The organism is Mesorhizobium sp. B2-4-6 (assembly GCF_006442775.1).
Lineage (GTDB): Bacteria > Pseudomonadota > Alphaproteobacteria > Rhizobiales > Rhizobiaceae > Mesorhizobium.
In genome coordinates this window covers 333227-387465 of record NZ_VFVI01000003.1, presented here as the reverse complement: position 1 = coordinate 387465, position 54239 = coordinate 333227, and the positions used below count along the sequence as shown (strand labels likewise).

At 63.8% G+C, this 54239-nt stretch carries 63 protein-coding genes, 1 tRNA gene and 1 pseudogene (2 of these 65 running past the window's edge); 31 read left to right on the top strand and 34 right to left on the bottom strand.

The features are described from left to right. A protein-coding gene (locus FJ957_RS32185; RefSeq protein WP_246685814.1) for a DUF982 domain-containing protein crosses the window boundary here: on the top strand, positions 1-225 show its 3' portion. 174 nt of this gene lie to the left of the window's left edge; the window shows 225 of its 399 coding nt (coding positions 175-399); its start codon lies off the left edge, out of view; the stop codon is at positions 223-225. 199 nt (positions 226-424) lie between these two features. Here the strand turns inward: FJ957_RS32185 and FJ957_RS31795 are convergent, their stop codons facing one another. From FJ957_RS31795 to FJ957_RS11930, 7 genes are all read right to left on the bottom strand, one after another. After that, a complete protein-coding gene (locus FJ957_RS31795; protein WP_181170404.1) occupies positions 425-574 on the bottom strand; it encodes a hypothetical protein in 150 nt (49 codons plus the stop codon). Positions 575-674: 100 nt separating this feature from the next. Continuing rightward, positions 675-857, bottom strand: a complete 183-nt coding sequence (locus FJ957_RS11955; RefSeq protein ID WP_140831546.1) for a hypothetical protein — start codon at positions 855-857, stop codon at positions 675-677. 100 nt (positions 858-957) lie between these two features. Continuing rightward, positions 958-1233 (bottom strand): DUF1488 domain-containing protein, encoded by a 276-nt coding sequence (locus FJ957_RS11950; protein WP_140644962.1) that lies wholly within the window; start codon positions 1231-1233, stop codon positions 958-960. Beyond that, positions 1230-1556: a hypothetical protein gene (locus FJ957_RS11945; RefSeq protein ID WP_140831544.1), complete on the bottom strand. Its 327-nt coding sequence runs from the start codon at positions 1554-1556 to the stop codon at positions 1230-1232. The genes FJ957_RS11950 and FJ957_RS11945 overlap by 4 nt, the downstream gene beginning before the upstream one ends. Further along, entirely contained in the window at positions 1553-1789 is a 237-nt protein-coding gene (locus FJ957_RS11940; protein ID WP_140831543.1) for a hypothetical protein, read from the bottom strand. The genes FJ957_RS11945 and FJ957_RS11940 overlap by 4 nt, the downstream gene beginning before the upstream one ends. 117 nt (positions 1790-1906) lie before the next feature. Next, positions 1907-2212, bottom strand: a complete 306-nt coding sequence (locus tag FJ957_RS11935) for a hypothetical protein (RefSeq protein ID WP_140684738.1) — start codon at positions 2210-2212, stop codon at positions 1907-1909. Beyond that, positions 2209-2472, bottom strand: a complete 264-nt coding sequence (locus FJ957_RS11930) for a hypothetical protein (protein ID WP_140831541.1) — start codon at positions 2470-2472, stop codon at positions 2209-2211. The genes FJ957_RS11935 and FJ957_RS11930 overlap by 4 nt, the downstream gene beginning before the upstream one ends. On the opposite strand from FJ957_RS11930, the gene FJ957_RS11925 reads away from it, so the two are divergent. The 4 genes from FJ957_RS11925 (at position 2473) to FJ957_RS11910 (ending at position 4969) form a co-directional block, all read left to right on the top strand. Beyond that, the gene (locus tag FJ957_RS11925) at positions 2473-2796 is read left to right on the top strand and encodes a hypothetical protein (protein ID WP_140831539.1); all 324 of its coding nucleotides are present in this window, start codon (positions 2473-2475) and stop codon (positions 2794-2796) included. A 257-nt stretch (positions 2797-3053) separates the two neighbouring features. After that, positions 3054-3266 carry a hypothetical protein gene (locus FJ957_RS11920; RefSeq protein WP_140831537.1) on the top strand — a complete coding sequence of 71 codons (213 nt, stop codon included), beginning with the start codon at positions 3054-3056 and terminating at the stop codon, positions 3264-3266. A gap of 46 nt (positions 3267-3312) precedes the next feature. Further along, positions 3313-3504, top strand: coding sequence for a hypothetical protein (locus FJ957_RS11915; RefSeq protein WP_140831535.1), 192 nt, complete (start codon positions 3313-3315; stop codon positions 3502-3504). A gap of 73 nt (positions 3505-3577) precedes the next feature. Beyond that, positions 3578-4969: an FAD-binding oxidoreductase gene (locus tag FJ957_RS11910; protein WP_181180545.1), complete on the top strand. Its 1392-nt coding sequence runs from the start codon at positions 3578-3580 to the stop codon at positions 4967-4969. A 38-nt stretch (positions 4970-5007) separates the two neighbouring features. Here FJ957_RS11910 and FJ957_RS11905 read toward each other — a convergent pair whose 3' ends face one another. The 3 genes from FJ957_RS11905 to FJ957_RS11895 form a co-directional block, all read right to left on the bottom strand. Beyond that, positions 5008-5859 (bottom strand): BA14K family protein, encoded by an 852-nt coding sequence (locus FJ957_RS11905; protein WP_140831531.1) that lies wholly within the window; start codon positions 5857-5859, stop codon positions 5008-5010. 130 nt (positions 5860-5989) lie between these two features. Further along, complete coding sequence (locus FJ957_RS11900) at positions 5990-7081, bottom strand: KamA family radical SAM protein (RefSeq protein ID WP_140831529.1); 1092 nt, start codon at positions 7079-7081, stop codon at positions 5990-5992. Between the two features lie 158 nt (positions 7082-7239). Then, entirely contained in the window at positions 7240-7644 is a 405-nt protein-coding gene (locus FJ957_RS11895) for a VOC family protein (RefSeq protein WP_140831527.1), read from the bottom strand. Between the two features lie 122 nt (positions 7645-7766). On the opposite strand from FJ957_RS11895, the gene FJ957_RS11890 reads away from it, so the two are divergent. The 3 genes from FJ957_RS11890 (at position 7767) to FJ957_RS11880 (ending at position 11295) form a co-directional block, all read left to right on the top strand. Continuing rightward, on the top strand, positions 7767-8471 hold the full coding sequence (locus tag FJ957_RS11890; protein WP_140831525.1) for a YafY family protein: 705 nt from the start codon (positions 7767-7769) through the stop codon (positions 8469-8471). Positions 8472-8649: 178 nt separating this feature from the next. Next, complete coding sequence (locus FJ957_RS11885) at positions 8650-10308, top strand: acyl-CoA synthetase (RefSeq protein WP_140831523.1); 1659 nt, start codon at positions 8650-8652, stop codon at positions 10306-10308. Between the two features lie 93 nt (positions 10309-10401). Further along, complete coding sequence (locus FJ957_RS11880) at positions 10402-11295, top strand: hypothetical protein (RefSeq protein ID WP_140831521.1); 894 nt, start codon at positions 10402-10404, stop codon at positions 11293-11295. Between the two features lie 106 nt (positions 11296-11401). On the opposite strand, the gene FJ957_RS11875 is transcribed toward FJ957_RS11880, so the two are convergent. Beyond that, positions 11402-12826 carry a hypothetical protein gene (locus FJ957_RS11875; protein WP_140831519.1) on the bottom strand — a complete coding sequence of 475 codons (1425 nt, stop codon included), beginning with the start codon at positions 12824-12826 and terminating at the stop codon, positions 11402-11404. Positions 12827-13343: 517 nt separating this feature from the next. On the opposite strand from FJ957_RS11875, the gene htpG reads away from it, so the two are divergent. From htpG to FJ957_RS11860, 3 genes are all read left to right on the top strand, one after another. Further along, positions 13344-15230, top strand: a complete 1887-nt coding sequence (gene htpG / locus FJ957_RS11870; protein WP_140831517.1) for a molecular chaperone HtpG — start codon at positions 13344-13346, stop codon at positions 15228-15230. A 292-nt stretch (positions 15231-15522) separates the two neighbouring features. Further along, the gene (locus FJ957_RS11865; RefSeq protein WP_140831515.1) at positions 15523-16203 is read left to right on the top strand and encodes a glutamine amidotransferase; all 681 of its coding nucleotides are present in this window, start codon (positions 15523-15525) and stop codon (positions 16201-16203) included. Positions 16204-16227: 24 nt separating this feature from the next. Next, the gene (locus tag FJ957_RS11860; protein ID WP_140831513.1) at positions 16228-17355 is read left to right on the top strand and encodes a serine hydrolase domain-containing protein; all 1128 of its coding nucleotides are present in this window, start codon (positions 16228-16230) and stop codon (positions 17353-17355) included. A gap of 41 nt (positions 17356-17396) precedes the next feature. Here FJ957_RS11860 and FJ957_RS11855 read toward each other — a convergent pair whose 3' ends face one another. From FJ957_RS11855 to FJ957_RS11835, 5 genes are all read right to left on the bottom strand, one after another. Next, positions 17397-19019: an ABC-F family ATP-binding cassette domain-containing protein gene (locus FJ957_RS11855; RefSeq protein ID WP_140831511.1), complete on the bottom strand. Its 1623-nt coding sequence runs from the start codon at positions 19017-19019 to the stop codon at positions 17397-17399. A 173-nt stretch (positions 19020-19192) separates the two neighbouring features. Then, on the bottom strand, positions 19193-19936 hold the full coding sequence (locus FJ957_RS11850; RefSeq protein WP_140831509.1) for a 2OG-Fe(II) oxygenase: 744 nt from the start codon (positions 19934-19936) through the stop codon (positions 19193-19195). Positions 19937-20062: 126 nt separating this feature from the next. Then, positions 20063-20587 (bottom strand): hypothetical protein, encoded by a 525-nt coding sequence (locus FJ957_RS11845; RefSeq protein ID WP_140831507.1) that lies wholly within the window; start codon positions 20585-20587, stop codon positions 20063-20065. 5 nt (positions 20588-20592) lie between these two features. Then, positions 20593-21015, bottom strand: a complete 423-nt coding sequence (locus FJ957_RS11840) for an OsmC family protein (protein ID WP_140831505.1) — start codon at positions 21013-21015, stop codon at positions 20593-20595. 222 nt (positions 21016-21237) lie between these two features. Next, the gene (locus FJ957_RS11835) at positions 21238-22788 is read right to left on the bottom strand and encodes an acid phosphatase (protein ID WP_140831503.1); all 1551 of its coding nucleotides are present in this window, start codon (positions 22786-22788) and stop codon (positions 21238-21240) included. Positions 22789-22993: 205 nt separating this feature from the next. Between FJ957_RS11835 and FJ957_RS11830 the strand changes: the two genes are divergently transcribed. Next, positions 22994-24259 carry a cytochrome-c peroxidase gene (locus FJ957_RS11830; protein WP_140831501.1) on the top strand — a complete coding sequence of 422 codons (1266 nt, stop codon included), beginning with the start codon at positions 22994-22996 and terminating at the stop codon, positions 24257-24259. 153 nt (positions 24260-24412) lie between these two features. Continuing rightward, positions 24413-24664, top strand: coding sequence for a hypothetical protein (locus FJ957_RS11825; protein ID WP_140831499.1), 252 nt, complete (start codon positions 24413-24415; stop codon positions 24662-24664). Between the two features lie 51 nt (positions 24665-24715). Here FJ957_RS11825 and FJ957_RS11820 read toward each other — a convergent pair whose 3' ends face one another. Both FJ957_RS11820 and FJ957_RS11815 read right to left on the bottom strand, forming a co-directional pair. Continuing rightward, positions 24716-25303 carry a dihydrofolate reductase family protein gene (locus tag FJ957_RS11820; protein WP_140831497.1) on the bottom strand — a complete coding sequence of 196 codons (588 nt, stop codon included), beginning with the start codon at positions 25301-25303 and terminating at the stop codon, positions 24716-24718. A gap of 46 nt (positions 25304-25349) precedes the next feature. After that, positions 25350-26204, bottom strand: coding sequence for an NmrA family NAD(P)-binding protein (locus FJ957_RS11815; protein ID WP_140831495.1), 855 nt, complete (start codon positions 26202-26204; stop codon positions 25350-25352). Between the two features lie 96 nt (positions 26205-26300). Between FJ957_RS11815 and FJ957_RS11810 the strand changes: the two genes are divergently transcribed. Next, on the top strand, positions 26301-26717 hold the full coding sequence (locus FJ957_RS11810; protein WP_140831493.1) for a helix-turn-helix domain-containing protein: 417 nt from the start codon (positions 26301-26303) through the stop codon (positions 26715-26717). Positions 26718-26833: 116 nt separating this feature from the next. Here FJ957_RS11810 and FJ957_RS11805 read toward each other — a convergent pair whose 3' ends face one another. The 5 genes from FJ957_RS11805 to FJ957_RS11785 form a co-directional block, all read right to left on the bottom strand. Then, a complete protein-coding gene (locus FJ957_RS11805) occupies positions 26834-27049 on the bottom strand; it encodes a hypothetical protein (protein ID WP_140831491.1) in 216 nt (71 codons plus the stop codon). Positions 27050-27353: 304 nt separating this feature from the next. Then, positions 27354-27752, bottom strand: a complete 399-nt coding sequence (locus FJ957_RS11800) for a hypothetical protein (protein WP_140831489.1) — start codon at positions 27750-27752, stop codon at positions 27354-27356. Positions 27753-27976: 224 nt separating this feature from the next. Continuing rightward, a complete protein-coding gene (locus FJ957_RS11795; protein ID WP_140831487.1) occupies positions 27977-28123 on the bottom strand; it encodes a hypothetical protein in 147 nt (48 codons plus the stop codon). A 96-nt stretch (positions 28124-28219) separates the two neighbouring features. Beyond that, positions 28220-28453, bottom strand: coding sequence for a hypothetical protein (locus FJ957_RS11790; protein WP_140831485.1), 234 nt, complete (start codon positions 28451-28453; stop codon positions 28220-28222). Between the two features lie 90 nt (positions 28454-28543). Further along, positions 28544-29020, bottom strand: a complete 477-nt coding sequence (locus FJ957_RS11785) for a phosphatase PAP2 family protein (protein WP_348642558.1) — start codon at positions 29018-29020, stop codon at positions 28544-28546. A 116-nt stretch (positions 29021-29136) separates the two neighbouring features. Between FJ957_RS11785 and FJ957_RS11780 the strand changes: the two genes are divergently transcribed. The 4 genes and pseudogenes from FJ957_RS11780 to FJ957_RS32510 all read left to right on the top strand — a co-directional run bounded on the left by FJ957_RS11780 (position 29137) and on the right by FJ957_RS32510 (position 33455). Beyond that, on the top strand, positions 29137-29619 hold the full coding sequence (locus FJ957_RS11780; RefSeq protein WP_140831481.1) for a DUF2127 domain-containing protein: 483 nt from the start codon (positions 29137-29139) through the stop codon (positions 29617-29619). A gap of 815 nt (positions 29620-30434) precedes the next feature. Then, complete coding sequence (locus FJ957_RS11775) at positions 30435-31961, top strand: tlde1 domain-containing protein (protein ID WP_246685813.1); 1527 nt, start codon at positions 30435-30437, stop codon at positions 31959-31961. 241 nt (positions 31962-32202) lie between these two features. Beyond that, a pseudogene (locus FJ957_RS32515) lies at positions 32203-32553 on the top strand (glycosyltransferase); the annotation flags it as partial. 293 nt (positions 32554-32846) lie between these two features. Then, positions 32847-33455, top strand: coding sequence for a nucleotide disphospho-sugar-binding domain-containing protein (locus tag FJ957_RS32510; protein ID WP_348642560.1), 609 nt, complete (start codon positions 32847-32849; stop codon positions 33453-33455). A gap of 2 nt (positions 33456-33457) precedes the next feature. On the opposite strand, the gene FJ957_RS11765 is transcribed toward FJ957_RS32510, so the two are convergent. Further along, complete coding sequence (locus FJ957_RS11765; RefSeq protein ID WP_140831477.1) at positions 33458-34216, bottom strand: DUF4239 domain-containing protein; 759 nt, start codon at positions 34214-34216, stop codon at positions 33458-33460. A gap of 214 nt (positions 34217-34430) precedes the next feature. Between FJ957_RS11765 and FJ957_RS11760 the strand changes: the two genes are divergently transcribed. Then, positions 34431-35216: a ThuA domain-containing protein gene (locus FJ957_RS11760; RefSeq protein ID WP_140831475.1), complete on the top strand. Its 786-nt coding sequence runs from the start codon at positions 34431-34433 to the stop codon at positions 35214-35216. Between the two features lie 102 nt (positions 35217-35318). Further along, positions 35319-36377 carry a Gfo/Idh/MocA family oxidoreductase gene (locus FJ957_RS11755; RefSeq protein WP_140831473.1) on the top strand — a complete coding sequence of 353 codons (1059 nt, stop codon included), beginning with the start codon at positions 35319-35321 and terminating at the stop codon, positions 36375-36377. Positions 36378-36450: 73 nt separating this feature from the next. Here the strand turns inward: FJ957_RS11755 and FJ957_RS11750 are convergent, their stop codons facing one another. From FJ957_RS11750 to FJ957_RS11740, 3 genes are all read right to left on the bottom strand, one after another. Then, positions 36451-37170 (bottom strand): 3-keto-5-aminohexanoate cleavage protein, encoded by a 720-nt coding sequence (locus tag FJ957_RS11750; RefSeq protein ID WP_140831471.1) that lies wholly within the window; start codon positions 37168-37170, stop codon positions 36451-36453. Positions 37171-37335: 165 nt separating this feature from the next. Next, positions 37336-38268 (bottom strand): dimethylarginine dimethylaminohydrolase family protein, encoded by a 933-nt coding sequence (locus tag FJ957_RS11745; RefSeq protein WP_140831469.1) that lies wholly within the window; start codon positions 38266-38268, stop codon positions 37336-37338. Positions 38269-38303: 35 nt separating this feature from the next. Beyond that, positions 38304-39896 carry an amidohydrolase gene (locus FJ957_RS11740; RefSeq protein ID WP_181180544.1) on the bottom strand — a complete coding sequence of 531 codons (1593 nt, stop codon included), beginning with the start codon at positions 39894-39896 and terminating at the stop codon, positions 38304-38306. Positions 39897-39978: 82 nt separating this feature from the next. Here FJ957_RS11740 and FJ957_RS11735 point away from each other — a divergent pair, with 82 nt between their 5' ends. The 5 genes from FJ957_RS11735 to FJ957_RS11715 all read left to right on the top strand — a co-directional run bounded on the left by FJ957_RS11735 (position 39979) and on the right by FJ957_RS11715 (position 44982). After that, positions 39979-40866, top strand: a complete 888-nt coding sequence (locus FJ957_RS11735; RefSeq protein WP_140831465.1) for a LysR substrate-binding domain-containing protein — start codon at positions 39979-39981, stop codon at positions 40864-40866. A gap of 167 nt (positions 40867-41033) precedes the next feature. After that, entirely contained in the window at positions 41034-42128 is a 1095-nt protein-coding gene (locus FJ957_RS11730) for an ABC transporter ATP-binding protein (protein ID WP_140831463.1), read from the top strand. Positions 42129-42199: 71 nt separating this feature from the next. After that, complete coding sequence (locus tag FJ957_RS11725; protein WP_140831461.1) at positions 42200-43315, top strand: ABC transporter substrate-binding protein; 1116 nt, start codon at positions 42200-42202, stop codon at positions 43313-43315. 22 nt (positions 43316-43337) lie between these two features. Next, on the top strand, positions 43338-44171 hold the full coding sequence (locus tag FJ957_RS11720; RefSeq protein ID WP_140831459.1) for an ABC transporter permease: 834 nt from the start codon (positions 43338-43340) through the stop codon (positions 44169-44171). A 4-nt stretch (positions 44172-44175) separates the two neighbouring features. Next, positions 44176-44982: an ABC transporter permease gene (locus FJ957_RS11715; RefSeq protein WP_140831457.1), complete on the top strand. Its 807-nt coding sequence runs from the start codon at positions 44176-44178 to the stop codon at positions 44980-44982. A gap of 9 nt (positions 44983-44991) precedes the next feature. Here FJ957_RS11715 and FJ957_RS11710 read toward each other — a convergent pair whose 3' ends face one another. The 3 genes from FJ957_RS11710 to FJ957_RS11700 all read right to left on the bottom strand — a co-directional run bounded on the left by FJ957_RS11710 (position 44992) and on the right by FJ957_RS11700 (position 47319). Then, positions 44992-45780 (bottom strand): fumarylacetoacetate hydrolase family protein, encoded by a 789-nt coding sequence (locus FJ957_RS11710; protein ID WP_140831895.1) that lies wholly within the window; start codon positions 45778-45780, stop codon positions 44992-44994. A 427-nt stretch (positions 45781-46207) separates the two neighbouring features. Next, the gene (locus FJ957_RS11705; RefSeq protein WP_140831455.1) at positions 46208-46750 is read right to left on the bottom strand and encodes a cytochrome b; all 543 of its coding nucleotides are present in this window, start codon (positions 46748-46750) and stop codon (positions 46208-46210) included. 209 nt (positions 46751-46959) lie between these two features. Then, positions 46960-47319: a metalloregulator ArsR/SmtB family transcription factor gene (locus FJ957_RS11700; protein WP_040988334.1), complete on the bottom strand. Its 360-nt coding sequence runs from the start codon at positions 47317-47319 to the stop codon at positions 46960-46962. A gap of 428 nt (positions 47320-47747) precedes the next feature. Between FJ957_RS11700 and FJ957_RS11695 the strand changes: the two genes are divergently transcribed. The 3 genes from FJ957_RS11695 (at position 47748) to FJ957_RS11685 (ending at position 49149) form a co-directional block, all read left to right on the top strand. Next, entirely contained in the window at positions 47748-47942 is a 195-nt protein-coding gene (locus FJ957_RS11695) for a hypothetical protein (protein ID WP_140645003.1), read from the top strand. 124 nt (positions 47943-48066) lie between these two features. Then, positions 48067-48312 (top strand): DUF982 domain-containing protein, encoded by a 246-nt coding sequence (locus FJ957_RS11690; protein WP_140645004.1) that lies wholly within the window; start codon positions 48067-48069, stop codon positions 48310-48312. A gap of 594 nt (positions 48313-48906) precedes the next feature. Continuing rightward, positions 48907-49149: a DUF982 domain-containing protein gene (locus FJ957_RS11685; protein ID WP_095816412.1), complete on the top strand. Its 243-nt coding sequence runs from the start codon at positions 48907-48909 to the stop codon at positions 49147-49149. Positions 49150-49449: 300 nt separating this feature from the next. On the opposite strand, the gene FJ957_RS11680 is transcribed toward FJ957_RS11685, so the two are convergent. Both FJ957_RS11680 and FJ957_RS32430 read right to left on the bottom strand, forming a co-directional pair. Continuing rightward, positions 49450-50412: a glycosyltransferase gene (locus FJ957_RS11680; RefSeq protein ID WP_140831453.1), complete on the bottom strand. Its 963-nt coding sequence runs from the start codon at positions 50410-50412 to the stop codon at positions 49450-49452. A 15-nt stretch (positions 50413-50427) separates the two neighbouring features. Next, complete coding sequence (locus tag FJ957_RS32430) at positions 50428-51009, bottom strand: CatB-related O-acetyltransferase (protein WP_181180543.1); 582 nt, start codon at positions 51007-51009, stop codon at positions 50428-50430. 183 nt (positions 51010-51192) lie between these two features. Between FJ957_RS32430 and FJ957_RS11670 the strand changes: the two genes are divergently transcribed. Both FJ957_RS11670 and FJ957_RS11665 read left to right on the top strand, forming a co-directional pair. Continuing rightward, positions 51193-51978: a hypothetical protein gene (locus FJ957_RS11670; RefSeq protein WP_140831451.1), complete on the top strand. Its 786-nt coding sequence runs from the start codon at positions 51193-51195 to the stop codon at positions 51976-51978. A 174-nt stretch (positions 51979-52152) separates the two neighbouring features. Beyond that, on the top strand, positions 52153-53082 hold the full coding sequence (locus tag FJ957_RS11665; RefSeq protein ID WP_140831449.1) for a hypothetical protein: 930 nt from the start codon (positions 52153-52155) through the stop codon (positions 53080-53082). Positions 53083-53158: 76 nt separating this feature from the next. Here FJ957_RS11665 and FJ957_RS11660 read toward each other — a convergent pair. Both FJ957_RS11660 and FJ957_RS11655 read right to left on the bottom strand, forming a co-directional pair. Then, positions 53159-53235 (bottom strand) — tRNA-Arg (locus tag FJ957_RS11660). A 52-nt stretch (positions 53236-53287) separates the two neighbouring features. After that, on the bottom strand, positions 53288-53593 hold the full coding sequence (locus FJ957_RS11655) for an ETC complex I subunit (RefSeq protein ID WP_140645008.1): 306 nt from the start codon (positions 53591-53593) through the stop codon (positions 53288-53290). A gap of 241 nt (positions 53594-53834) precedes the next feature. Between FJ957_RS11655 and FJ957_RS11650 the strand changes: the two genes are divergently transcribed. Beyond that, positions 53835-54239, top strand: partial view of an NAD(P)H-dependent oxidoreductase gene (locus tag FJ957_RS11650; RefSeq protein WP_140831447.1) — the start only. Its footprint extends 564 nt past the window's final position; 405 of the gene's 969 nt are visible here — the first part of the coding sequence; the start codon lies at positions 53835-53837; the stop codon falls past the right edge of the window.

Here is a 54239-nt window from a genome sequence, read left to right as displayed (position 1 = left end):
CCGGTAACGATCATCGCTGATCCGGCCGGGGGGCAGGAGACAATCGGCGACGCGGCCGCCTGCCTGGACTTCCTGCTCAGAAGATGGCGCGGCAAACGCAGCGAAAAGCATCGAGCGGCCATTCAGGCCTGCGCGGATACGAATAGTGGGCGCCGTCCGGCCTCATTCGCGCGAAAGGCGTTCATAGTCGCCGCCCGCGAGGCCGCTATTCTGGTGACCTCCTAAGACTCCTCGCGCGACCTGAAATTCCTGCTTTCAATATCGATGATGTCGCCGCAATTTTCGCACTCCATCTGGGTGTGAGTGCGAATCCAGCCGACGCGTGTTTTGGCCTGGTGGTGGCACCGAGGGCATTCGACATCGATTTCGAAGTGGTCGGACTCTCGCTTTGTCATCGCAGTCCCAAGGCTGGCCTGACGCGGCCTCATCCGTTGTCAGTATTCCGCTCCCGCTCGTTTTCCTGCTCCACTACCTTGCCTTTCACCTCTTTGGCAGCGAGCTTCGCCTCTTTCTTTGCCGCTTTCGCCTGATCGCGCTTGCTGCGCTCGTATCGATAGTTGGGCTTCATCGCCATGGCATTTCTCCCGCTGGATCATTGTACGGCTTGGATTTGGGTACGCCCGGGGTCGCAACCGGTCATAGGATAGAAGGGCCAAACGAAAGGTGGCGGAATATCAAATCAGGCGATTGCGGTCTGCGATCTCGCGCGCCCGCCTGATTGTCCCGTCGGTGTCCGCGAGTTTGCGCCGTGCTGCCTCGTCCTTCCTGATCGTCAGCCGCACTGACATGACATCCGAGTGCCTCACGACCGGCTTGATCGCGACCGGCGGCGCCTCGGGGGTTTTCATCGAACGCATCGGCGTTGTCCTTTCACGTAAGACGACAGCCAGGGGGTGAGGACTGCCAGCCGCCGCATCGCTTGCCTGCATGCTCGTTCTTTCGATATCGCCTCCCCGCCTATCGGAAACCGGTGGAGGTCAAGGTGTAGGAGTTCCGCCGCTCGCGCGCATAAGCTTTGCTTGCGGCGTCTTGGATGGAACTGCGCAACGCGTCGAATGCCGAAAGGTACGCGTTCTCGGCAGTTTCTCTGCCGCCAGGATGGTCGCCAAATGTGCCTAATGCCTCTACTTCGACGAAAAAGCGGACCTGGAACATACCGTCATGCCCAATGAAGCATACGGCGTTCCGCGTCTCGTCGAAACTTCGGCTGGGATTTGGAAAGGCAAGCGTCATGTCTGATCTGCCCGCATTTCGGTATGCTCAAGAGCCAACCGGATCCCATTCCATTCCTTTCGGCCCTCGGCATTGCGACGATTGAGATCCAACATTTTTCTCGTCGCAAACGCATGGGTAAGACCGACCATCGGAACGCCGTCGACATAGGCGGGAATTCCCGTGAAGACGTGGTAGACGGTCCAGGAATGATCAAATTCGACGCGGCGACCATATTGGAGGTCGCTGAAGTCATGGCCCAAGATGCCGCCGTTATATCGCGAGCCGCCGAATACGGCATTTTGAATCCGCTCGATTTCGTCGTTGGAGATGGTTCTGTTCATACCCGTCCTTCCCCGCCTCCCTGCGCGGCAATGATCTCCGAATAGAGGGCTGCGCCATCGGCTTCGGAGATCGTGACGGCGTCCGGCCATTGCGGCATATTCAGCGTCCCCGCCAAGAGCCGCGCGATCGCAATGGCGTTATCGAGATCGGCCGCCAGCGCCGTCTCGCGGCCGATGACGGCACGCGCGTCGTCGGCGACACGCGTGCGATAAAATTCGATCACGACCTTCATCGGGGTCCGCCGCGCCATCAGTCCTTGGCCTTCGCCTGGGCATTGATGACGGGGCACTCGACCTGGTTGCCAAACAGACTTTCCTGCTTCGGCTTCCTGCCCTCGCGGTTGGAACGCTTATGTGCCCTGGCCATGTCCGAACGTCCTTTCGATGAGGGCAATGCCATTGTCCGATGCCGGCGTCTCGACGCGCTCCAAACTGTCCTCGGTCACCACGCGCTCATGCGGTTCGCCGTCGCTGCGGATGCGGTATTGTGGGGAGCTTCCCTTTGGCGGCAGTGTGCCGGTGACACGATAGATTTCGTCAGTCTTCGGACCGGTGCCAACACCGCCCTTCAGCCGGACCGCTTGTCCGATGTCAAAAAGACGAGGGGGAGCCCCGTGCTGGATGGGGCGCGCGTTGCGTTGCAAGAGGGTTGTCATGATTGTCTCCGGTCCTCGACGAGGGCGGCCTCGAGCGTGGCCGGTTCGATCGGTACCATTTGCCGCGTGGACCCTTTTGCGGAGATCGCCGGCAGATGAATGAAGGCGGCCACGCGGCGCCATGCGCTGCGCGAAGCCCCTTCGAGGGATTCCTCGTCGAGATCGACGGGGTAGTCGTCGGGCGGCTGCGGCGCATCGAAGCCCGGCAGCATAAACGCCGCATTGAAGCGAACGACGGTCGGCGTGGTGCGAGTGGTCACTTGCGGCTTCCTGCGGAAACGCGCGCATGCGCCTTCCGCTTCAATTCCAGCCGAACCGCCGAAACGATGTCCGATGCTGCCAGTACATCCGTGGTCAACGCCGGCATCATTTCAGGGTTCAAACGAAGCGAGTTGCCGCGCCGGGAGCGGCGCAGTGCATTCGCTATCGAAAATTCAGAGGCGGATGGCGAGGCTTCACTGCGACGAAAGCCACCTCGACCAAATCAACGAATTTTATGTATGCACCCCAATTACGCTGCGAACAAGATGGCGGACGCTCTTTATTTTTCTTGGTTAAATAAAAAAGCGTCGCTTGGAGACTGAAAAACAAACAGAAATTGTTCTCATTCGCCCTGCTATTTTCCGAGCCTCGTAATTATTCCACCCGATATTTTTACGGAATCCAGCTGTTGATTTCGGCATTCCTATCTATCGCCCGCCAGGCCGTCTATAAAGACAGGCATCCTCGCCCTTGCCGACACAGGAAGAAGCACCCTTGAAATCCGCTCGCCCAAACAGCCGCGTTATCCGGCGCGCCGCTCCCGGCACCCGCCAGCACCTTGATATTCGAGGTCGTCTCCATGCCTGAACCGACGCCTCCGGCCTTCGGCAAATTCGGCGCCAAGGCGCCGGCCGCCGGCGTGGCGGAGCCAGTCAGGTCCAAGCGCCTGGAGCATGCGGCGACACGTGCGCTGGCGACTCTCGCTTCACACGGATCGCTCGCCTTGAAGCTGTATGTGATGCTTTGGATCGTCGCCTTGGCGGTGTCGGTATTTGTCATGGTGAAGGCCTGACAAGGCCGGCTCGTCGCATGAGGCGCAAACGAAAAGGAATGTGAGCATGGCAAACCGTTACGCGCTTCGAATGGACCGACCAAACAGCTGGACCGTCTTCGACATCTTCACCGGCCAACCTGCCGAGGTCGAGCAGAAGATCATGGTCGGCATCAGGACTCGCCGCGCCGAAAAGCTGGTTGTCGAACTGAACACCCAGGACGTCAAACGGCGGGAAGACGCTCGCAGGACACCCTGATCCCGCCAAGGCGGGTGACTCCCATGCTTCGCTGCATCTATAGGGTAAGAATTCCTGGATGGAGCCAGCCAGCGTGAGCGACGACAACGCCCTCATCACCTCCCTTCGCATCCCCTGCGCCACCTCGACCATCTGGGGCGCCGCCGAGCTCGCGTCGCACGATCCTGGCTTCGATGCCCGCAATTTCGACGCCTCGGCGCTGGTGCGGCCGCGCGATGTCGAGGGTGTCGCGGCGCTGATGAAATTCTGCGCGAAGCACGGCATCAGCCTTGTCCCGCAGGGCGGGCGCACGGGGCTGGCGGGCGGGGCGACGACGTCCGAGGGGCAGGTAATCTGCGACCTTGGCGGGCTGAACCGGATCGAGGAGATCGACCCGTTCGCGGGCGTGGCGATCGTGCAGGCGGGCGTGACGCTCGGCGCGCTGCGGGAGGCGGCAGCCCGGCATGGGCTGGATCCGGGCATCGACCTTGCCGCGCGCGGCAGCGCCACGATCGGCGGCATGGTTTCCACCAATGCCGGCGGCGTCATGGCGTTTCGCAATGGCACGATGCGCCACCGCGTGCTCGGCCTGGAAGCCGTGCTGCCGGACGGGCGGGTGTTTTGCGATCTCACCCGGGTGCTCAAGACCAGCGCCGGCTATGATTTGAAACATCTCTTCATCGGCGCGGAGGGCACGCTGGGCATCGTCACCCGCGTGGCGGTGCGGCTCGATCCGGTTGCCGGCGCCAGCGCCACCGCGCTCGTCGGCGTGCCGGATGCCGCCAGCGCGCAGCGCATCGTGCGGCATTTTCTGGGCTCGACCAGCGCCCGGCTCACCGGCGCCGAGATCCTGTGGCGCAATTTCGCTTCGCTCATGCAGCGGGCGCTGAACTATGCGCCAGGCAGCCTGCCGCTCGACGCGCCCTGCCTTCTGGTGCTCGGGCTCGGCGCCGACAGCATCGAGGCGGCGCGACAAGTGCTTGAGGACGGATTGGCGGCGGTCTGGGAAGAGGCCGGCATCATCGACGGGCTGGTGGCGAGCTCCGAGGCGCAAGCCGCCGCGATATGGCGGCTGCGCGAGGAGACGGAGCAGATCGAGCGCGCGCATCCCATGGCGCCCTCCTTCGATGTGTCCGTGCCGAGCGGCGCGCTGGATCAGTATGTGGCGCGCATCGAGGCGGGGCTGAAGACGCTCGACGCCTCTTACGCACCATACGTCTACGGCCATCTCGCCGACGGCAATCTGCACATCTCGATCAATTGCGACGGGTCGGTCTCGCATGACCGGCACGCGGCGATCGAGGACGTGCTTTACGAGGGTCTGCACGAGGCCGGCGGCTCGTTCTCGGCCGAGCACGGGGTCGGGCTGGAGAAGCGCGACGCCTATGAGCGGCACGCGGATCCGGTGAAGCGGGAATTGGCGAAGGCGATCAAGGAGATGATCGATCCGGGTAACGTGATGAATCCGGGGAAGGTCGTAGGGTGAGGTTGGCGGCCCTAGCCTTTCGGAGTGCGACTCTTCCCCTACTCGCACTGGCGGCGCGGACCGCCGTCGAAGGGCTGGTAGGAGTTGTCCTGCGGATCGTAGGAGCGGTAGCGGCTGAAGCAATAGTCTATGTGGTCGCCCGATACTGGGCGACCCGATGCCTGTTCCCGGGCGGCCTCTGCCTCGGGCGAAATCTCTTCCGGCGGGCCGCCATAGGTGGTGGCGTAGCCGTCGGCCGACGGGGCGTAGCCTTCCATCTCGGCCTGGTCGTCGCTCGTCCGGTCGTCAGGCATGGCGTTCTGACGAGCGCTCGCTGCTGTCTGCTCATTCTGGCCTGCGCCCGTCGAGGCGGTGCGGTCGTCGCCAGGATCGTAATAGGGTGAGACGCAGGGGCGCAGCTCGCCGCTGTAGGAGCGGTAGCTGTTTTCCGCCGGGCGGTAGCTGCGATAGCGGGTGGCGCACCATTGCAGATGGGCGACGGGCAATTGCTGCTGCGCCTGCCGATCGACCGTCGCCGGCTGTTGGGCCACGTCGGCATCGGGCGCGGGTTGGCCCGGGCCAGAGACGTCGGGCAATGGTTGCAGTGGCGGCGCCGCGGCAGGCGCCGTGGCCCCGCCAAGCGCCGTCGTCTGCGTTCCGCTGTCCGCCTTGGCCGGCTCGCCAGCCTTGGCGGGCGCAGCCACCACCTGTCGGGCGGGAATGCGTTGAAGGTTCTGTTCCTGCCGATCGACCGGCTGGGCGTCCTTCGTCCAGAGCTCGGAAACGCCGATCGCGGGCGTTGCCTGCCGCACCGGCTTGGCGGCGAGCAGCCAGGTGGCGAAGGCAAGCCCGCTGGCGAACACGGCCAGGGTCAGCACAAAGCCGCCGGCAATTCCCAACAAAGCCTTCACGCATCGCTCCTTCAGCCCCGCTCATAGAATGCAGGGCGCGGGATGGAGTTCCTTGTGCTGCGCAATGGGGGCCAAAGTCGGGCGGGCACGCGCGCAGTCGCCGGACGCCGGCAACGCAGATCGGGGCAGTCTAGACAACCACTTCCTTATACTCCCGCACCTTGCCGTCCTGGCCTGTGATCCGCCAGGTATCGCCGTCGCGGCCCTCGATATGGCTCGCCGCCAGCGCCACCTTGCCGCCGCCGTCCGGCAGGTCGATGACATAGGTCGGGTTGCAGATGCCGGAGAGGCGCAGGCGCAGTTCGGCGACCAGCGCCTGGCCTTCGGCAATCGTGGTGCGGCGGTGCGCCATGCCGCGCGCGAGGTCGCCGTGGTGCAGGTAATAGGGTTTTACGCCCAGCCGGTACATCAGTTCGCGGCAGAGCTCCTCCAGCACCTCGACTTTGTCGTTGACGCCTTTCAGGAGAACGCTCTGGTTGAGCAGCACGAAGCCAGCCTGCCGCATCGTGCGGCAAGCGGCTTCGGCCGCATCGGTGATCTCGCGCGCATGGTTGAAGTGGGTCACCACCGTTACCATCAGCCGGCCTTGCAATGCCTTGACCAGGCCGGACGTGATGCGCGACGGCAGCGCCACGGGCACGCGGGTGTGGATACGCAGCAGCCTCAGATGCGGGACCGCCTCCAGGCGGGCGCGGATTTCGGCCAGCGCCTTGTCCGGCAGCGACAGCGGATCGCCGCCGGTCAGGATCACCTCGCGGATTTCCTTGTGCCCGGCGATGTAGGCCAGCGCCGGCTCCAGCGCCTCGTTTGTGTAGCCGCGGCCGATCGAGGTCAGCGACTCTTTCCTGAAGCAGAAGCGGCAATAGACCGCGCATTGATAGGTGGGGAACAGAAGCACGCGGTCGGCATGGCGGTGCGTCAGCCTGGGCACCGGGCTGAAGGCATGGTCGCCGATCGGATCGTCGAGCTCGCCTTCGGCGGCGACCAGTTCGTCGGGCGACGGTATCACCTGGGCGCGGATCGGATCGTTGGGGTCGTTCCAGTCGATCAGGTCGAGATAGGGTTTTGGCACGCGCACCTTGTGCGCGGCCGCGGCTTCCTGCGCGGCGGCGCGCTCGGCCGGCGAGAGCGGCAGGGACGCGAGGTCGCGGACATGGCGCACGCCGGCGCGGATATCGTCCTGCCAGGCGGCGGGAGCCGATTGTTTGAGGTCGGTGGTCATTGAAGTCCCGAGACAGATTTGCGCGGGGTATCGGCTGTATGGATCATAGGGTCAATGGTCGGCGTGATCGCGGGCCACTCTTCGGCGGCACCGCCAATGCTTCGTCATCCTCGGGCTTGACCCCAGGATGACGATGACGACACGCTGCGATCCTTCCCTCACCTTTCAAACTTCGCTATCGCCTCCGCCGTCACCGGGGTGAAGAAATTCACCAGATTGCCGTCGGGATCGCGAAACAGCAGCGAGCGGTTGCCCCATGGCATGGTGGTGGGCGCCTGTACAAGCGCGCCGCCCAGGCTCTCGGAAAGCCTGCCGTACTCTTCGTCGACGTCGGCGACGCGGAACTCGATGATCGCAGTGCGATTTGATGCCGGGCTTGCCATGTGGTCGCCGCCGAAGAGCTGAAGCGTGCGCGTGCTGCCGATCGCCAGCGTGCCGGCCGCGGTGACGAGCTCGGCGAAATCCTCGGTGTAGAGCGTGAGCTTGATGCCCGTGACCGTCTCGTAGAAGGCGACGAGCCGCTTGACGTCGGCGGTGATGATGCGGGTCGAAACGAAATTCATCTGGTCTTCTCCGTGGACTGGCCGACGAAGAAATCCTCGCGGCTGGACGCGCCCGTTCAGGCACCCCGCCCCGACTTGTGGACCAGGCCTGCTGCCACCATAGTGGCAACAGGAGATATGCCTTGCGCCGCGCCGACAGACTGTTCCAGATCATCCAGATCCTGCGGCGCTCGAGCCGGCCGATCACCGCCGGCCAGATCGCCGAAGAGCTCGAAATCTCGCGCCGCTCGGTCTATCGCGACATCGCCGACCTCATCGGGCAGCGCGTGCCGATCCAGGGCGAGGCCGGCCTAGGCTATGTGCTCGACCGCGATTACGACATGCCGCCGCTGATGCTGACGCCGGACGAACTGGAGGCGGCAGTGCTCGGCGCGCAATGGGTGGCCGACAAGGGCGATGCGGCGCTGGCGGGCGCGGCGCGCGACCTGATCGCCAAAATCGCCACCGTCGTGCCCGAGCGGCTGCGCCCTTTCGTCAGCAATCCAACCGTCGGCGCGCCGCTCAGCCGCGCGAGCCTGCCCGACGGGCTGGATATTTCGCGGGCGCGGGCCTCCATCCGCAACGGCCACAAGATCCGGATCCGCTACCGCAGCGAACAGGGCGAAGAGAGCGAGCGCGTCGTCTGGCCGACCATGATCGGCTATGCCGAAACGGTGCGGCTGCTCGCCGCCTGGTGCGAGCTGCGCCAGGATTTCCGCCATTTCCGCACCGACCGGATATCCGCCGCGACTTTTCTCGACGAGCGCATCGGCTGCCGGCCGGCTGAGCTGCGCGGCCGCTGGAAGCGGCACATGGAAGCGCAGGGAATTCAACTGCCGCAAGGCTAGCTGGCCACTAACTTGCTGATCGCAAGGCTTTGAGCGGCGAAAGCTTGCGTTCCTCCGCGCAACCGTCGTCGCCTGCCTCACTCTCGACTTTCGCCGCAATCGACCCGCGCCCTCTTTTCATGCAATCTCGCCCAGCGGCGATCATGGGGAGATGATCCGCCGCAGAGGGAGGATTGCCATGACCAAGACGCAAGCGCTGCCGCGCTATGAGGATGCCGTTGCGCAATTCCGCATCGAGGACGAGATCGCGCGCCTTCATGGCGACCCGGCCACCGGCATCAACGCCTATGTCGAATGCTGCGGTCGCTACACGGGCGAGAGCCGGCTGGCGCTCCGCGCGATCTCGGTCGGCGGGGAATTGCGCGAATATTCCTTCGACGACCTCGCCGACATGTCCGGCCGCGTCGGCACAATGCTGAAGGAGCTTGGCGTACGGCCCGGCGATGTCGTCGCGGGCATGCTGCCGCGCATACCCGAGCTGGTGGCGTTGATCCTCGGCGCATGGCGCGTGGGCGCGGTCTACCAGCCCTTGTTCACTGCTTTCGGGCCGAAGGCGGTCGAGCATCGCCTGAATTACAGCAAGGCGAAGCTGGTGGTGACCAATCCCGCCAACCGCGCCAAGCTCGACGAAGTGGAGAACCGTCCGCGCGTCGCCACCATCCTTGGCCGCGGCGACACGCTGCCCGCCGACGACATCGATTTCCGTGCGGCGCTCGCGACCGCCTCCCCCGACTGCGAGCCCATGATGCGTAAGGGCCCGGACCTGTTCATGATGATGTCGACCTCCGGCACCACCGGGCACCCGAAGGGCGTGCCGGTGCCGCTTAGCGCGCTCACTGCCTTCGGCGCCTATATGCGCGACGCGATCGGGCTCACGCCCGACGACATCTTCTGGAACATCGCCGATCCCGGCTGGGCCTATGGGCTCTACTATGCCATCACGGGGCCGTTGCAGCTCGGCATCGCCACCACCTTCTACGAAGGCGCCTTCAACGCCAAATCGACTTACGACATCATCGAACGTCTAGGCATCACCAGCCTTGCCGGCTCGCCGACGGCTTATCGCCTGCTGATGGCGGAAGGCCCCGAAGCCGCGTCCCGCGTCAAGGGCAGGCTGCGCGTGGTGAGCAGCGCCGCCGAGCCACTCAACCCGGAAGTGATCCGCTGGTTCGACGCCAACCTCGCGGCGCCGATCCACGACCATTACGGCCAGACCGAGAACGGCATGATGGTCAACAACCATCACGGGCTTAAGCATCTTGTTCGCGCGGGCTCGGCCGGTTTCGCCATGCCGGGCTATCGCATGGTGGTGCTGGATGACGAAGGCAACGAGCTCGGCCCTAACCAGCCCGGCGTGCTCGCGGTCGATATCGCCAGATCGCCGCTGCGCTGGTTCGGCGGCTACCACGAGGCAGAGACGCCGGCGATCATTGGCGGCTATTACCGCACCGGCGACACGGTGGAATATGAGCCGGACGGCTCAGTCTCCTTCATCGGCCGGGCCGACGACGTCATCACCTCGTCCGGCTACCGCATCGGGCCGTTCGATGTCGAAAGCGCGCTGATAGAACATCCGGCGGTGAACGAGGCGGCGGTGGTCGGCGTGCCCGATCCGCAGCGCACCGAGATCGTCAAGGCCTTCGTGGTGCTGGCGCCCGCCTTCAAGGGTAGCGAGGCGCTCGCCGAAGAACTTGCCCAGCATGTGAAGAAGCGGCTGTCGGCGCATTCCTATCCGCGCGAAGTCGAGTTCGTCAGCGAACTGCCGAAGACGCCAAGCGGCAAGATCCAGCGGTTCCTGCTGCGGAAGGCCGAGGTGGAGAAGCGCAAAGCGGAATAAAGATTTGCCGCTGCCACGATTTCCGCCACGCAAAAGCCGCCAAGTCGGGCGATGGCTCGCAAGGGCTCTTGATGGCTTACCTTGGGGTGCAGCATGCGGTTGGTCTTAACGCTTCTCTTTGCACTGGCGGGCAGCACGGCGCTCGCCGCCTCGCCGGAAGACGATTACGTCGCGGCGCGCGACAAGGCGATTGCCGACATCACCGCGCAGGAAAGCGCGAACACCGCAATCGAAACCATCGATGCCCAGAACGAGAAGGCGCTGGCCGACCTGCAACAGCGTCTCGCCGCCATTCTCGGCCCGCTTTCGGTCAAGGATTTTCCGGCGACCGGCACTATTAACGTTCAAAGCCTCAACGCCTCCGATATCGGCTACGGCATGCTGGACGGGCTGCGATATGCGCAGAGCGACGATGGCCCAAGCATCGTGGCCTCGACGCGCGGGCTGACCGAGCGCTGGCTCAAGTCCAAATCGGCCGAAGCGGAAGCGGATTTCAAGCTGCCCGCCGACATTGGCGCGGCATTGAAGCTCGACAGTTTCTACACCCAGGCCATCGGCAGCGACGCGGCATTCTCCGGCACGCTCGACTTTTCGCTGAAGAAGCCCGACGGCGCCGATGCGGTGGTCGCCCGGCTCGGTGGCTGGACCCAGGATGTCGGACCGATCTACGACCAGCATGTCGTCGTGGCGGTCGTGAAGGGCGATCGCGTGCTGATTGCGGAAACGCCCGCCTTGCCCGCCGTGCCGAAGATCGCGGCCTGCGATTCGCTGTGGGCAGCCGCCGACGCCGCTGCGCAGAAAGCCCAGCAGGCCGACCAGGGCTCGGACCAGGACGACCCGCAGGCTTCCGATCCCGCCAACGCCGCCTGGGAAAAGGGCGACGCCGATTACCGCGCCTGCATGGCCCAGCGCCTGCCCGGCGATCCGTCCTTCCCGGCCCTGCTCAAGCAGGCACAGGACCTAGCCGACGGCATGGCCGGGAAATAGTCCGCCAGGGCAATTCCAGGAAAGCACAGCGGCTTTCCATGTGGAATTGCGTCAAACCAAGGAGATAGAGCGGGTCGGCGCTGTCGAAGCCGAACCGCTCGAGCCCTCAGCCTCCGTTCGCCCGCATGTTGCGTCGGGAAACACGCCGCGCGGCGGGGCGCGCCGTTTCCGCGATAATCCCATTGGCCTGAGGCTGGGCATCCTTGCGCGACCTTGCGTCGGTCACCCGATGCAGCCGCTCGTAAGGCAGCAATTCCCGGATGCGGGCATTGAGCGCTTCGACCTCCGCGTGCAGATCCTCGCATTCCTGCTTCTGGATATCGAGTTGGATCTGCTCGGACGCCTGCTGCAGCGAAAGCTGTGAGAGATTGGTGCTGACCGCGGACAGGTTCTTCTTGTCGGCTTCGCTCTCGTCCTTGAGAACGGCGAGCCTTTCCTCCGCGATCTGGCGTTCGGTGACGGCATCGCTCAACTGCGCCTTGAGCCTGGCGATCTCGGCCGTGGCTTCGCCATTGTCGATCGAGACCTGATCCAGACGCGACTGCAGTTCCTGTATCTCGGAACGCAAACCGCGCATTTCTGCCTGGCCGCGCGTCAATTCGGCGGCACTGTCGCTTTCGGCGATCCGCGCCATCTCGGCTGTTTCGGCAAGCTTGGCCTGCGTTGCCTCCAACGTCTTCTGCAGCCGGGTTTCTTCCTTTTCGTGATTGCCGAGTTGAGCCATCAGCTCGGCAATATGGGCGGTTTGGCTGGCGTGGGTTGCCGCGAACTCGTCGAACTTGTGCCGGGCCTCCGCCTCGCGCTTTTGCGCCTGCTCCAGATCGACCGAGAGGCCGACCTGCTTTTCGCGCAGCAGCTTGTTCTCGGCGCCGCGTCTGTCGAGTTCTACCGTTTTGGCCGCCAGAGCCTTGGCGATCTCGCCGAACTCCGCCTCGCGCCTGGTGCTGTCATTGCCCATCTCCACCAGCTCCAGGCGCACGGCCGCAAGCGCTGAGCGCAGTTGCTCCCGGTCCTGGACGAGGCTCACCTCGCGCTGCTGCCACACCTCGGCCGCGCCGTCGCGTTCGCGCTGCCTGCGGGCGGCGTCAAGCAATTGTTCTGAAAGCGTTTTGTGTTCCGCGGTGAGAGCGAGGTTTGCCAGCTCCAGCTCGTTCGAGCGCAGCACATCGCGATGGAAGACGTTGAGGACTTCGCGCGTCATATGATGCGCGGTGGCGATCTCGGCGAGTTTCGCCTCGATCTCCTGCAGATGGCCCTGGCCATCCCGGAAAAGCCCTGCGACCGCCTCCAACGCAGCGAGCCGCGTCTGGGTATGCGGCGTCAGCCGCGACGGAGTTGCGTCGGGTTGCTCTTCGGGCGGCGGATTCTCGTCGCTCGCCACCAGTTCCTGGCCGGCAACGGCACCGTCCTCTGACGGGGGTTGTTCATCATCCTTAAGAACGTCCTCGAATGCTTCCGCCAGATCCGATTGGAGTTCCTGAAATTCCTTATCGACGTCCTCGGCCCGCTTGATCAGAGACTTGAAATTCATCACTGCACATCCCTTACGACGACACACCGTTACGCTCGCCCCCGGCGTACTTAACGAATTGCTAATCTATCCCTTTACCTTCCGTTCGGGAAGCCTGTGCAAAGGAAACCAGAATTAAGGTTATCGCCGGTCCCAACCTTATGCGGTTCCACCCTAGGTGATCCCTTCTTCCGCTCCTAACATATGTTAGTTTTCACTCTGGGCAGGCGCTGGAAGCATGCGCAGCAAAAGGGAAAGACAGCGAGCTGCTTGTCATCATTCACATGACCGATAGGAAGACTTTCAAAGCCACAAACGAGCACTAAAAACCGAATTCCCCTGCCTCGCGATCGCAGAGCGTTCGATGGAGTTGGCTTTCCACATACCTCTCGCCGCCTCTTGTTGCCTTCCCCTCGCATCCCGATATTGTCTTGCCGAAGCCGGTCCCGCCCGGGCCGCGGCACAATTGAACAATCGTGGGATGAAATCCTGAACGCTTCTGGCGCGTCAGGCAGAGTGGAGATTTGGGAAAGTCGAGATGACGGATCAGAATACGGAAACCAGGACATTCGAGGCGGACGTCTCGCGGCTGCTGCACATGATGGTGCATTCGGTCTATTCGGACCGTGACGTCTTCCTGCGCGAGCTGATCTCCAACGCGGCCGACGCCTGCGAGAAGCTGCGCTTCGAGGCGGTAAGCCGGCCCGAGCTTCTGGGCGACGATGCCAAGCCGCGCATCACCATCGCCGCCGATCCGGACAACAGAGAGCTTGTCGTCGAGGACAACGGCATCGGCATGAGCCGCGACGAGATGGCGGAGGCGCTGGGCACCATCGCGCGCTCCGGCACACGCGCCTTCCTGGAGCGCGTAGAAGCCGGCAAGGCGGCGGAAGACACGCAGCTCATCGGCCAGTTCGGCGTCGGCTTCTATTCCGCCTTCATGGTCGCCGACCGGGTCGACGTCATCAGCCGGCAGGCCGGCAGCGACGAGGCCTTCCGCTGGTCGTCCGACGGCAAGGGCACCTATGAAATCGCGCCGGTGCCGCTTGAGGCGGCGCCCAGGCGCGGCACCCGCGTGGTGCTGCATCTTATGGAGGACGCCTCTTCCTACACCACGCCCTACCGGCTCGAGGGCCTGGCGAAGTCGCAGTCGGGCCATGTGCCGGTGCCGATCACGCTTGTCGAGAAACCCGGCGCCGAGCCGCGCGACATCGCCGACGGCACGGCGCTCTGGGTTCGGCAGAAAGGCGAGATCAAGCCGGAGGAATACACCGACTTCTACCGCAGCATTGCCGGACAGTATGACGAGCCGGCCTCGACCATCCATTTCCGCGCCGAGGGCCGGCAGGAATACAGCGTGCTCGCCTTCGTGCCCGGATCGCGGCCGTTCGACCTGTTCGACCAGGACCGCAAGGGCGGCATGAAGCTCTATGTGCGGCGCGTCTTCATCACCGACGATGCCGATGTGCTGCCGCGCTACCTGCGCTTCGTGCGCGGCCTCGTCGATTCCGCCGACCTGCCGCTCAATGTTTCGCGCGAGATGATCCAGGAAAGCCCCCTGCTCGCCTCGATCCGCAAGGGCGTGACCAACCGCGTTGTCGGCGACGTCCTAAAGCTCGCCGACAACGATGCCGAAGCCTACGCGAAAATCTGGGAGAATTTCGGAGTCGTCCTCAAGGAAGGTCTTTATGAGGATTACGAACGGCGCGAGCAATTGCTGAAGCTTGCCCGCTTCCGCTCGACCGCGTCTGGCGAAGGCTGGCGCAGCCTTGCCGACTATGTTGGAGCGATGAAGGAAGGCCAGAAGGCGATCTTCTTCATGGCCGGCGGCGACCGCGCCCGGCTGGAGGCCTCGCCGCAGTTGGAAGGGTTTCGCGCACGCGGTATCGAGGTGCTGTTGCTCACCGACCCGGTCGACAGTTTCTGGGTAACGATGGCGCCGGAGTTCGACGGCAAGCCGTTCAAGTCGGTGACGCAGGGCGCGGCCGAGCTTGCCGATGTCGCGCTGCCCGAGAGCGCACCAAAGCCAGATGCCGAGACGTCATCGGATATCGCGACATTCCTTGCCTTCGTGAAGACGACGCTTGGCGAGGAGGTATCGGACGTGAAGGCCTCCGACCGGCTGACCGAAAGCGCCGTCTGCCTGGTCGCGCCGGAGCATGGCCCGGACCGCCAGTTCGAACGTCTGCTCAACGCCGCCGGCCGGCTCGAGAAGGCCGCCAAACCGATCCTCGAGATCAACCCGCGCCACGAGCGCGTGGCGGCGCTGGCAAAGCTCGGCGACGACGAGAAGGCGTTCAAGGAAGACGCCGCGCACCTGCTTTACGACGAAGCGCGCGTGCTCGACGGCGACAAGCCGGCCGACGCCAAGGCCTTCTCGGCGCGCCTGGCGCGCCTGATCGATCGCGGGCTCGCGAAGGGGTGATGAGGCCCCTACCGAGATGCGCCGCCCGTGCCTCGTCATCCTGGGGCGAAGCAAGGAGCGCAGCGACGAGCGCAGACCCTAGGATCCATGCCATGACGCTAAGGCGTTGCAGCGGTTACAGAATTCTGCACCGCTGAGCTCTACGACAGGTGTCACGGCATGGATTCTCGGGTCAAGCCCGAGAATGACGAACGGAAAGGCGTCGGCGCCAAACACCACCGGAAGTTGGCACATTGCCGATGATGTACCAAGCGTTACCGTAGGCTCGCGAAACGAACGGCAGGAGCCTCCGATGAAGCGCATCGTTCTGGTCCGGCACTCGGAAGAACCGGGGGACGATCATGTCCAGACGACGCTTGAGGCGAACGGCCATGCGATCACGACCGCGATGCCGTTCAAGGGCGATCCGATCGACCTCGGGTCCGTCGATGGGGCGGTGATCTATGGCGGTCCGTTCAACGTCTTCGAAACCGACATACACCCGTTCCTAAACGACGAAGCCGCGCTGATCGAGCATTGCCTGGACAACGATCTGCCGCTGCTTGGCATCTGCCAGGGCGCGCAGCAGATCGCCTGGCATCTCGGCGCCGATGTCGGGCCGGCGGAAAGCGGCATCAGGGAGTTCGGCTATTTCGAGATCACTCCGACGGCCGAGGCCGGCGATTTCCTAGATCGGCCGCTTTTCCTGCCGCAGAACCACTTTCATACTTTCGCCGTGCCGGCCGGCGCCGTGCATCTCGCCTCGAGCGACACGTTCCCCAATCAGGCGTTCCGGATCGGCGAGAAGACCTACGCTTTGCAATTCCATGCCGAGCAGGGTCCGGCCGGCTTTCGGCGCTGGCAGGAACGGCAAGGCGCGCCCTACGGAACGCTCGGTGCGCAGGGCCGGGACGAACAGGACAGGTTGATGGCGGCCCACCACGCAGCCCAGCTTGCCTGGTTCAGCGGCTTCGTGACCAAGCTGTTCGGCTGAGGCGCTTTTGGTGGGAATTCGCGCATGACCATAGACGGCGTCTGCGATCCGCGTTTTGCCGGAGTGCGCGATGCGTTCGCCTGGTGTTTCGCTCAAGGCCTCGAACATGGCGGCGGCGTCTCGGTCGTGATCCACGGCAGGACCGTCGTCGACCTCTGGGGCGGCCATGCGGATGCCGCGCGCACCTGCCCGTGGCGGCGTGACACGCTGGTCAACGTCTGGTCTTCGACCAAGGGCGTCGTGGCGCTGGCGATCGCGATGCTGGTGGAGCGCGGCAAGCTGGATTATGCCGCACCGGTGGCGCGCTATTGGCCGGAATTCGCGACCGGCGGCAAGGAACGCATCACGCTCGACCAGGTGATGTCGCACCAGTCCGGGCTGAACGGTCTCGCCGTGCCGATGGATGAGGCTGGCCTGCTTGCCTGGGTGCCCTATGCCGACGCGCTTGCCGCCATGTCGCCGCTATGGGAGCCCGGCAGCCGCTGCGTCTATCACGCCCTCACCTACGGCCATCTTGCCGGCGAGGTGCTGCGGCGCGTCGACGGACGCAGCATCGGCGGCTTCATCGCGGAAGAGATCGCAGTCCCGCTTGGTGCCGATTTCCATGTGGGCCTGCCGGAGCCCGAGGATTCCCGCGCAGCCGAGATGATAGAGGGTCCGAAAACGTCCGATTGGGTCGACTTCGTGCGCGCCTCTCCCTTTCCCCACGCATGCGACAACCCAACGCCCCGCGCATTGGCGCCCAACGACCGCGCCTGGCGCGCCGCCGAGGTGCCGGGCGGCAACGGCCAGTCCACCGCGCACGCGCTGGCGCGTATCTACGGCATGATGGCGGCGGGCGGGAGCTTCGAGAGCAAACCCCTGATCGGCCGCGCGGCGATCGAAGAAGCCGCGAGGCCGCGCTTTCGCGGCATGGACGACAGCTTCGCGCTGCCGGCTGCCTTCGCCGCCGGCTATCAGATCGAGGATCCTGTCTATGCCGACCGCGCATCGCCGCAGACATTCGGCCATACCGGCTGGGGCGGCGCCATCGGTTTTGCCGACCCAGGCGCCGGCGTTGGGTTCGGCTATGTCACCAACCGCATGGTGGGTTTCGACGATGTGGACCCGCGCCGCAAAGCCCTGATCGACGCCGTCTACGACGCGCTCTGACGCCAGATGAAGCGCTGTCGGCCGAGGGCCGGCCCTGCCGCCTACCCTCTCAGCCCCGGCGCTTCCTGGCCGGTGCGCGCGACATATTCGGTGTAGCCGCCGCCATAGGTGTGGATGCCGTCTGGCGTCAGTTCCAGCACACGGTTGGAGAGTGCCGCCAGGAAATGGCGGTCGTGCGAGACGAAGAGCATGGTGCCTTCATATTGCGACAGCGCCTCGATCAGCATTTGCTTGGTGGTGATGTCGAGATGGTTGGTCGGCTCGTCGAGCACCAACAGGTTGGGCGGGTCGAACAGCATCAGCGCCATCACCAGCCGCACCTTCTCGCCGCCCGACAGCACCCGGCACTTCTTCTCGATCTCGTCGCCGGAGAAACCGAAGCAGCCGGCAAGCGCGCGCAGCGGCGCCTGGCCGGCCTGCGGAAACGAGTCCTCCAGCGTCTGGAAGACGGTGCGCTCGCCATCGAGCAGCTCCATGGCATGCTGGGCGAAATAGCCCATCTTGACGCTCGGGCCGCGCGCGACGGAGCCCTCGTCCGGCTCGGAGGCGCCGGCGACCAGCTTCAGAAGCGTCGACTTGCCGGCGCCGTTGACGCCCATCACGCACCAGCGCTCGCGGCGGCGGATCTGGAAGTCGAGGCCCGAATAGATATTGCGGCTGCCATAGGCCTTGTGGATGCCCTTCAGCGTCGCCACGTCCTCGCCGCAGCGCGGCGCCGGCTGGAACTCGAAGGCCACCGTCTGGCGCCGCTTCGGCGGTTCGACGCGGTCGATCTTGTCGAGCTTCTTCACCCGGCTCTGCACCTGGGCGGCATGGGAAGCGCGCGCCTTGAAACGCTCGATGAAGGCGATTTCCTTGGCTAGCATCGCCTGCTGGCGCTCGAACTGCGCCTGCAACTGCTTGTCGGCCAGCGCGCGCTGCTCCTGGTAGAATTCGTAATTGCCTGAATAGGAGGTGAGTGCGCCGGCGTCGATCTCGATGATCTTGTTGACGATGCGGTTCATGAACTCGCGGTCGTGCGAGGTCATCAGCAGCGCGCCGTCGTAATCCTTGAGGAATTTCTCCAGCCAGATCAGGCTTTCGAGGTCGAGATGGTTCGACGGCTCGTCGAGCAGCATCACGTCGGGTCGCATCAACAGGATGCGAGCGAGCGCGACGCGCATCTTCCAGCCGCCGGAGAGTTTCGAAACATCGCCGTCCATCATCTCCTGGCTGAAGCCGAGGCCGTCGAGCACCTCGCGGGCGCGACCGTCGAGCGCATAGCCGTCGAGCTCTTCGAAGCGGTGCTGCAGTTCGCCGTAGCGCTCGATGATCTCATCCATCTCGTCGGCGCGGTCGGGATCGCCCATGGCGTGCTCGAGCTCGCGCATCTTGGCGGCCACCGCGCTGACCGGCCCTGCGCCTTCCATGACCTCGGCGACGGCGCTCAAACCGCCCATGTCGCCGACATCCTGGCTGAAATAGCCGATGGTGACGCCGCGATCCACCGAGACCTGGCCCTCGTCCGGCTGCTCCTGGCCGATGATCATCCGGAACAAGGTCGTCTTGCCGGCGCCGTTCGGGCCGACCAGTCCGACCTTCTCGCCCTTCTGCAAGGCGGCCGAGGCTTCGATGAAGACGATCTGTCGGCCGTTCTGCTTGCCGATATTTTCAAGACGGATCATGGGCTCGTAGGGAGTAGGGAGTAGGGAGTAGGGAGTAGGGCCAATAAGCGAATGCGCGGGATAAAGGAACCCCTCATCGCGTCTCGGCCTCGACGTAACCTACTGCCTACTGCCTACTGCCTACTGCCTACTGCCTACTGCCTACTGCCTACTGCCTACTGCCTACTGCCTACTCACCTCGCGTCATGGAAGATGATCCCGACCGTATGCCGCCGCCCTGACCGCAAGCGGCTCACGCCATGGCGCAGGTTGACGCGATAGTACCCCTTCGTGCCTTGCACCGGCCGGTTGTGAACCGCAAAGATCACCGCGTCGCCGCGCTTCAGCGGCACCACCTCGGCGCGGCTTTGCATGCGCGGGCGCTGCTCGGTGAGCACGAATTCGCCGCCGGTGAAATCCTCACCCGGCTCGGACAACAGGACCGCCACCTGCAGCGGAAAGGCGAGCGCGCCGTAGAGGTCCTGATGCAGGCAGTTGAAGTCGCCGGGGCCGTATTGCAGCAGGAGCGGCGTCGGCCTCACCTGGCCTTCGTCGTGGCAGCGCTTCAGGAAGGCGGCGTGTTCGGCCGGATAACGCTGCGCCACACCCATCTTCTCGTTCCAGTCATTGGCGACCATGGCGAGGCGCGGATAGAGCGCGGTGCGCAGGCCCTCGATCAGGTCCGGCAGCGGATATTTGAAATAGCGATACTCGCCCTTGCCGAAGCCGTGGCGGGCCATCACCACATGGCTGCGGAAATGTTCTTCATGCGGATAGAGCGCAGCGAGGTCGGCGCATTCCTCGGGCGCGAGCAGGCCCGGCATGACGGCGCAGCCATTGACGTTGAGCTCGGTGACCAGGACGCGCCAATCCTGCGCGGCGACGCGGGCTTCGGTTGAGCGGCTGGCGCGTTTGGCGTTCACGGAATGGATGGTCATAGGTTGGCTCCATCGCTTGCTTGCCCGAAGATGGGGCGAGCGACCGGGCCAAACCACCCGATTCATGGCAAAGTGGCGAGGCGCTCGAGTTGCCAATCTCCGTCCTTGCGGGGGAGATCAGCAGCTTCACTGCTGGCGATACGCCTCCAGCTCCGGATCGAGGTCCACCTTCACCGCATTGGTAAACACACATGTCGCCACCATGATGCCGGCGAAGGCAACGAGATTGACCAGCAGCGCCTCGTCATAGCGCGCCTTGAGCGCTGCCCAGACTTCATCGGGAACGGCATTGGCATCGGCGGCGACCGCCTTGCCGAACTTTGTCAGCAACGCCTCGTCGCCAGTAGGCCCGATCGCCTCGGGATCGAGGCCGTTGTCGATCAGCGCGCGGCGGAAGAAAGTAACCGGGATTTCTGCCCGCATCGCCTCCGCGATCGTCTTCGAGAACAGCCAGATGGCGCGGTCGTCGAGCGTTGGCTTCAGCAGATCGCGCAGCGTGAACCATTCGGCGTAGATGCGGTGGGCGGCCGGCGAGTGAAGCAGGATGCGCTTCATGTTGGTCATGCGGCCGCGCAGCGCGAGCTCGCGGTCGTGCTCGGCGCGGATGTCGGCGGAAGCGGTCGCGTAGTCGATCGGCGAAAGATGCGCCATCGGCCTCACCCGAGCGTCGCGTGAAGTGCCGGCGCGCCGCGCAGCGTGTTTGAGACGGTGCAGATATCCTCGGCGTCCGCCAGGATCCGCTCTTTCGTCGCGGCATCGAGGTCGCCGGCGATCGTCAGGCGAATATTGAAGGTTTCCAGCCGCGACGGCTCGTCCTTCGCCTTGTCGCCGTTCACATCCGCCCTCACCTCGCCGAGCCGGTCGGCGACGCCGAGACGGGTGGCGGCGATGCGGGCGCTGAGCACCATGCAGGCGGCTAAGGAGGCATAGAGCAGATCGAGCGGACTGAAGCCGGGCGCGCTGACCTGCGTGACCACATCGACCGTGCCGCCGGTCGGTGTCGTGACCACCGGCAGGCCGCCCGGCGGCAGGACGGCGAGCGCGCCGGCGTTTCGGGTTCTGACTTTCAGGTCTGCCATCGCGTGGTCTCCAATTCGGAGACATTGATAGCGGACGGGAATTCATTGAGGCAATCGCCGAGGCAGGCCGTGGGCGATTGGCGTTTCTCGCCCTCATGAAATGGGGAGAGGTGGCTCGGTGAAGCCGAGACGAAGAGGGGGAGCGCCCTACGAAGGCCCCCTCTCCGCTTCGCGGACACCTCTCCCCGCCTCTGGCGGAGAGAGGAACCCAGTTCTGAAACGCTACTTCGTCAGATCGAGCGCCGCCGTCAGGTCGCCCATCGGCGGCTGGTCGTTGTTGCGCAGCGCCTTGTCGCGGGCGACGATGCCGGGCAGTACCGGCAGGTCGTAGCGGTTGGTGATGAAGCGCAGGATCGACGTCGTGTCATACTGCGTGTGGTCGACCATGCCCATCTTGGCATAGGGCGAGATGATGAAGGCGGGGATGCGGTTGGCCGGGCCCCAGCGGTCAGCCTTGGGCGGCGCGACATGGTCCCAGAAGCCGCCATTCTCGTCATAGGTGATGACCACCAGCATGTGCGGCCATTGCGGGCTCTTCTCCAGATGCGCGACGAGGTCGGCCAGATGCTGGTCACCGCTGGTCACGTCGGCATAGCCGGCATGTTCGTTGAGGTTGCCCTGCGGCTTGTAGAAGGAAACCGCCGGCAGCTTGCCGTCGTCGATCGCCTTGATGAATTCGGTGCCGCCGAGGCCGCCGTCCTTGAGGTGCTCGGCCCGCGCGGGCGTGCCCGGCGCATAAGCGGCGAAATAGTTGAAGGGCTGGTGATGAAACTGGAAGTTGGGCACGGGCGTCGCGTTCTTGCCGTCGAGCGCCGCCTGCCAGGCACCTGCATACCAGGCCCAGGAAATGCCCTTGAGCGTCAGGAGGTCGCCGATGGTGATCTCGTGCTGCGGCGGCAGCGTGTTCGGCTGCGCCGGGTCGGCGAGCGCTGCGTCACCGCCTTCGGCCGGCTTGTTGTTGCTCGGCTGGTAGGGCGGCTGCATGGTGTTGACGGCATAGAAGTCGGGGGTGATGGCGCCGTCATTGACGAATTTCGGCACGCCGCCCAGCGCCGAGGGCGGCGCGTTGTCCGCTGCCTTCAGCGTCACGCCGTCCGGCTCGACGACGGCGATCTGGCCCTTTGCCGGGCTGGTGTCGGCATTCGGATAGAAGGGCGCGCAGGCGCAGGCGAGCATGAAGTGGTTGAGGAAAGAGCCGCCAAAGGCGCCCTGGAAGAAATTGTCCGCCAGCACGTATTTCTTGGCGATATTCCACATCGGCAGGATGGAGCCGTCATAATGACCCATCACCAACGAGCCGGAATCGGCCCAGGCGACGAACTTGTCGTTCCGGCCGCCGTCGATCTGCATCTGCTCCTGGTAGAAGCGGTGCCAGAGATCATGGGTGACGACGCCGGTGTTCTCGTTGAAGCCCTTGGGATCGTCGATGGCGAAGACGGCATTGGGGAGATGCGCGGTCTGGGCTTCGGTCACCGCGGGCGTCACGCCCTTGCCGGTCAGTCCGCCCCAGGCCGGCGGCAGTTCGGAAAGCGGCTTGCCGTCGCGGTCGAGCTGACGCGCCTGATCGGGCGACACGTTGGCCAGGCCATTGGCGCCGGGGAAGCCGCCATAGAGGTTATCGAAGCTGCGGTTCTCGGCGTAGATGACGACGACGGTGTCGATCTTGTCGTAGCCGGGAGGAGCCGCGTGGGCAGCAGCGGAGAGCGATGCCAGCGCCGTGGAGGCGAGGCAAAGCGAGAGGAAGGACCGGGGAGAGAGAAAGGATCGGGTCATCGGGAAATGCCTCGTGGCTTGGGAGTGGCTGGAGGACGGCAATGCAGGAACGCAACTGCATTAATGCCGAGCTACTTCGGCGCCTTGTCACCCATGTGACAGTTCCGCAGCGTCCGAACACGGTTTCGTGAGCAAGAAAGCCAGTCATCAATCCGTTGCACTCGATCCTTACGTCGCGAACGAAATCGGGCGAAGAAAACCGGGGATGTCGCCGCAGACGATGGGACGGAAAAATCACGCGATCGTCCTTCTGGCCGCCTCGATCGTCGGCTTGACCGCGCCTGCGAGCACCGCGGGACCGTCCGGTATCCACCCCGGGCCGATGTCGCGCCAGGAAGCCTTCGCCCGCGCCGACGCGCTGACGGCGCTTGGACGGCAGATGTTCCTTGACCCTGCGCTGTCGGCCTCGGGCAAGCAGGCCTGCTCGTCCTGCCACGATCCCAACCACGCCTTCGGACCGGCCTCGGCGGCACCCGTCGAGATGGGCGGAGCCAAGCTCGACCGACCCGGTGTCCGCGCCGTGCCGTCGCTGCGCTACCTGCAGGCGGCACCTGCCTTCACCGAGCATTTCCACGACTCCGAGGACGAAGGCGACGAGAGCGTCGACAATGGCCCGACCGGCGGCCTGACCTGGGACGGCCGCGCCGACCACGGTAAGGACCAGGCGAGGATCCCGCTGCTGTCGCCCTTCGAGATGGGCAACAAGGACGAGGCTGAGGTGGTCGCTGCGCTGCGCAAGGCGCCCTATGCCGACGCCTTCGAGGCGGCGTTCGGCGCCGATGTGTTCGAGCACCCGCGGGATGCCTTCGACGCCGCGGTCGAAGCGCTCGGCACATTCGAGCAGAGCAGCGCCGATTTCTATCCCTATTCCAGCCGCTACGATGCTTTCCTCGCCGGCAAGGCGCAGCTCTCGGCGCAGGAATTGCGCGGCCGCCTGCTGTTCGAGGACGAAGCGAAGGGCAATTGCGCGAGCTGCCATCTCAGCGAGCCCGCCAATGACGGCGAGCCGCCGCAGTTCACCGACTACGGCCTGATCGCGATCGCCGTGCCGCGTAATCCGGCGATCCCCGCCAATGCCGATCCCAATTATGTCGACCTTGGCCTGTGCGGACCGCTGCGCACCGATTTCAGGAGCCATGGCGAATATTGCGGCCTGTTCAAGACGCCGACCCTGCGCAACGTGGCCTTGCGAAAGAGCTTCTTCCACAACGGCTATTTCCACTCGCTGCGCGAGGCGGTCGCCTTCTACGCCAGCCGCGATACGGATCCCGGACGCTGGTATCCGAAGAAGGCGGACGGCACGGTCGACAAATTCGACGACCTGCCAAAGGCTTACTGGCCGAACCTCAACACCGACCCACCCTTCAACGGCAAAAAGCCGGGCGACAAGGCGGCGCTGAGCGACGCCGAGATCGACGACATCGTCGCCTTCCTCGGAACGCTGACCGACGCCGACCAGGCTGGGCAATAGGGCGACCGGCAGCCAAGAGACTGGTAGGGCACACGGCCTGCTTGCAGCCGGAGCCGTGCTATCCACCGCAAAAGTGTGCCAATGTGAGCCACATCATAGGAACGCCAAGTCGCGCCTGCTATATTGCCCACCTCTTCACAGATGGAGTCTGCGATGAGGTTCGTCGCGGTGCAGGAGCCGCCCGGCGGCAGTTGGGCGGTGTTCGATGCGGGCAATGGCGCGCCGGCCGAATATGCCGGCCGGGTGCTTATCGGCCTGACATCGCGCGAGGCCCGCTGGTTCGTCGCCGCGGGCAACGACCAGGCGGCTTGGCCACGGCCCGGCCGGCCAGGCGCGCACCTACGGTTGGTCAGCGCAGGCGGCTCGCAGCCGATGCGCGAAAGGCACGGCCAAACAGGCGGTTGAGAAGACGCACTGACGGATTGATTCAAGCCGGCGCGACCTCGGTGTCGCTCCTCATTGTGCCGGCGCGTAGCGGCTCACCACCATGCCGCTGGCATAGGGCTTCGAGCCGAGGAGCTTCAGCCTGCCAAAACCGCCCTTCTCGAAGATGCGGCGGCCGCTGCCCAGAACCGCCGGATTGATGAAGAGATGGTACTCGTCGACCAGGCCGGCGGCGATCAGCGCGGCGGCAAAGCCCGCGCCGCCGAACACGGCGATGTCGCCGCCCTTGCCTTGCTTCAGCGCATCGACCTCGCGCGGCAGGTCGCCACTGACGACGCGCGTGCGTTCCCAGCGCGATGTTTCGAGCTTGTCGCTCGCCACAACCTTCTCAGCCTCGACGATGCGCTGCGCGAAGGCATAGAAAGGGTCCCTCGGATATTTCTTCGCCGCATTGCCCCAATGGGTCAGATACCCCTCCTCAGCCATCTTGCGGCTCAACAGGATGGTGTCGATTGTTTGGAAGGCAGCGTTGAAATCCTGCTTGAGTTCTTCGTCCCAGGCATTGTCATCGCCCCATTCCCAGAGCTGCCAGCGATACCCCTCGTCGGCGCCGACAAAGCCGTCGACCGACATCTGCATCTGAAGGATGAGCTTTTTCATTTTGGTTCTCCTCGCTAGGAATTTCTGCCGTGAAGGTTCAGGCGGCTCAGCGCGAACGGGCGAAAGCCTGCGCCCAGGCTTCGAAGCTGGTCGGCGTGGCGTTTTCGGCCGACGGTGCTTCCAGCGCCCAGCGCTCGCCTCTGTTGAAGCTTGCCGCCGTCTCGCCAAGCGCGTCGGCAAAACTTGCCGATATGCCATTGGCCACCATGCCGGCCCGCGCATCGGCGAACGAGGCCTCATGATAGGTGACATCCTTGCCCATCGCCCGGCCTAGAATCGTGGTGGCCTGTTCGAGCGTGTAGTCGCCGCCGCCGTGCAATTCGACAACGCGCCGGGCCGGGAAATGTTCGGCGCTCAACAGGGCGGCGGCGCGCTCGCCAACGTCCTTGGCGGCGATCAGCGGCATCGGCAGGTCGCCGCGGAAGGGCGAGGCGAAGACGCCGGCCGCCGCCTGCTCGACGAAGCCCATGCCCTTGACGAAATTCTCCATGAAGAAGGCGGAACGCAGATAGACGAGTTCCTCCAGGCCCAGCGCGGCAAGCCGCTCCTCCATCATCGCGGCGCCAAGCGAGGTACCCATTCTGAGATGGGCATTGAGGCCGCTGAGCAGCACGACACGGCGCAGGCCCGCCTTGGCGATGGACGATGCTAGCCTAGCGCCGACCTCATCTTCGAACGTATGCAGATCGGGCGCGGTGACATCGAAGGGGATCGTCACGTAAGCGCTGTCGGCGCCCGAGAAGACGGCGTCCAGCGCCGCCTGGTCGTCAAGCGCAACGCCGAGGCTGCGGGCGACGCCGCGCACCATGTGCCCTGCCTCGGTCAGCCTGGCCGAGACCTCGGCGCCCACTTCGCTGGTTGCGCCGACGACTACGATCGTACGGTTGGCTTGCCGGTTCATGTCGATCTCCTTGTCAAATGATTTACTTTTGGAACCATTTGACGCAAAGCGGAAACGATGTCAATAGTAAAGTGATTTAAAAATGGAACCATATTGATGTCGACCAAGGACCGATCCGGCTGCCCGATCAACCTCTCGCTCGAACTGCTCGGCGACCGCTGGACGTTGCTCATCATCCGCGACCTGGTCTTCGCCGGGAAAAGGCATTTTCGCGAGTTCCTGCAATCCGACGAAGGCATCTCGTCCCGCACGCTGGCCGAGCGGCTGCAGACACTGGTCGACGAAGGCGTCCTCACCCGCAGCGACGACCCGAGCCACGGCTTGAAGGCGATCTATCGGCTGACCGATGCCGGCATCGACCTTTTGCCGGTGCTGGCGACGCTGGGCGCCTGGGGCAGCAAATATCGCAAGGCGGATGACAAGCTCGCGCAGCTAGCGGATGAGCTGGCGGCCGGCGGCCAGCCGGCGCTTGAGCGGATGAAGCAGAAACTGAGAGTCGAGCATCTGGGATAGGCGGCGCGACCTGCTGTCTGCGCGCTGGCCCTCTCAATGCCGCGGTTGGGCCAACCGCCGGCGTCTGCTGTCCACGAGCCGTTCGATCCTCATTGGACAACAATCCCCGCGGTCCGTCAGCGAGCACGCCCGCTTCCCAGCGGCCTGACAGGCTCCTCCGCCGGAGGCTCCCCGGGCAGCCCCAATCGCAGCCGCTCCTCTTCGGCAAAGATCTCGGCCTGCGCGTGAATGTCGAACAATTGCTGCGTCAGCCTGCCGCCGTCGACGACGCGCACGATCCATTGGTTATTGACGGCTTTTACGCGGACACTGTCTGGCTCGCTTGTCACCATATACGTCCCCTGCTCTTCGCTCGAAGAACTGCCTGTTTCCGACCCAATACGATCTAGCGCGGCTGGATTTACCGAAAAGCGGTTCTTATTGGTCTTTAGTGCAAAATAACTCGCCGGCATTCGATATATTTACGGAGGCCGATGAATAAAACGATTTGTGGTGGAGCAGGCCCGTTTCACGCTCGGCCTCAACGGAACTCGACTTCAATATGCCGTTCCGCCTGCAGGACGATACGGCAGCGGGCTTCGAAAGCGTCCGAGCGAACCTGCAAAACGAATGTCTCCGGTACGCCGATCGCGCTGGTCACGTCGAGGGTTCCTCGCGCACGTCGGGCACCACGAGCGGCGTCATGTCCTGAAGCGTGTATTTGCAGAAGGTCTGGTCGCGGCTGACCTCACGGTTCTCCAGCCCGTCATAAGCCTTGTAGCCGTCGATCATCGAGACGATGGCGACAGGCAGGTCGAAGATGTTCCTGATCAGCCTGGTGATGCGGTCGAAGGCCTCGTCGCGCGGCGTGTCGATCACGTCCAAGCGGTTGAGCGCATCGATGCGCCGGGCCTCGGCAGGGTCGTCCATCGCCAGCGGCGGAGTTTCGGTGAGCGCCTGATGTACGGCGTCAGCCTCGTTGCCAGTCCTACCCGCCTTGTGGCGGAGGATGCTTGGCAGGACTGAGCATTCGGTGAAGGGGGACAGCGGCCACATGACGGCGGCGCGGCCCGGCAGCCTTGGGGGGTGATACTGGGTTCGGCGGCCGGGCCTGACCGGAGTTTGCGAGGCCGCCGGCTGTTGTGAGCATGCGCTTGGGCCCGGCCAAGGACAAGAACGACCTAGGCCCTAGGACCAAAGGGCATAGTCAAGACGGCCGAATTGTCATTGGCCAATTGCGATCGGAGCGACCCGAAATAGCGCGCCGCAAGCCGACCGCGTCAAAAGCCGAAGAAATGCCGGCCGACCAGATAGCCGATCGCCGCGACGACCAGCGGAAACAGCGCCGGCGCGGCCTTGCCGAGCAGCGAGGGGTTCATCTCCTTGGCCGGAGCACTGGGTTTGGCATTGCCGAGGTTTTTGGTCATGAACCCGTTACCGGTTGGCTAACTGCCGGCTGAGCCATTAAATTAGAAATCGCTTATTAAGTTTCCGGCAAGCCCAACGCTACAATTAGCGGCAATTTATTCCGATTGCTGGGTACGCTCGGCAAGCGCGAAGGCCTGAAGATTGCGCGACTTGCCGGGATCCTGGTCGGCATTGGCGATGATGGCGTGGAAGGCCGCGCGGGCAATATCCTTCTTCCTGGCAGCCGGATGCAGTTTTCGCACCGCCTTGAGCAGGTCTTTCGGTTTCATATCGGGGGTGACAACGCGCATCAGCGTATCGCCCATGGCCTGCAATTCGCTGGCATCCATAACGATGAACCCTTTTTGGCGGCATCCAGCCTAGCATATTGCGAGGCGAGCGCGTCACTTTTGTGATGCGCGCCGATGGAGCCGGCGTCCCTAAAGAATTTTCGTGGCGAACGCGTCCAGCCGCGAATTCTCGCGATAGCAAAGCCGCACGGCCAGGGCGGCGGCAATCCCGCTAGCCGCGCCGCCGGCGACGTCACCGGCATAGTGGATGCCGATATGCAGCCGCGACCAGCAGATCAGCACGGCCATGACGAGCAGGGCCAGCGTGCGGCGCGGCAGCGCCTGCATGGCGAAGGCAGCGACGATGGCCATGCTGGCGGTCGCGTGGTCGGACGGGAACGACCAGTCGGCGCTGGGCGCGATGAGGAGATGCGTGACGCCTGCATCATATGGCCTGATCCGGTGGACGAACAGCAGGATCACCTGGTTGATCGCCAACCCGAAGAGGAAGGAAAGGCCAGCGGACAGGCAGGCATGGCGCACATGGGCGCGGTCGGTCCTGGACCACCATTGCAGGGCGACGGCAATCACCATCAGCGGCACGCCGATTTGTGAGATGGCGATCATTGTTCTATCAAGGAGCGGGCTGACGCCGGCAGCGGCGTTGATCCAATGCGTGAGAGAAGCGTCCATTCTATCTTGATTTCTATCCTGATTTCCCTGGCCTATCGTGAGGTCGACCGTTGAAGCCCGCCGGCGAGCATCGCATTCACCAGCTCTTTGAGGTCAGCGTATGGCTGAAAGGTGCCCATGCCTTGATCGAGTGCGCCGGCGGCGTTCTGCTTTACCTCGTCACCACCGGAACCATCGCTTCCTGGGTCAACATGTTCACCCAGGAAGAGCTGATCGAAGATCCGAACGATTTCATAGCTGGCTATCTGTCGCGGATGGCCAGCCAGTTTTCGCTGGACAGCAAGGAATTCTATGCCTTCTACCTGCTTAGTCACGGCCTCATTAAGCTGCTTCTGGTCATAGGCCTGCTGCGGGGCAAGTTGTGGTCCTACCCGGCCTCGTTGGTGGCGCTCGGCCTCTTCATGGCCTACCAGGTCTATCGCTACTCCTACACGCATTCGCCCGGCCTGCTCGTGCTGACCGTCTTCGATGCAGCCGTCATGTGGCTGATCTGGCAGGAGTGGAAGATGGTGCGCCACCATGGGTCCGCCTGACGAGGCGCCGGCCAACGGCAATCATAGCGGCAGCGGACCCAAATGCCTGGAACTTGGTCTGAAATCTTTCCAGCACAAAGTCTTATTTCTGCTTTCAAGAGTCTTCAATTCATCTTTTCTGGCCCTGAAGGAGGTATAATCCTCCAGCGCCACGTTGCCTTGAAGTTAGCAACGGAGGTCCATCTGCCGAAAGTGACTTCAACTCGATTCTTCCGGCTGGCGCTGCGCGCTTCCATAGCAGCGGATTTTGCGGTTGCGCAGTCGGGTGCAATCGGCACCAAGTCACCCCGCCCGCTCGGCGGGGTGACTTTTTTCGGGGAGATCGTCGTGACTACGGCGGCAAGCCGATCGCCGCCGACTCTCGCCGCACTGGCCCACAAGTTTTGCAACTGGCTTGTTCGGTATTCTTAAAGTTGTCGCATTTTGACCCAAATCGGCCTCTAGCCGGCTGAAGTGCTGCGGTTCCGGTCTTCACGGTTTCTTGACAGAGGCCGGAAAAACGGGCAGCAAGTCGGGTGAGGGAGAGCATTTCTACCGTGGCGCAGACCATGGAGGGCTCTTTTTTCGTATGGACCGTCGCCAAATCGGCGATTGGTGGAGGGATTGGTTAACCATCTTTGTCCATCTTTTGAATCAATCGGCAACAGACGCGTGAAGGTGCAGGGGGCACCAGCGAACTGTGATCGTGACGGGTGCCAGGTCCGCAAACCGGCATGCCGATTGAGAGTGGTCGTATGGCGTTTTTGCGTTTGAAAAGCCGGGGTGACGCTCCTCACGGGGAGGTAACTTCGAAAAAGTCTGGTCATCGTTGGGTCGTGGTGCCTGCTGTCGGCGCCGCCCTCGCCCTGTGGTCCATCGCCACCTTGGCGGGGCTCTATTCGGTGAGCACCTCGCTGACCGCCGCTTCCAACGGATTGCCGCAAGGTTTGCTTTCGCCGCGCAACATCGCGCTTGGCGACCAGCGCCGGCTGATCGCCAACGCCTGGGCGCCGCGTCTTTCCGCCAATGGCGGCTACCAGGCGGGCTCGCTCATCGGCGGCTGCGACGCCGGCTGTTTCAGCCTCGCGACAAGCTTCAGACATAACGGCCAAGCTGCTGAAAAACCGAAGAATGAAGGCCACGACGGCAAGACGGCGCGCCTCAGGCTGCCGTCGCCCGACAGCGTTGCGCAGGAGAAGGTCGTGGTGGTGGCTTCGGCCGCCGGAGCCGCCGACCGTTTCGACGGCGTGGTGAAGAAGGCCGCGCTTTCGCCGCAGAAGCTTGCCGAAGCCTTTGCCCGCGCCGAGAACGCGCCGTTCCTGCTTGCCAGCCTGCCTTCGGCAAGCCGCTTCGGCGGCGCGCTGCCGGGCGCCCCGGCGGAAGCCCGCTTCGGTTCGCAGCCGGCTGAAATCGCCGGCGCTTCCGACTTGGCGCTGGCGCTTGCCAACATGGCGCCGGAGGACACGGCCGACGTTCCAACCGCCGTCGCGCTCGAAAACAGCGACGCGCCTGATGCCGCCGACAACTCGGATAACGGCCAGGGCGGCGAATATCAGGTCGCCTCGCTGCCGCCCCAGGACGATCTGCCCGACACCATTGCCGTGCCAGGCCTTCGCCCGCGCACCACGCTCGAGCGCGCTACCGAGGCGCCCGAACAGAACGCGGCCAAGCCGCAGAAACTAGAGATCGCGAAGCCGCAGGCGGCCAGGGCCAAGCCGCAGCCGGCCGACACCGCGCAAGGCGCGCCGACGGCGGTCTCGCCCAGGAACGGCGACCAGGCCCTGCCGGGCGTGCCGGGCTCAAAGCCGCTCGTGGCCGACTCCAAGCCCGGCAAGCGCAAGGCGCAGGCGTCCGAGATGCTCGCCTATGCCAAGCCTGACACGCCGGAAAGAGGCGGCCTCGGCAGCGCGTTCCGCAATCTTTTCAACGGTCCCTCCACGGGCAATGGCGTCGCCGTCTACGATATTTCGGCGAGGACCGTCTACATGCCCGACGGCTCGAAGCTGGAGGCGCATTCGGGACTTGGTTCGATGGTCGACCAGCCACGCTTCGTGGACCGCAAGAATGTCGGTCCGACACCGCCCGACACATACAATCTGTCCATCCGTGAATCGCGCTTCCACGGTGTCGAGGCGATCCGGCTGACGCCGGCCAGCGGCAGGAACAAATACGGCCGCAACGGCCTGCTCGCGCATACCTATATGCTGCGCGGCGGCCGCGCCGAGTCCAATGGCTGCGTCGTCTTCAGGGACTACCACCGCTTCCTCGCCGCTTACAAAAAGGGCAAGATCAAGCGTCTTGTCGTCGTCCCGCGGCTCATAAGGTCCCCCACCCAGGTCGCCCAGGAAGGCCGCCAGGGTTAAGCCGAACCTGGCCGGCGCGCTGGTCGCCGGCTGTTATCGATCCCCACTTGCCGATCCGAAGGGCCTGGCGCCAGACGCGCGCGGGTGCTTGCCGTCGCTTAAACCCATGACGATCGCAACCTCGTCGGGGGAAGCAATAACGACCCTTCCCAGAAGGTAGATATGGCGCAGCCCCGCCTTGCGGCAAGCCCCCGGCCATGGCGTATCAACCCGGCTCCGAAAAACCATAGCGGAGCACTGAATGCGTATTTTGTTATCGACTTACGGCTCGCGCGGCGACGTCGAACCGCTGGCGGCGCTGGGCGCGGCGTTGCAGGCGCACGGCGTCGAGGCCAAAGTGAGCGCGCCTGGCGACGCGGAATTTGCCGCCCTCCTGGCCCGCGCCGGCGTGCCGATGGCCCCGGCCTTCGCGCCGGTGCGCCAATGGGCGAAGGAAATGATCGACCGGTCGCGATCGGCGTCGCCCGAAGAGCGGGCCAGGCTCATTGCCGGCCAGGCGACCGAGATCGTAGCCAGGCAATATGAGGCGCTTAGCGTAGCCGCCGAAGGCTGCGATGCCGTGCTGGCGTTCGGCCTTTTCCCTTCCTGTGCCGCCGCGCGGCTGGTCGCGGAACAACGCGGCATGCGCTACATGCTCGGCACGTTCTGCCCAATCTGGCTGCCGTCGCCACACAACCGGCCGCATGAATATCCGAGCCATCCGCTGCCGCCCGGCGTGACCGACAACCGGCTGCTGTGGGAGATGGATATCCGAACCAAGAACGCCCTCTTCGGCGAGGCGATCAACGGCCAGCGCGCATCGCTCGGGCTGCCCTCGGTGGAAAATGTCCGGGACTATGTCTACGGCAACAGGGTCGTGCTCGCCTGCGACCCGACGCTCGGGCCATGGCCGGGCTCGGACCTGATCGATGCGGTGCAGACCGGCGCCTTCCTCCTGCGGGACGAGCGGCCCCTCCCCGATGGCCTGGAGGCCTTTCTCGATGCGGGCCCGCCACCTGTCTATGTCGGCTTCGGCTCGATATCGGTGGCCAGGGAAGCCGGCGCCGCCGCCATCGCGGCGATCCGCGCCAAGGGCCTTCGCACAGTCATCGCGCATGGCTGGGCGGAACTCGGCCCCGCCGACGATCGCGACGATTGCTTCGCCGTGGGCGAGGTCAACCAGCACAGCAGGCGCTGTTCGGCCGCGTCGCCGCCGTCATCCACCATGGCGGCGCCGGCACGACCGTTGCCGCGGCGCGGGCGGGAGCGCCGCGGGCGATCGTGCCGCAGATCGGCGACCAGCCCTATTGGGCGCGGCGGGCGGCCGAACTGGGGATAGGCGCCGCGCATGACGGTCCGATGCCGAGCGCGGAGTCGTTGTCGGCCGCGTTGGATGTGGCGCTTGCGCCCGAAACTAGCGCTCGTGCTGCGGCAGTGGCCGGCAAGATCCGCGCCGACGGCGCCGAGGTGGCGGCAAGGCTGCTGATTGAATTGGCGGGGCAAACCAGCCGGTGAACTCATTGCGTCGTTAGTTCCGCCAGCGCCCTTTGCAGGGGCGTCGGCGAGACCTGGATCGGGCCTGAGAAGGGACTGTCGATGTCGATGATCAAATAGACCGCCGCCGCCGCCAGCGCTGCGGAGACGAGGCATGTGAGGACGACGGTGCCATTGTGCGGGGCCCGGAAGCCGAAGCTGGCGAAAATAAGCGTCAGCCATGCCACGAGCAGCACGATCAGCGGCGCAGGGATGGCGCCCTCGGATTGCTCGGCCAGTATCCAGCGCTGCTCGATCAGTTTCTGGAGTTGCTGCGTCGCGGCCTGTTGCGCGGCGGTCTGCCTGGCATCCGCGGGCGTCAATCCCGCCAGGATGTCGCCGACCTGATAGAGCAGCAGTTCCGACAGCTTGTTCGGGACGACGGTTGTGTCGCTGTCGGCGGTGGAGGTGTCGACGACGCGCTGGACATAGGCAGCGAGCGACTGCCGGGCGCCGTCCGCCTCCGGCCCGTAATGCCGGAGTGTTCGGTCGAGCAGAATAATCTCGGTGGCGAAGGTGTGTACGTTGCCGTTGATGGACTCAAACGTGTTCTTGGCCGAGTTGATCATCAGGCCGAGCATCAGCGACGACATCACCACGAACAGGTTCGCGGCAAGCCGCACCACCGCGCTGGTGTCGTCCTGAAGGTGGTGAGCGGGGAAGCGCTTATGCACCATCAAGCTGACCAGCGAGGCCCCGGCCAGGCAAGCAAAGATCGCTGTCCCTACAAGCACTTCGCCCATGGCTGACATTGTAGCCGAGGCGCGGCGCTTGCCAATTGGCTGTGCGGGGGTTGAATCAACGTCGAAGCATAAGGACGTATATCGTTGGCCTGTAAGGCGACTTTCATGCCGGGCTCCACGCACAGCGAAGCGAAAGATCGAAAACCGCTTTCAATACCGGGCGAAGGCGCTATCTATGGCGCGGGGCGGCTCCCTACCAATCACGAGGCTATCCATGACAATTCGCGCTGTCGTCTGGGGTGAGAACATCCATGAGCGGACCAATGAGGTGGTCGCCGGCATCTATCCGGAAGGCATGCATGCGACCATCGCCATGGCGCTGAATGCGGACAAGGCGATCTCCGCCTCGACTGCCACGCTGGAGCAGCCCGAGCATGGCCTGCCGGAATCCCGCCTCGCCGAAACCGACGTGCTCGTCTGGTGGGGCCACAAGGACCATGGCGCGGTGGCCGACGAGGTGGTCGAGCGCGTCGCTCGCCGCGTCTGGGAGGGCATGGGGCTGATCGTGCTCCATTCCGGCCATTTCTCGAAGATCTTCAAGCGGCTGATGGGCACGCCATGCACGCTGAAATGGCGCGAGGCCGGCGAGCGCGAGCGGCTTTGGGTGACGAGCCCCAGTCATCCCATCGCCGACGGCGTCGGCGAATTCTTCGAGCTCGAAAACGAGGAAATGTATGGCGAGCAGTTCGCTGTGCCGGAGCCGCTGGAAACAGTCTTCATCTCCTGGTTCCAGGGCGGCGAGGTATTCCGCTCGGGTCTGACTTACCGGCGCGGTGCCGGGAATGTCTTCTACTTCCGCCCCGGACACGAAACCTACCCAACCTATCACGATGCGACGGTCCAGAAAGTGCTGCGCAACGCGGTGAAGTGGGCACACAACCCGCAGGGGTCGAAGCCCGCCATCCTCGATGCCCCGAACGTGCCGGTGGAGAAGGCGCTGGAGCCGATCGAGGAGCGCGGGCCCAAGCTGCACGCGCATGGCGAGGCCGGCTTCCGCTAAAAAAGCGCTTCCCTGCTCCGCTTGGGATTGCGCGGATACAGTGCCTGGGTCACATTCGCCCTGCATGATTGAATCGAACCAAATCGCTCAAAGGAGCAGAACATGCGGCTTTTGATACTCGGTACCGGCTGGATGGCGCAGGAACATGCCCGCCGCTTCGGCGCCATCGAGGGCGTGGAACTGGCGGCGGCCGTCGATGTCGATGAAAAGCGCGTCGGCGAGTACGCAGACGGCTTCAAGATTCCAAAGCGCTTCACCTCGCTGGAGGCGGCGCTCGACTGGGGCGATTTCGACGCGGTCGCCAATGTCACGCCGGACCGCATCCACCACCCGACCACCCTGGCGCTGGTCGCCGCCGGCAAGCCGGTGCTGTGCGAAAAGCCGCTGGCGGAAGATTTCGGCAAGGCGAGCGAAATGGCCGATGCCGCGGAAGCCGCCGGCATCGTCAACATGGTCAACCTCACCTATCGCAACGTGGCCGCGCTGCAGAAGGCGCGCCAAATGGTGCAGGCGGGCGAGATCGGCACGGTGCGCCATGTCGAGGCGTCCTACCTGCAGAGTTGGCTGGTGTCGAAATTCTGGGGCGACTGGCGCACCGATCCGAAGTGGCTGTGGCGGCTGTCGCGCGGCCACGGCTCGAACGGCGTGCTCGGCGATGTCGGCATCCACATCCTCGATTTCGCCAGCTATGGCGCGGCGCTCGACATCGACCATGTGTTCTGCCGGCTGCGCGCCTTCGACAAGGCGCCGGACAACCGCATCGGCGAGTACCAGCTCGACGCCAACGACAGTTTCGCCATGACGCTCGATTTCTCCAATGGCGCCTTCGGCGTGGTGCATGCCAGCCGCTGGGCCACCGGCCATATCAACGAACTGCGCCTGCGCATCCATGGCGACAAAGGCGCCATCGAAGTGGTGCACAATCTCGAGGGCTCGGCTCTGAAGGCGTGTGTCGGCAGCAATGTCGAGAACGCCAAATGGGAGGAGCTCGATGCCGGCACGGTGCCGACCAACTACCAGCGCTTCGTCGAGGCGGTGAGGAGCGGCGTGCAGACCGAACCCACCTTCCGGCACGCGGCAGGCCTGCAGAAGGTGCTGGACCTTGCCGTGGTGTCGGATGAGAAACGGGCGGAGTTGAGAGCCAACGCGGATACGCAGTGAGGTTTCGCGGGGTGCAGGGAGGCGTCGCGCTCTACGGTGGCCCCCCTCTGTCCTGCCAGCCTTACCATTGTCCCTAAGAACGATAAATCGCGACCGCAGCCGCCACCAGCGCCGCATTGCCGTCCGCCACGCTGCCGTCCGGCAATTCCTTGCCGTCCTCCAATCCCACTCGGGTTGAAAACTTGCGCGCCGCCGCACGCTCGACGAAGGGCCAAACCGTGGCATTCTCGCCGTGCAGCAGGATGGAGCGGCGGATGCCGGCGCGTTCCAGCACCGTCTCGATGCCGTCCGCCACCGCAAAGGCCTCGCCCGGCGTCTGCTCCGAAATCTCGATCAGCACGCGCAGCACCCGGCCGCCATGATCGAGGCCGACCAGTCGTTCGGCGTCGCCGATCGACGCCAGGCCGGCCTCGATGCCGATGCCGCGCTGGCGCAGGCTTTCCATGACCACAGGCGCCGCCGTCTCGCTGAGATTAACCGAGGCATAGTCGGGCAGTTCGCGCCAGCCGGAGATGGCGACAAGCGTGCGCAGGTCGTCCTTCTCGATCCAGGCGCCGGTGGAGACGCCGATCAGCGTGCCCGGGCAGGCGCGGCGGAGCCCCGCGATCGTCCTGTCCATCGCCTCCGGCGCCAGGCTCTCTCGCCCGTCGGCGCCACGTGCATGGACGTGCAGCTCGGCGGCGCCCGCAGCGATCGAGGCGGCGGCGTCACGCGCCATGGCCTCGGGGTCGAGCGGCAATGCCGGGTGGAAATCGGCGGGACGGGCGCCGTTGATGCAGGCCTGGACGATCATCGTTGCGGCAATCCTGTTTCGGTTGGCTGAAGCCTAGCCCAGGATCGGAGCGGCCGGAACCGGAACGATGCAATCTCCTGACAGGCCGCGCGACCAATATCCCCCCGGCCTGCGACCAGAGGGATAGACATTCATCGCGGGCGATTGCCGAACTTCGAAAACCCCTTAGGCCGGCACGCGCTTCAGCGCCTGCGCCATGCAGTGAATGCCGCCCCCGGTCTTGGAAATCTCGCTCATGTCGACGGCCGCGACCTCGAAGCCCTGTGCCTTCAGCTTCTCGATCAGCGTCCTGCTGGAAGTCGGCGCGATCACCCTGTCCTTGCCGAGCGACATGAAGTTGCAGCCGAGCGCCATCGTGTCCTGGAAGGGCACGTCGATGATCTCGTGGCCCTTGCCCTTCAACCAGTCGACGATGCCGGGCTCGGTGCAGGCGAGGCAGACGGCGGTGAGCTTTTCGGCGATCGGCACCACCATCAGGTCGATATGGACGTAATATTCATCGATGAAGGCAAGACGCGTCTCCCAGCCTTCCTTCTCGAACCAGTCCTGCACCTGGCGCGCGCCCTCTTCCTGCGTGCGGGCGCCGCCGCAGCCGATCAGCACCACGCCCTCCTCGATCACGTTGAAGTCGCCACCCTCGAAGGTGCCGGCCGTCACCATGTCGTAGATCGGGATGCCGAGCTTTTCATAGGTGCGGATGGCGGCGTAGTTTTCGCCGCGCCGCCACCAGTTGGCCATGGCGGTGATGAAGGCGCCGTAAGGCGTCATGACGCTGGAGTCGCGCGAATAGACCTGCATCGGCAGTTCCGGCGTCGGCTCGTGCCAGTGGATGTTGACGCCGAAATGCTCATAGGCCGCGACGAGGTCCTTGTGCTGCGCCTGCGCGATCTGGACGTTGCAGGGCGCCTCGCGCAGATGCTTCCTCGACAGCGAGCTGGTCGAGAGGTGGCGCAGGAAATTGGGCGAGCCGAGCAGCACGTCGGTCAGCACATCGGTTTCGTTGGCGAAACCCCAGGCGGTCAGCGGCTTGGTGCCGCCATTGGGGTTGCGGCGCTGCAGCGAGAAAGGCTCGGCGACGATGCGGTCATGGACGGTCATTGAGTTCTCCTCGAGCTGGTGTCGTTGTTGATCAGTCATGCGGTGGAAGCGGCCGGGATCCACCAGTCGCGGCCGCGCGGCGTGGTGACATATTCCGGCCAGCGGGAGTTGATCGGCGGTTCGTAGTCGCAAAGCGGCGCGATCCAGTTCGAGCCGCCGATACCGCCGCCGGTTCGCTTGACGAACTCGTCCATCGCGGCATCGCGCGTGGCCTTGTCTTCCAGCAGACGCAGCGCCGTCAGCGCGACCGTCTTGGCGGCGCAGGTCACCATCGGGTCGATGGTGGCCGGAATGCCACCCAGTGCGTTCATCACCCACGCAGGATAGGCGTGGCCGTTTGCCGAGCGCAGCGCCGGACGGGCGACATAGAAGCGCGAGGTCGGCGCGTGCCAGCTCATGTCGGTGTAGTCGTCCGAGGTCGAGTTCACTTGCGACGGCGGCAGATCGCGGCGCAGGATCGCCTCGGCCTCCTGCGGCGCGATCAGCCGCTCCAGCTCGTCGATGAACGGATTCTCGGTCGCCTCGCCGCCCGCGTTGACCTGGACCTCGCGGGCGATGGCCCTCGCCGCCTCGTCCCAGCGCGGCGCGCCGACGGTCGAGAGCGACTGATAGGTGATGTCGGCCATGGCGTGGTTGGCGAGCCCCGGCCGCGACTTCGATACCCAGTGGCGCTCGTAGCGGCAGCCGCTCATCTTGGCCGCCGCTTCCGCGTTGCGGTCGAGCACGGCGGTCACCTGCTCGGCCATGGCAATGGTCGGCACGCGGATCATGTATTGGATCTCGGCCAGCCCCGCCGGGAGGTTGTCGGCGGTCGCCTGCCCCGCCGTCAGGATCGCCTCGCTGATCGACCAGCCGCCCTGATGCGTCAGCATGGAATCGCGCAGCGCCTTGGAGGCCATGTACATCATCATCAGCGCATCGTTGGCGCCGGGCGCCCGGACCGCCGAATGCGCCTGCGGGATCGGCGCGCCGTCGCTGGCGCGAACCCAATTTTCCGGTTGGTCGCAGACGAAGCGATAGATCATCGAATAGGCGGCGCCGCAATGCGTGTCCCAGCGCGCGGTGTTGCAGAGCGGCAGCATGTAGAAGGGATGGAAGGAGATCATGCCGGCGAGGCCGTCATAATAGCCTTTTGCGGCGTGGATCGGCTTGGAGCCCCTCACCTTCTCGGCCGGCTCGCCGGTGAAACGCAGCGTGCCCTTGATGCCATGCTCCAGCATCGCCGCCTTGGTGGCCAGAAGCCCACCAAGGCTGCCGATGCCGAGGCCCGAATGCGGATCGGTGTGGCCGCCGGCCTCGACGCCGAGGCCCGGCCGCGCGCGTTTGACCGTCGCGGCATCCTGGCAGTTGCCGGGCACGGCGTCATACTCGCCATACATGCCGATCACGGGCCCGTCGCCATTCGTCCAATGGGCGCAGAAGGCCGTCGGCATGCCACCGGAACGTTCCTCGACGGAAAAGCCTTCGCGCTTCAGCCGATCCACATACCAGGCGGCCGACTGGTACTCGCGCCAAGCGGTCTCGCCGAAATCGAAGATTGTGCGCGTCCAGGCCGACAGCAGCGGCTGGATACTGTCGATGCAGGCGAGCGCGGTTTCTTGCGCCGAGGTCGTCACCGGTTTGTCCATGGCTCAAAGAAAGCAGTGAAGCGGTCCATCAAAAAGTGATATGTTTTCCCGGTTCGTGCAAATTCGGTTCACCTGAGGCCTCTTGCGAATACCTTCCACGCAGGCGCTGCGCGCCCTCGACAGTTTTGCTCGTCACGGCAGCGTTTGGCGCGCCGCCGACGAGCTTCACCTTACCCGAAGTGCTGTCTCGCATCAGCTGCGACTGCTCGAGCGCGATCTCGGTTTCGATCTCTTGCAGCGCATCGGCAAGGGTGTGGCCCTCACCCCACGCGGTCAGCGTTATGCTGCCGATGTCCGGAAGGCGCTGACCGTGCTCGGCGACGCGGGAACGCAAAACAGCGGCGCCGGCGTCGGCGGCTCCTTCGGCATCTCGTGCCCGCCGGGCTTCGCCTCGATGTTCCTGTGCACGCATATCGGCGAATTCCAGCAGATGTATCCGGACGTGGCGCTCTCCGTGCTGACGCCGCGGCGACTCGATGACGTCTCAAATCCCGAGGCCGACGCCTTCATCACTTTCGGTGTCGGCAACTGGCCGAACCGGGCGGTGGAACTGCTTTGCGAAGTCTCCTTCACGCCACTCTGCAGCCCGAGACTGCTCAACAAGGTCGGCGGCTTTTCCAAACCCGCCGACGTGCTGCGCGCCAGCCTGCTCCATCTCAGCGACACCGAGGACTGGGCGCGCTGGCTGGCGCTGTCCAAGGTGGAAAATCCCGATACCGAAGGCGGCATCTTCTTTTCCGACATGAACCTCGTCTTCTCGGCGGCGATCGCCGGCCAAGGGATTGCGCTAGGCGACGAGCTGACCGGCCGCCAGGCGCTGAGCGAAGGCCGGCTAGTCAAGCCGTTCGAGGCGTCGGTCCCCTCGCCTCGTTCGTATTATCTGGTGTACGAGCATGCGAAGGCCGGGCATCCGGTGCTGAATGCGTTCAGCGACTGGCTAAGGGCGAAGTTGTCGGAGAACAGGCTTTAGGCGAATTGAGGTTAGCTGATCTCCCCTCTCGTGGAGGAGATCAGCAGTTCCAGCGCCGTTCCCTCTCTCGGACGTGAATCAAATTTGCCGATCAGGCGAAAACTATTCGGTTGCGGTGAGCCGCAGCCATGCCTACGATTTCATTGGGAACTGAGGAAAGAGCCAGGATGCAGCAACCCGGCCGGGCCGCAGAAATCAAGGCGAACGGGATCGGCAAGAGCTTCGGCTCCTTCCGGGCGCTGGACAATCTTACGCTCGATATCGGCCGCGGCGAGTTCCTGACGCTGCTCGGGCCCTCCGGTTCCGGCAAGACCACCTTCCTGATGATCCTGGCCGGCTTCGTGCAGCCGAGCGAAGGCAAGCTTTTCAGCGACGGCGTCGACATAACCAACCGGCCGGCCGAACAGCGCGCCGCCGGCATGGTCTTCCAGGGCTATGCCCTGTTCCCGCATATGAGCGTGGAGCAGAACATCGCCTTCCCGCTCAAGGTGCGCAAGAAATCCGCCTCGGAAATCAAGCAACGTGTCGGCGAAATGGTCGAGCGCGTCGGTCTCAAGGGCCATGAGAAGAAACTGCCGACGCAGCTTTCCGGCGGTCAGCAGCAGCGCGTGGCGCTGGCCCGCGCGCTGGTGTTCGAGCCGGGCGTGCTGCTCCTCGACGAGCCGTTCTCTGCGCTCGACAAGAGCCTGCGCGGCCAGATGCAGGCCGAGATGAAGCGGCTGCACCAGGAGACCGGCACCACCTTCGTCTTCGTCACCCACGACCAGAGCGAGGCGCTGGCGCTGTCGTCGCGCGTCGCCATCTTCAACCACGGCAAGCTCTTGCAGGTCGGCAGGCCGGACGAGGTCTATGACCGCCCGGCCAACCGCTTCGTCGCCGAGTTCCTGGGCGAGATCAACATGCTGCCGGTGAAGGGCGTGCGCCCCGCCGACAATGGCGCGACCGGGCTCTGCGAGGACCGCGCCGTCAACATGCGCTGCAAGGCCGAGACGATAAAGGGCGACGCCATCCTCGCCATCCGACCCGAGGACATGTCGATCGCGCCGGAAGCATCGGTCAACGAGAACGGCATCGCGGCGACCGCCGTCGCCTCGACCTATCTCGGTGCCGCGACCAAGCTAGACCTCACCACGCGCCAGGGCGCCAAGGTCACCGTCTCGGTGCCGAACGAGGTCGCCGCCGCGGCCTTGAGCAAAGGCAATTCCGTCTGGCTGACCTGGCCGGCGGAAAAAGGTTTCCTCCTTCCGGACGGAGGACAATAGAGAGCGCCGCCGCGGCCTAAAATCGCCGCGCCGGCTTCCGGTTCAAATCAACGACAACAAGGGGAACTGACATGACGACCGATACGAAGAAACAAGCCATGGAAAACCTCGCGGAGCGGGCGAAGCGCGGCGAGATCTCGCGCCGGCAATTCGCGCAGCTCGCGGGCCTCGTGCTTGCCGGCACGCCGATGCTTCTGCGCTCGACCGGCGCTTTCGCCGAGACCAAGGGGCTGGTGCTGGTGAACTGGGGCGGCGATGCCATCACGGCTTACGACGCAGCCTATGGCCAGGCCTTCACCAAGGACACCGGCATCCCGGTCAAGATGGACGGCTCGGGCCCGACCGAGGGCGCGATCGCGGCGCAGTACAAGAGCGGCGCGCCGACCTGGGACCTGGTCGACGTCGATCCGTTTTCGGCGATCACGCTCGGCGGCCAGGGCATGCTTGAGCCGATCGACTACAAGGTCGTCGACAAGAGCAAGATGCGGCCGGGCTTCGGCTGGGAATATGCCGCTTCGACCTACTTCTTCTCCTACGTGATCGCCTACGACTCGCAGAAGTTCGGCTCCAATGCGCCGACCGGCATGGCCGACTTCTTCGACGTCAAGAAGTTCCCTGGCAAGCGCTCGCTCTACAAATGGGGCGTGTCGAGCTGGGAAGCGGCGCTTCTGGCCGACGGCGTGGCGCCGGCCTCGCTCTATCCGCTCGACCTGAAGCGCGCGCATGACAAGATCGCCGCCTTCAAGGAAAACGTCGTCTCCTATTGGGGCGGCGGCGCCGAAAGCCAGAGCGTTCTGCTCAACGGCGAGGCCTCGATGGCGATCGTGTGGTCGACCCGCGCCTCGCTGATCGAGCAGGATTCGGGCGGCCAGATCAAGTTCATCTGGGACCAGGGCCTGATTTCGCCCGGCGCGCTCGCGGTGCTGAAGAACAACCCCGGCGGCAAGGACGCGGCGATGAAGTTCATCGCCAGCGCGCAGGACCCACAGAAGCAGCTTGTCATGTTCGACAAGCTCGGCCAAGGCCCGGCGAACCCGGCGGCCGACGCGCTGATCTCGGCCGACAAGAAGCGCATCAACCCCGTCGATCCGGAAAACATGAAGAAGCAGATCCCGCTCGACATGGAGTGGTACGCCAAGAATTACGGCGCCGCACTCGACGAATACACCAAGATCATCTCGGCTTGACCGGCCGAGATCTTCAACCCCGATGAGAGGCATCCTCTCCGACAGGATGGGCGCGGCGCTGCTGATGGCGCCGCTGCTCCTGTTCCTTATCCTTGCCTATGCCTGGCCGTTCCTCGGCGTGGTGAAGTGGAGTTTTACGCTTCCAACGCCAGGGCTGGAGCAATATCACGCCCTGCTTACCGATGACCTCGTGCAGTCGGTGTTCATCCGCACGCTGCGCATCGCGGCGATCGTCACCGTCGTCTCGGTCACCGCCGCCTATGCGATCACCGTCGTCTGGGTGCGCGGCAGCCCGACGCAGCGCATGCTTGCCGAATTCTGCATCCTGGTGCCGTTCTGGATCTCGGTGCTGACGCGCGCCTTCGGCTGGGTGGCGCTGCTCTCCAACCGCGGCCTGATCAACACCTGGTTGCAATCGATCGGCTTCATCTCGGAGCCGCTGACCCTGGTGCGCAACGAGTTCGGCGTCATCGTCGGCATGTCGCATTTCCTGATACCCTTCGCGGTGTTCCCGCTGGCGTCCGCCATGCGCAGCCTTGACGAGCGGGTGTTGCTCGCGGCGCGCGGCCTGGGCTCCAGCCGCATGCGCACGTTCTGGACGGTGTTCGTGCCGATGACGCGCTCCGGCATCATCGGCTCGGCGCTGATCACCTTCGTCTTTTCGCTCGGCTTCTTCGTCACGCCGGCGATCCTTGGCGGCGGCCGCAGCGTGATGATCGCGGAGCTGATCTATCTGCGCATCTTCCAGAGTCCGGACTGGGGGCTTGGCGCGGCGATCAGCGTCGTTCTGGTGGTGTTCGTCGGCGCGCTGATGGCGCTCCTGTTCCGCTACGTCAAACCGAAGCAACTGGTGTAGCGCGATGCCGACTTATCGCCCCGGCCCCGTCTCGCTCATCCTCGCCGTGCTGGTGGCGCTGTTCCTGCTGATGCCGCTGCTTGCCGTCATCCCGGTGTCGCTGACGCCGAGCCGCATGCTGACCATGCCGACGGGTGAATTGTCGCTGCGCCATTACCGCTCGCTGATCGAGGATCCGCGCTGGCTGGAATCGATCCTGCTCTCGCTCAGGATCGGCGTCGTCAGCAGCATCCTTTCCACCGCGCTTGCCCTCACCTTCAGCCTCGGCGTGTGGATGTTCCAGCCGCGCTTCACCGCCGCGCTCGTCGGCTTCGTGCTGTTGCCGATGGTGGTGCCGCCGGTGGTCTCGGCCGTCACGCTCTATTTCCTGCTCACCTCGGTCTCCGGCCCCACCTCCTTCTTCGGCTACGACACCTGGCTGGGTGTGGCGATGGCGCATTCGGTGATGACGGTGCCTTTCGCCACGGTGCTGATCCTGGTGTCGCTCAGCCAGCTCGACCGCCGTATCGACCTTGCCGCGCGCGGCCTTGGCGCCAGCGTTTGGGAACGCGCGACGCGCGTCATCATGCCCAACATCAAGTTCGGCATCGTCACCGCGGCACTGCTGTCCTTCGTGCTCTCCTGGGAGGAGATCGGCGTGACGCTGTTCATCACCTCGGTGAACGCCATCACCTTGCCGCGGCTGATGTGGATGGGCCTGCGCGACAACATCGATCCGGCGATCGCGGCACTTTCGGTGATCCTGATCATCATCACCGTGCTGGTGCTCGCCGTGCGCAGCGTCGTCACAAGGCAGCGAACCGCACGCTAAACGGCCTGATCAGTCAAACCTGACCGAGACGCGGCCGAACCTGCCCAAATCGCCGGTGACTTCATCGCCGGGCTCGACTTCTATCGGCTTAACGCAGGTGCCGGTTATCACCACCTGCTCCGGCTCTAGTGCGATGCCGAGGCCCGACAATTCGTTGACGATCCATTGAAGGGCAATCCGGGGGTCACCCAGCACGGCCGCCCCCGATCCGTCATGGCGCGACTTCCCGGCGACGAAGGCGACCACCGGGTGCTTCGCCAGATCCACATCGCGCCAATCGTCTTCCGCGGCCTCGCCGATGACAAACAGATTGGCGCAGGCGTTGTCCGCGATGAGTTGCGCCGCGCCGACTGCGCAGAAATCGTCGTATCGCGAGTCCGGTATTTCGATCGCCGGATGCAACGCCGCCACCGCATCCATCACCTCGGCGATCTCATAGGGCTCGGCGCGCGGCTGCAGCTCGCGGCCGAAACGAAAGGCGAATTCGATTTCGGCCACGCGCATCCTGCTGGGCGCCAGCGAAACGGTTCCGCCGACGTCGACCGCCTTCTCCGCCAGCAGGCGCCCGGCCATCGGACCGTCGACATTGATGTGCCTTTGCCCGGCAAGGCTGGTTGCGGCGATCTTCCAACCGAAAAGCGGAGCCGCGGAGCGATCCATCACATGCGACTGGACGGCATAGCCTTCGGAGCGGGTGCGTGGCCGCAGGAGCTCGGGTATCGCATCGAAGCGGGTGCCGTTGTCCCAGTGGTTCACCAGCAGGTGTGAAGCGGCCCTGGCCTTTTCTGGATCGAACATCGTCAGCACCGAAAAATCAAAAAATGCCGCGCTGCCCTTAGATCGGGAGCCCGGCATGGACATTGCGCAATGTGAACGGATCGAGACGATAGGTGACCGGGAATCGAGAGTCCAGATCGGCAAGGCGATGGAGTACTGCGACGGCACAAGGCATGCCGTGACCGCAGAACGAAAGAGGCCCGCCGGGAGCGGCGGACCTCTTACGGAGCCGAAGTGGAAGCTCGGCGCCGTCATGATCCGGGGGTGTGGATCAACTCGAAATCTAGCCAACAGTGCCCGGCCCGGCGACTTACAAATCTGTAATCTTCGGCCCGGCAGGATCAGGTGACACCAACAAAAAGAGGCACGTTATCATTGCCTTGCGAGCGTCCGCGATCGCGCCGTCGCGGCGCCTTCAACCAAAAGTGATGGAGCGGAAACCGGCTGACTACCGATTCCGCGGCAACATTCTGGTCAGGACCGTGTCCCGGCGAATGAAGTGGTGATAGAGCGCAGCCATGGCGTGCAAGCCGGCCATGATCAATATGCCGTTCGCGCAGAGCGAATGAAGCTCGCGAATAGTGCGTGCGGTCACCCTGTCCGGTGCGAACGGTGCGGGAATCGTAAACAGGCCGAAGAAGCTCAACGCGTCGCCCCGGAACCAGGTCAACAGGATCCCGAGGACGGGGATGGCGATGAGCAGGGCATAGAGAATGAAATGCCCGATCTTCGCCGCTGCCTGCTCGACAGCGGGCATTTCCGACGGAAGGCCAGGCGCGCCCCTGAGGCCGCGCAGCACCACCCGCCAGAACACGAGCGCGGCCAGGAGAAGGCCAAATGAAATGTGCAACCGCCAGAAGAATGCGACCGCGGGATCCCCGCGGGGATAGAATGCGTCGCCATAGGTCAGGGCATAGAGCAGGACGACGAGCGCGAATAGTGTCCAATGAAGGAACTTCTGGGTGGACGTGTAGGTCATGGCGAGGGCCATTCCGAAGGGCTCCGTTTGACAGGTCTTCCCGTTTCGGACGCTTTCCCGGCAGACTTGTGGCCGCTAAATTAAGAATTCGTAAGACTCCGACACCCGGCAAAACGCAAACCAGCGCTTTGCGTGTCGCATTGCCGTCTATTCTCGTCCACGCCATCGAGGCGCCGCGCCAGACGAAGGCCCCCCGGCCTCGTCCGTGCGTAGCAGTCAGTTCAGGCGGCTTGCGGCCGCCGCATCCTCTCGACAAACGCCTGCCTTGCCGGTCCGGCAAGCGGCTTGTCCATGGCCAGCAGGCCATCGAGCAGCGCCAGAAGTTCGCGCGCTGCCGAAGACTTGCAGGAATAATAGACCATCTGACGATCGCGGCGGGTTTCGACCAGGCCAAACCTGCGCAGTTTGGCCAGGTGTTGCGACAGCGCCGATTGGCTGAGTTCGACCTTGTCAGCGAGCACGCCGACAGAGAGTTCGCCCTCGGCCAAGTAGTTCATGATGAGCAGACGCTTCTCGTTGCCCATCACCGCGAGAAAGGCTGCCGCGCTTTCTGCGTTGGCGGTAAGTTTCTTGGTGACCATCGATTTCCCCATGGTTCATGCTCTTCCGAAGGCCATGGGGGCAATGGCTTCAGAGTTCCAGAGCGTTGGTGGGCATGCCCCGATTTGGACACGGGACCTGCCCTGCTTCTTTTCAACCAGAACCCCTTCGTAACCCGGTTGCCACCACGTCGGGGTTGTTGGTCTCGGACAGAACGCGCGGTGCTTTTCTGGGCGCAAGTCAATGCAGACTCGGAAAAATTCCACGCTGCTAATGCGTATCAGCGAAGCGCTCATTCGGCAAGAATATAACGAGGCCGGCAAAGCAATGTCCAACCGCGGGCATGCAAGCATCACAGCCGGCGTGACCGGTCGAGAGACCTCGGCCACGATGTTGCCGCGACTCACTCCCGATCTCGAAGCGTGCTAATATTAGCCGGGCAAAGGAGACCGGGCTGTAGGAGGAAGCCATGTCCGTCGTACGCAACACGTTCACCCCCGACGAGACGGCCATGCTTGGCCGTGTCTACGAAAACGGCAATGTCGAGGGCGAGACCGCCGAGCAGAAGGAGGCGCGCGCCTCGCGCATCCTCGCCAATTACATGGCAGGCATCACCGACGAGGCGGAACTGATGGAGCTTTCGCGAAGGCCGCTTGGACGATGAGCCGCGCGTGCCGCATTGGTGAGACGGCTTCACGTTAAGTTGACGGTTCGCGGGGCAACTCTACGGTAAAATATATCGTTCTCCTCTACGGTATCGTTCCCCGACATATTCCGGGAGGTTAGCGATGATCCAAGGATGGTTTTCGAGGCCGGTCGAAGTCGCCGTGGGCGTTTCCGGCTCGATCCGCCACATATCCAACGCCGAGCAAGCTGTCGAACTGCTGACGGGCCAATGGCGCGATGCCGGTAGCGCCCCGCATGGCGCGGCGTTGCGCGCGTGCCGCCGGGCGATCCGCGGCGACGTCGCGGCGGACAATGCCAGGGAGGCCTTTGTTGTCGCCGCGCGCGAGGCGCATGTGCTGGTGGAATAGAGCGGACCGGCGTTCCACAAGTCCGCCTATCGATAGTAAAGCCACAAGAGCACCAGCACCGCGAACACCGCCGGAGAAAGCAGGATTCCGGCCCGAAAGATGCACATAGCCAGTTGAAGCGGAGTGAACATGCCTGGCGGCGTCGGCCCTATCGGTCACGCAACTTGACGGAGAACCGACGCGCCGTTCCAAACGGGCGCAAACGATCAGTTTCAGCGCGGGCACGGCTCATCCGCGCTTCCTCGTAGAGTCCGAAAGCGGTCGCTATCAATGTGGCGACGGTCATGGTGGATGCGAGCACGGCGATAAGCATGAGAGGTCTTCCCGCGTTTCATCAGCCTGCCGGATTCATTAGCGCCGTCCGCGAGGGCGCGGCAGTGACTTTGGTCACGCGATTTTTCAGCCATCCAGACATGGATCCGGAGACCCATGAGCCCGTCCGGGCGCGGTCGTCCCGGCCTTGAAATTCTTCGGAACCTAACGCGCGATAGTTGGTTAATGCGAGGGTCCGCACCGCCCCCGCGCGGACCCGCATCGGGTGCCCATCCGGCACCGATTGCTTGCTCTAAGACGATCATAAGAACGGAGGAAGTGATGAACGATGTCTGGTTTTCCGAACCAGTCGTGATCGATTTCCAGCCAAACGGCCAGCGCAAGGTATCAAGCTGTTTCGAAGCGATGGAATGCCTCGACCAACGCTGGCCGGGACAGGCGCGCGACGGCGCCTGGCGCTCGGCAAGCCGTGTCTGCCGCGATGCGCTTGACGGTCTGCGCAGCCCGGTGGAAGCCCGCAAGACCCTGCGCAAGGCGGCCAAGGTCGCCGGCCTGCTGGCTTAGCCTCGATTTCCCATGGCGTCCCACCGGGGACGCCGCCAAGCCCGTCGCGGTTTCCCATTGCCGCGGCGGGCTTTTGTTTCATGAGGGCGAGGCGACGGCCAACGCATACTCCGGAACACGTTCAAGCACGCATCCCGTTGGGCACATGAAACGCCGGCCGCTGGGCTTCGGGGTCGCCTGACGGGTTCAGGCCCTTCCATTTCGGCGATTCGGATGCCGGGCCGCAACGCAAACGCCGCGTGGTAAAGGGTGGTTACCATCCGCAGCGGCGGAGGACGAAACCAGGCTTGCGTGACCCGATCAGGCGAATCCGCCAAGCACTTCCGGAAACTGGACCGCCATCGCTCCTTCATCCGCCTGCCGGGCGTAGATCCGATGCATCTTCGTGCCGTCATATCTGGCCCGGCGGCGTTGCACGTCCTTGCCGAAAAGGCCGGCAACAGCATCGAAGCGCCGGAAGAAGCGCTTCATCACGCCGCGCTCGAATGGTATGCGCTGCTCGAACGGCTTTTGCCAGGGCGTGTCCTTCGCCAGGTCGCGCCAGATGCCCAGCGCTTCGAGTTCGACCCCGACCTGATTGCCCCACGGCTTGCCGCCCGCGAAATGCCTGGCCCAGGCCTGCGAGAAGCGAAATTCTCTCGTTCCGAGCGATTGCAGATTCCAGTTTGGATGCATCGTCTGCCATTTGCCCTCGAAGGCGACGTTCAGAGCATTTTGGTCATTCATCTTGCCATCGATGGCGGTCTTTCGCGTCCGCTCCAGCAGGGCCTTCTCCCGGACAGCGTTCATATCGAAGACGACCACACCGGAATTGAAATAAGGCGCGCCGGGCGCCAGCTTGAGCTTTTGCCGGTATGAAGGCCTGAAATACATGTAGTCGTCATGCGCGGCGAGCAGCGGGGCGCGCAGCGGTTGTCCGGCCAAGTCGCTGATGTCCCTGTTGAAGAGAACATCGCAGTCTGTGTAAGCGATGCGATCGTACAGCTCGAAAACCGGAAACCGATCGGCGAAAAGCCGAACGTAAGCGGCGATGCTGTATGTTCCGAAGCGAAAGCCGAAATTCGTCATGAAGTCCGTGACATCGACCAGTTCGACCTTGCCTTTCAGCAGATGGCGGGCAACTTCTAGGTCCGGTTCGCCCGCACCGGTGTAGAGCAGAAAGCCGTCGACCGGTGTCGAGACATCGATTATCCGACGCGCTGCCAGGCAGGCATATGGAAAGTATTTGGCGTCCGCGGCCAGGAAGAAACACGATTTGGTCATTCGCCACCGCAACCCTTATTTCGCCGCGGTGCCTGCCACAAAATGCTTCTCGACGAAAGCCTCGATCGGGCCGGTGAGCGAGGCCGCCTCGCTCTTGATCTTGTCATCGTCCCAGCGCCACCATTGGATCGCCAGAAGCTTCGATATGGTCTCCTCCGGGAATCGATACCTGATCAGGGTGGCCGGAGACCCGCCGACGATCGCGTAGGGCGGCACTTTTTTGGTGACGACGGCTCCGGCGCCGACAATCGCGCCATCACCGATCTCCACCCCCGGCAGCATCATTGCACCATTGCCGATCCAGACATCATTGCCGACGGTGATGCCGGCCGGCTTGCCGCCATTCGCGATCGGCTCGGGCTGCTTCAGCAATCGGCTGTAGATCGGGAATGACGTTGCGCTGTCGGTCGGATGCTGGCCAGAGCAAATGAAAAGCACTTGACCGGCAACCGAGCAGAAGGCTCCGACTTGCAGCGGAGCATCCTTCAAGGGGAACAGAACCTTTCGCCATGTCACGCCGTAGGTGTGACGGCCAACCGTTACATGCTCCGGCAACTTGGAGCGCATGTCCCTCAGCCATTTGGAAAGCGCCGACATTCAGATCCCTTCCCCAACGCTCATGCGACATAGCCCCGGACCGGCGGAACCATCAACCGGGAACTTTGGGCGGCGCAAGGGAGCGGCCCAGCCGAAAGCGCACCGACATCAGGAAAGTTTTGGGTGGATTGCGGTAGCGCGTGTTGGTAGTGGGAGGTCCCCGGCACTTCTCCCATTGATCGAATGAACGACGTTTTTGGTTATATCGCTTATGGCGACAACGAGGTTTATCACTTTGGCGCATTGCTGAGCGCACTTAAGCTTTTGCACAATTGCTCAGGCGCCAGAATAATCGTTGCAACCGACAGGCCCGAGCTTTTTCGTGGATACCCCGTCGAGACGATTGCTATAACCGCCGAGCAGAAAGAGTTCATGTCTTTCGGCTGGCGTTATCATTTCGGCATCAAGGCCGCGTTCCTCATCGAAATCCTGAAGCAAGCCGACCGCCTGATCTTCATGGACTCGGACCATTACCCTTATGTCGATCCATCCAGAGGGTTCCGACAGATTTCGCCGATTCGTTCATTCATGCGTAAGTGCGAGGGCGAGCATCGGCTTTACCCGGTTCTTACAGGCAAAGGCGTCAAAATCGCAGACTATACCCTGACTGGGCACGAACCGATGTGGCAAAGCGGAATCCTTGGCATTCATCGAGCCAATGTCGGTGCATTGACCGAAGCCTATTCCGCGATGCTGGCAGTACGCGAATTGACCAATACAGACGCACCCGAACAGTTTTGCATCGGTGTCGCACTTTCTCGAAAAGGCCTGGCTCTCAGCCGACACCACCTTCCGGTCAGCGACTACAACACTCGAGGCAAGAAGGCCTTCGCCAGCCCACGCGTGCTGCAGTTCTTCAAGATGTACGGCGATGCTCCAATTGCCGAGCAAATTAGGAGAGCCGGTTGGTATCGCCTATGGCGATCCCCCGTGGACCTTTGGCGCCAGCGGCGGAGGTGGTCGTTTTAGTTTGCTGTCGTCAGGTCGTCGCCGGTGCGCTGGCGATCCCGAGTTCGCATCAATGCGTGTCGATAGTCAATTTGAGGCCGGGTTGCCCGCCCGATGAAATCTTCAGGCTGCTTGATTTTTCTTACGCTGCCAAGCAAAGGGAGTACCGGGGGGTTGCCGCTTCGAGAGGCAGCCTTGGCATTCAAACCAATCGTGGACAGACTAAGCAGAAGCCAAGCCGTCATCCAGGCCAAGATGCTTCGCAACCAATTCGTCTATAAGATTTTCGAAAGTCGAGGACGGGCATCCGGGCACCTGCTCGCCAAGCAGTTGCAAGACGCAAGCGTATCGCGCGTTTGCATTACGATCGCTTTCAACACGCCGTGGGTGATCGACGCCTTGACGAAGGCGTGGGAAATCCAGCCGCCGGGAATGACGCTGGTGGTCGTCGACAATTCAACAAAACCTGAGGCCAGGGAGGCCATTGCCCGCATCTGCCGAATTCGGGACGTCCCCTATCTCGCGCTGCCGATGCGGATTGAGAAGCATCTGTCGAGATCGCACGGATCGGCGATCACATGGGCATTCAACAATATCGTGAGGCATTTGAAGCCGGAGCTGTTCGGCTTCATCGATCACGACTGCTTCCCGGTCGCCCCCTTCGATATTCCGTCCAAGCTGGAAGGCAAGGCGGCCTACGGGAAGAAATTCCTTCCGGGGGAAAACCACATCTACAAGCCAAAGCCCGGAGATCGGCACTGGAACCTGTGGGCGGGCTTTTGCTTCTACCGGTTCTCGGCCGTAGCTGGCCATCAGCTGAATTTCGAACCCCGCCTCAATCTCGGCTTGGATACTGGAGGCGCAAATTGGGCGCTCTTTTACTCTAAATTGGACGCCGACAAGGATGTGGCCGTCGCATTGGTGCGTGAAAGCCCGATGACGATGGCGGGCGCGGTCGGGCATCACGAATTCATCGACGGTGCCTTCTTCCATCTCGCCGGCGTGTCATATCCGGAAAGGCCTGGCTATCACCAACGGACGGTGGAGCATCGGGAAATGCTTCGAGATTATGTGTGGAACACGTATCTGGGCGGCTCCGCCGGGCAGACGGCGAGCGATTTCTGACGAGGCTTTTCGCGACCAAGCCGTTGGCGAAGGTTGGATCCGGAGTCAGCCAAGTCCCGTAAGTCGTTGAATAGACTGGCGATCCCGGCAGGATTCGAACCTGCGACCATCGGCTTAGAAGGCCGGTGCTCTATCCAGCTGAGCTACGGGACCGTCGGCCGGCCGGGCCGGCTGGTCTGTCATGCCGAGTGACGCAAGACCAGAGTCAGTGCGTCCAGGGCGTCCTGCGGTCATAGCGGAAATTGTCCGAATAGGAAATCTGCCGGCGCTTTGCTTCCTTCGGCTCTTCAACGCGATAGGCGATCTTTTCCTTCTCGGCATAAGCCATGGCCTCTTCCTTCGTGTCGAAGGTGAGCTTCACCTGGCTCAGCATGTCACCCGAGGTGGTGTAGCCCATCAGCGGGTCGATCTTCTTGCGCTGGGCGGGATCGAATTCCAGCACCCAATGTCCGGTCTTGGCCTTGCCGGACTGCATCGCGGTTTTGGCTGGACTGAAAATGCGCGCGGACATGACCACCTCTTTGCCGCCCGAAGACCGGGCACCTCGTTCAGCGCCTCCGGGGATCCTACGGAAGCCCCGATTTCACGCCAATCCGTCATTACTGTGCAATGGGCGCGGCGGCAAGGCCGCAAGCGCCCCTGCGTTCCCACGGCGCGGGGAACTTCGCCGTGCCGGCGACATTATCGAAAGGTCGGGCGGCGGGCCGGAGCCAGCCTTCCCGTGAACCATCCATCAGAAGCGGACGTTCGCCATGACCAATGCAACCGAACACCCCGTCGTGCAGCTCGCCGTGCTTGTCGGCAGCCTGCGCGCCCAATCCTTCAGCCGCAAGATCGCCAAGGCGCTCGCCGCCCGCGCGCCGGATTCGGTGCGCTGCCGCTTCATCGAGATCGGCGACCTGCCGCTTTACAACGAGGATCTGGACGGCAACGGCCCGCCGGCGGCGTGGTCGGCCTTCCGTGCGGCGATGCGGGAATGCGACGCGGTGCTGTTCGTCACGCCGGAATACAACCGCTCGATCCCGGGCTGCCTGAAAAACGCGCTCGATGTCGGCTCGCGCCCATCGGGCAAGAACGTGTTCAAGGGCATGCCCGCCGGTGTGGTCAGCGTCACGCCGAACAAGCTCGGCGCATTCGGCGCTAACCAGGCGCTGAGA

Coding starts and splice junctions, on each gene's coding strand:
- FJ957_RS11800 (WP_140831489.1), bottom strand. CDS start 27,752: ATGTGGCCGCTGTCCCCCTTCACCGAATGCTCAGTCCTGCCAAGCATC.
- FJ957_RS11810 (WP_140831493.1), top strand. CDS start 26,301: ATGTCGACCAAGGACCGATCCGGCTGCCCGATCAACCTCTCGCTCGAA.
- FJ957_RS11760 (WP_140831475.1), top strand. CDS start 34,431: ATGACAATTCGCGCTGTCGTCTGGGGTGAGAACATCCATGAGCGGACC.
- FJ957_RS11720 (WP_140831459.1), top strand. CDS start 43,338: ATGAGAGGCATCCTCTCCGACAGGATGGGCGCGGCGCTGCTGATGGCG.
- FJ957_RS11755 (WP_140831473.1), top strand. CDS start 35,319: ATGCGGCTTTTGATACTCGGTACCGGCTGGATGGCGCAGGAACATGCC.
- FJ957_RS11900 (WP_140831529.1), bottom strand. CDS start 7,081: ATGACCACCGACCTCAAACAATCGGCTCCCGCCGCCTGGCAGGACGAT.
- FJ957_RS32430 (WP_181180543.1), bottom strand. CDS start 51,009: ATGTCGGCGCTTTCCAAATGGCTGAGGGACATGCGCTCCAAGTTGCCG.
- FJ957_RS11710 (WP_140831895.1), bottom strand. CDS start 45,780: ATGTTCGATCCAGAAAAGGCCAGGGCCGCTTCACACCTGCTGGTGAAC.
- FJ957_RS11745 (WP_140831469.1), bottom strand. CDS start 38,268: ATGACCGTCCATGACCGCATCGTCGCCGAGCCTTTCTCGCTGCAGCGC.
- FJ957_RS11680 (WP_140831453.1), bottom strand. CDS start 50,412: ATGACCAAATCGTGTTTCTTCCTGGCCGCGGACGCCAAATACTTTCCA.
- FJ957_RS11955 (WP_140831546.1), bottom strand. CDS start 857: ATGCGTTCGATGAAAACCCCCGAGGCGCCGCCGGTCGCGATCAAGCCG.
- FJ957_RS11670 (WP_140831451.1), top strand. CDS start 51,193: ATGAACGACGTTTTTGGTTATATCGCTTATGGCGACAACGAGGTTTAT.
- FJ957_RS11765 (WP_140831477.1), bottom strand. CDS start 34,216: ATGGGCGAAGTGCTTGTAGGGACAGCGATCTTTGCTTGCCTGGCCGGG.
- FJ957_RS11785 (WP_348642558.1), bottom strand. CDS start 29,020: ATGATCGCCATCTCACAAATCGGCGTGCCGCTGATGGTGATTGCCGTC.
- FJ957_RS11865 (WP_140831515.1), top strand. CDS start 15,523: ATGAAGCGCATCGTTCTGGTCCGGCACTCGGAAGAACCGGGGGACGAT.
- FJ957_RS11825 (WP_140831499.1), top strand. CDS start 24,413: ATGAGGTTCGTCGCGGTGCAGGAGCCGCCCGGCGGCAGTTGGGCGGTG.
- FJ957_RS11915 (WP_140831535.1), top strand. CDS start 3,313: ATGGCAAACCGTTACGCGCTTCGAATGGACCGACCAAACAGCTGGACC.
- FJ957_RS11685 (WP_095816412.1), top strand. CDS start 48,907: ATGAACGATGTCTGGTTTTCCGAACCAGTCGTGATCGATTTCCAGCCA.
- FJ957_RS11815 (WP_140831495.1), bottom strand. CDS start 26,204: ATGAACCGGCAAGCCAACCGTACGATCGTAGTCGTCGGCGCAACCAGC.
- FJ957_RS11730 (WP_140831463.1), top strand. CDS start 41,034: ATGCAGCAACCCGGCCGGGCCGCAGAAATCAAGGCGAACGGGATCGGC.
- FJ957_RS11850 (WP_140831509.1), bottom strand. CDS start 19,936: ATGACCATCCATTCCGTGAACGCCAAACGCGCCAGCCGCTCAACCGAA.
- FJ957_RS11820 (WP_140831497.1), bottom strand. CDS start 25,303: ATGAAAAAGCTCATCCTTCAGATGCAGATGTCGGTCGACGGCTTTGTC.
- FJ957_RS11895 (WP_140831527.1), bottom strand. CDS start 7,644: ATGAATTTCGTTTCGACCCGCATCATCACCGCCGACGTCAAGCGGCTC.
- FJ957_RS11840 (WP_140831505.1), bottom strand. CDS start 21,015: ATGGCAGACCTGAAAGTCAGAACCCGAAACGCCGGCGCGCTCGCCGTC.
- FJ957_RS11655 (WP_140645008.1), bottom strand. CDS start 53,593: ATGTCCGCGCGCATTTTCAGTCCAGCCAAAACCGCGATGCAGTCCGGC.
- FJ957_RS11790 (WP_140831485.1), bottom strand. CDS start 28,453: ATGGATGCCAGCGAATTGCAGGCCATGGGCGATACGCTGATGCGCGTT.
- FJ957_RS11830 (WP_140831501.1), top strand. CDS start 22,994: ATGTCGCCGCAGACGATGGGACGGAAAAATCACGCGATCGTCCTTCTG.
- FJ957_RS11695 (WP_140645003.1), top strand. CDS start 47,748: ATGTCCGTCGTACGCAACACGTTCACCCCCGACGAGACGGCCATGCTT.
- FJ957_RS11885 (WP_140831523.1), top strand. CDS start 8,650: ATGACCAAGACGCAAGCGCTGCCGCGCTATGAGGATGCCGTTGCGCAA.
- FJ957_RS11805 (WP_140831491.1), bottom strand. CDS start 27,049: ATGGTGACAAGCGAGCCAGACAGTGTCCGCGTAAAAGCCGTCAATAAC.
- FJ957_RS11750 (WP_140831471.1), bottom strand. CDS start 37,170: ATGATCGTCCAGGCCTGCATCAACGGCGCCCGTCCCGCCGATTTCCAC.
- FJ957_RS11795 (WP_140831487.1), bottom strand. CDS start 28,123: ATGACCAAAAACCTCGGCAATGCCAAACCCAGTGCTCCGGCCAAGGAG.
- FJ957_RS11835 (WP_140831503.1), bottom strand. CDS start 22,788: ATGACCCGATCCTTTCTCTCTCCCCGGTCCTTCCTCTCGCTTTGCCTC.
- FJ957_RS11700 (WP_040988334.1), bottom strand. CDS start 47,319: ATGGTCACCAAGAAACTTACCGCCAACGCAGAAAGCGCGGCAGCCTTT.
- FJ957_RS11945 (WP_140831544.1), bottom strand. CDS start 1,556: ATGAACAGAACCATCTCCAACGACGAAATCGAGCGGATTCAAAATGCC.
- FJ957_RS11740 (WP_181180544.1), bottom strand. CDS start 39,896: ATGGACAAACCGGTGACGACCTCGGCGCAAGAAACCGCGCTCGCCTGC.
- FJ957_RS11705 (WP_140831455.1), bottom strand. CDS start 46,750: ATGGCCCTCGCCATGACCTACACGTCCACCCAGAAGTTCCTTCATTGG.
- FJ957_RS11940 (WP_140831543.1), bottom strand. CDS start 1,789: ATGAAGGTCGTGATCGAATTTTATCGCACGCGTGTCGCCGACGACGCG.
- FJ957_RS11860 (WP_140831513.1), top strand. CDS start 16,228: ATGACCATAGACGGCGTCTGCGATCCGCGTTTTGCCGGAGTGCGCGAT.
- FJ957_RS11715 (WP_140831457.1), top strand. CDS start 44,176: ATGCCGACTTATCGCCCCGGCCCCGTCTCGCTCATCCTCGCCGTGCTG.
- FJ957_RS11690 (WP_140645004.1), top strand. CDS start 48,067: ATGATCCAAGGATGGTTTTCGAGGCCGGTCGAAGTCGCCGTGGGCGTT.
- FJ957_RS11855 (WP_140831511.1), bottom strand. CDS start 19,019: ATGATCCGTCTTGAAAATATCGGCAAGCAGAACGGCCGACAGATCGTC.
- FJ957_RS11950 (WP_140644962.1), bottom strand. CDS start 1,233: ATGACGCTTGCCTTTCCAAATCCCAGCCGAAGTTTCGACGAGACGCGG.
- FJ957_RS11875 (WP_140831519.1), bottom strand. CDS start 12,826: ATGAATTTCAAGTCTCTGATCAAGCGGGCCGAGGACGTCGATAAGGAA.
- FJ957_RS11920 (WP_140831537.1), top strand. CDS start 3,054: ATGCCTGAACCGACGCCTCCGGCCTTCGGCAAATTCGGCGCCAAGGCG.
- FJ957_RS31795 (WP_181170404.1), bottom strand. CDS start 574: ATGGCGATGAAGCCCAACTATCGATACGAGCGCAGCAAGCGCGATCAG.
- FJ957_RS11845 (WP_140831507.1), bottom strand. CDS start 20,587: ATGGCGCATCTTTCGCCGATCGACTACGCGACCGCTTCCGCCGACATC.
- FJ957_RS11725 (WP_140831461.1), top strand. CDS start 42,200: ATGACGACCGATACGAAGAAACAAGCCATGGAAAACCTCGCGGAGCGG.
- FJ957_RS32510 (WP_348642560.1), top strand. CDS start 32,847: ATGGCCGGGCTCGGACCTGATCGATGCGGTGCAGACCGGCGCCTTCCT.
- htpG (WP_140831517.1), top strand. CDS start 13,344: ATGACGGATCAGAATACGGAAACCAGGACATTCGAGGCGGACGTCTCG.
- FJ957_RS11935 (WP_140684738.1), bottom strand. CDS start 2,212: ATGACAACCCTCTTGCAACGCAACGCGCGCCCCATCCAGCACGGGGCT.
- FJ957_RS11880 (WP_140831521.1), top strand. CDS start 10,402: ATGCGGTTGGTCTTAACGCTTCTCTTTGCACTGGCGGGCAGCACGGCG.